At 43.2% G+C, this 57671-nt stretch carries 45 protein-coding genes, 1 tRNA gene, 3 pseudogenes and 1 riboswitch (1 of these 50 running past the window's edge); of the genes and pseudogenes, 27 read left to right on the top strand and 22 right to left on the bottom strand.

Annotated features, from left to right (window positions below):
• Positions 1-242: 242 nt before the first annotated feature.
• Positions 243-740, top strand: a complete 498-nt coding sequence (rfaH, locus tag F9817_RS09345; protein ID WP_161154776.1) for a transcription/translation regulatory transformer protein RfaH — start codon at positions 243-245, stop codon at positions 738-740.
• A 59-nt stretch (positions 741-799) separates the two neighbouring features.
• On the opposite strand, the gene asnB is transcribed toward rfaH, so the two are convergent.
• The 4 genes from asnB to nagA all read right to left on the bottom strand — a co-directional run bounded on the left by asnB (position 800) and on the right by nagA (position 6896).
• A complete protein-coding gene (asnB, locus tag F9817_RS09350; RefSeq protein WP_161154778.1) occupies positions 800-2464 on the bottom strand; it encodes an asparagine synthase B in 1665 nt (554 codons plus the stop codon).
• A 309-nt stretch (positions 2465-2773) separates the two neighbouring features.
• Positions 2774-4369, bottom strand: coding sequence for a cation:proton antiporter family protein (locus tag F9817_RS09355; RefSeq protein ID WP_161154781.1), 1596 nt, complete (start codon positions 4367-4369; stop codon positions 2774-2776).
• Between the two features lie 161 nt (positions 4370-4530).
• A complete protein-coding gene (nagC, locus tag F9817_RS09360; protein ID WP_161154783.1) occupies positions 4531-5754 on the bottom strand; it encodes a DNA-binding transcriptional regulator NagC in 1224 nt (407 codons plus the stop codon).
• Between the two features lie 2 nt (positions 5755-5756).
• Entirely contained in the window at positions 5757-6896 is a 1140-nt protein-coding gene (gene nagA / locus F9817_RS09365) for an N-acetylglucosamine-6-phosphate deacetylase (protein ID WP_161154785.1), read from the bottom strand.
• Positions 6897-7632: 736 nt separating this feature from the next.
• Between nagA and nagE the strand changes: the two genes are divergently transcribed.
• The 11 genes and pseudogenes from nagE (at position 7633) to purF (ending at position 22370) form a co-directional block, all read left to right on the top strand.
• Complete coding sequence (gene nagE / locus F9817_RS09370; protein ID WP_161154787.1) at positions 7633-9219, top strand: N-acetylglucosamine-specific PTS transporter subunit IIBC; 1587 nt, start codon at positions 7633-7635, stop codon at positions 9217-9219.
• Positions 9220-9481: 262 nt separating this feature from the next.
• The gene (gene glnS, locus F9817_RS09375; RefSeq protein WP_161154789.1) at positions 9482-11152 is read left to right on the top strand and encodes a glutamine--tRNA ligase; all 1671 of its coding nucleotides are present in this window, start codon (positions 9482-9484) and stop codon (positions 11150-11152) included.
• 235 nt (positions 11153-11387) lie between these two features.
• Positions 11388-14837 (top strand): FimV/HubP family polar landmark protein, encoded by a 3450-nt coding sequence (locus F9817_RS09380; RefSeq protein WP_161154791.1) that lies wholly within the window; start codon positions 11388-11390, stop codon positions 14835-14837.
• Positions 14838-16263: 1426 nt separating this feature from the next.
• Entirely contained in the window at positions 16264-16377 is a 114-nt protein-coding gene (locus F9817_RS24495; RefSeq protein WP_427916704.1) for a FimV/HubP family polar landmark protein, read from the top strand.
• A gap of 102 nt (positions 16378-16479) precedes the next feature.
• Positions 16480-17277, top strand: a complete 798-nt coding sequence (truA, locus tag F9817_RS09390) for a tRNA pseudouridine(38-40) synthase TruA (RefSeq protein WP_161154795.1) — start codon at positions 16480-16482, stop codon at positions 17275-17277.
• Positions 17278-17445: 168 nt separating this feature from the next.
• Complete coding sequence (accD, locus tag F9817_RS09395; protein ID WP_161154797.1) at positions 17446-18372, top strand: acetyl-CoA carboxylase, carboxyltransferase subunit beta; 927 nt, start codon at positions 17446-17448, stop codon at positions 18370-18372.
• Positions 18373-18415: 43 nt separating this feature from the next.
• The gene (gene folC, locus F9817_RS09400; RefSeq protein WP_161154799.1) at positions 18416-19693 is read left to right on the top strand and encodes a bifunctional tetrahydrofolate synthase/dihydrofolate synthase; all 1278 of its coding nucleotides are present in this window, start codon (positions 18416-18418) and stop codon (positions 19691-19693) included.
• A pseudogene (locus tag F9817_RS24500) lies at positions 19694-19913 on the top strand (cell division protein DedD); the annotation flags it as partial.
• Positions 19914-20029: 116 nt separating this feature from the next.
• Positions 20030-20269 (top strand): annotated as a pseudogene (locus F9817_RS24505) (SPOR domain-containing protein); the annotation flags it as partial.
• Between the two features lie 61 nt (positions 20270-20330).
• Positions 20331-20822 carry a CvpA family protein gene (locus F9817_RS09410; protein WP_161154803.1) on the top strand — a complete coding sequence of 164 codons (492 nt, stop codon included), beginning with the start codon at positions 20331-20333 and terminating at the stop codon, positions 20820-20822.
• Between the two features lie 33 nt (positions 20823-20855).
• On the top strand, positions 20856-22370 hold the full coding sequence (gene purF, locus F9817_RS09415) for an amidophosphoribosyltransferase (RefSeq protein ID WP_161154805.1): 1515 nt from the start codon (positions 20856-20858) through the stop codon (positions 22368-22370).
• A gap of 141 nt (positions 22371-22511) precedes the next feature.
• Here the strand turns inward: purF and F9817_RS09420 are convergent, their stop codons facing one another.
• Together F9817_RS09420 and rnt are read right to left on the bottom strand one after the other, a co-directional pair.
• On the bottom strand, positions 22512-23837 hold the full coding sequence (locus F9817_RS09420) for a Na+/H+ antiporter family protein (protein WP_161154807.1): 1326 nt from the start codon (positions 23835-23837) through the stop codon (positions 22512-22514).
• 113 nt (positions 23838-23950) lie between these two features.
• Positions 23951-24604, bottom strand: a complete 654-nt coding sequence (rnt, locus tag F9817_RS09425; protein ID WP_161154809.1) for a ribonuclease T — start codon at positions 24602-24604, stop codon at positions 23951-23953.
• Positions 24605-25010: 406 nt separating this feature from the next.
• Between rnt and motY the strand changes: the two are divergent.
• A pseudogene (gene motY / locus F9817_RS09430) lies at positions 25011-25832 on the top strand (flagellar protein MotY); the annotation flags it as partial.
• Positions 25833-25896: 64 nt separating this feature from the next.
• Here motY and F9817_RS09435 read toward each other — a convergent pair.
• The 10 genes from F9817_RS09435 to F9817_RS09480 all read right to left on the bottom strand — a co-directional run bounded on the left by F9817_RS09435 (position 25897) and on the right by F9817_RS09480 (position 34621).
• Positions 25897-26334 (bottom strand): DUF2753 family protein, encoded by a 438-nt coding sequence (locus F9817_RS09435; protein WP_161154813.1) that lies wholly within the window; start codon positions 26332-26334, stop codon positions 25897-25899.
• Between the two features lie 192 nt (positions 26335-26526).
• Positions 26527-26943 (bottom strand): lactoylglutathione lyase, encoded by a 417-nt coding sequence (gene gloA / locus F9817_RS09440; RefSeq protein ID WP_161154815.1) that lies wholly within the window; start codon positions 26941-26943, stop codon positions 26527-26529.
• Between the two features lie 9 nt (positions 26944-26952).
• On the bottom strand, positions 26953-27594 hold the full coding sequence (gene nth, locus F9817_RS09445; protein WP_161154817.1) for an endonuclease III: 642 nt from the start codon (positions 27592-27594) through the stop codon (positions 26953-26955).
• Between the two features lie 124 nt (positions 27595-27718).
• Complete coding sequence (locus tag F9817_RS09450) at positions 27719-28414, bottom strand: electron transport complex subunit E (RefSeq protein ID WP_161154819.1); 696 nt, start codon at positions 28412-28414, stop codon at positions 27719-27721.
• A gap of 1 nt (position 28415) precedes the next feature.
• Complete coding sequence (gene rsxG / locus F9817_RS09455) at positions 28416-29048, bottom strand: electron transport complex subunit RsxG (protein WP_161154821.1); 633 nt, start codon at positions 29046-29048, stop codon at positions 28416-28418.
• A gap of 8 nt (positions 29049-29056) precedes the next feature.
• On the bottom strand, positions 29057-30103 hold the full coding sequence (gene rsxD / locus F9817_RS09460; RefSeq protein ID WP_161154823.1) for an electron transport complex subunit RsxD: 1047 nt from the start codon (positions 30101-30103) through the stop codon (positions 29057-29059).
• Positions 30103-32910, bottom strand: coding sequence for an electron transport complex subunit RsxC (rsxC, locus tag F9817_RS09465; protein ID WP_161154825.1), 2808 nt, complete (start codon positions 32908-32910; stop codon positions 30103-30105). Before rsxC ends, rsxD begins: the two co-directional genes overlap by 1 nt.
• 8 nt (positions 32911-32918) lie before the next feature.
• A complete protein-coding gene (gene rsxB / locus F9817_RS09470; RefSeq protein WP_161154827.1) occupies positions 32919-33503 on the bottom strand; it encodes an electron transport complex subunit RsxB in 585 nt (194 codons plus the stop codon).
• The gene (gene rsxA, locus F9817_RS09475; protein ID WP_161154964.1) at positions 33503-34084 is read right to left on the bottom strand and encodes an electron transport complex subunit RsxA; all 582 of its coding nucleotides are present in this window, start codon (positions 34082-34084) and stop codon (positions 33503-33505) included. Before rsxA ends, rsxB begins: the two co-directional genes overlap by 1 nt.
• Before the next feature lie 461 nt (positions 34085-34545).
• Positions 34546-34621: transfer RNA gene (locus F9817_RS09480), tRNA-Asn, on the bottom strand.
• Between the two features lie 686 nt (positions 34622-35307).
• On the opposite strand from F9817_RS09480, the gene uvrB reads away from it, so the two are divergent.
• The 3 genes from uvrB to luxU all read left to right on the top strand — a co-directional run bounded on the left by uvrB (position 35308) and on the right by luxU (position 39375).
• Complete coding sequence (gene uvrB / locus F9817_RS09485; RefSeq protein ID WP_161154829.1) at positions 35308-37338, top strand: excinuclease ABC subunit UvrB; 2031 nt, start codon at positions 35308-35310, stop codon at positions 37336-37338.
• 282 nt (positions 37339-37620) lie between these two features.
• Positions 37621-39030, top strand: a complete 1410-nt coding sequence (gene luxO, locus F9817_RS09490) for a quorum-sensing sigma-54 dependent transcriptional regulator LuxO (protein ID WP_161154831.1) — start codon at positions 37621-37623, stop codon at positions 39028-39030.
• A 6-nt stretch (positions 39031-39036) separates the two neighbouring features.
• On the top strand, positions 39037-39375 hold the full coding sequence (gene luxU / locus F9817_RS09495) for a quorum-sensing phosphorelay protein LuxU (RefSeq protein WP_161154833.1): 339 nt from the start codon (positions 39037-39039) through the stop codon (positions 39373-39375).
• Here luxU and F9817_RS09500 read toward each other — a convergent pair.
• Entirely contained in the window at positions 39367-40254 is an 888-nt protein-coding gene (locus F9817_RS09500; RefSeq protein WP_161154835.1) for a YvcK family protein, read from the bottom strand. The genes luxU and F9817_RS09500 overlap by 9 nt on opposite strands.
• Positions 40255-40433: 179 nt before the next feature.
• Positions 40434-40573: riboswitch (molybdenum cofactor riboswitch) on the top strand.
• On the opposite strand from F9817_RS09500, the gene moaA reads away from it, so the two are divergent.
• The 8 genes from moaA (at position 40562) to udp (ending at position 47734) form a co-directional block, all read left to right on the top strand.
• Positions 40562-41551 (top strand): GTP 3',8-cyclase MoaA, encoded by a 990-nt coding sequence (moaA, locus tag F9817_RS09505; RefSeq protein WP_161154837.1) that lies wholly within the window; start codon positions 40562-40564, stop codon positions 41549-41551. (Overlaps the previous riboswitch by 12 nt.)
• A 71-nt stretch (positions 41552-41622) precedes the next feature.
• Positions 41623-42129, top strand: a complete 507-nt coding sequence (moaB, locus tag F9817_RS09510; RefSeq protein ID WP_161154839.1) for a molybdenum cofactor biosynthesis protein B — start codon at positions 41623-41625, stop codon at positions 42127-42129.
• Between the two features lie 11 nt (positions 42130-42140).
• The gene (gene moaC, locus F9817_RS09515; protein WP_161154841.1) at positions 42141-42620 is read left to right on the top strand and encodes a cyclic pyranopterin monophosphate synthase MoaC; all 480 of its coding nucleotides are present in this window, start codon (positions 42141-42143) and stop codon (positions 42618-42620) included.
• Entirely contained in the window at positions 42617-42862 is a 246-nt protein-coding gene (gene moaD / locus F9817_RS09520) for a molybdopterin synthase sulfur carrier subunit (protein WP_161154843.1), read from the top strand. The genes moaC and moaD overlap by 4 nt, the downstream gene beginning before the upstream one ends.
• A gap of 1 nt (position 42863) precedes the next feature.
• Complete coding sequence (gene moaE, locus F9817_RS09525) at positions 42864-43316, top strand: molybdopterin synthase catalytic subunit MoaE (protein ID WP_161154845.1); 453 nt, start codon at positions 42864-42866, stop codon at positions 43314-43316.
• Positions 43317-43618: 302 nt separating this feature from the next.
• Positions 43619-44035 carry a CBS domain-containing protein gene (locus F9817_RS09530; protein ID WP_161154847.1) on the top strand — a complete coding sequence of 139 codons (417 nt, stop codon included), beginning with the start codon at positions 43619-43621 and terminating at the stop codon, positions 44033-44035.
• Between the two features lie 406 nt (positions 44036-44441).
• Positions 44442-46745 (top strand): zinc/cadmium/mercury/lead-transporting ATPase, encoded by a 2304-nt coding sequence (locus tag F9817_RS09535; protein WP_161154849.1) that lies wholly within the window; start codon positions 44442-44444, stop codon positions 46743-46745.
• A gap of 227 nt (positions 46746-46972) precedes the next feature.
• Positions 46973-47734: a uridine phosphorylase gene (gene udp, locus F9817_RS09540; RefSeq protein WP_161154851.1), complete on the top strand. Its 762-nt coding sequence runs from the start codon at positions 46973-46975 to the stop codon at positions 47732-47734.
• A 50-nt stretch (positions 47735-47784) separates the two neighbouring features.
• Here the strand turns inward: udp and F9817_RS09545 are convergent, their stop codons facing one another.
• Positions 47785-48591: a hypothetical protein gene (locus F9817_RS09545; RefSeq protein ID WP_161154853.1), complete on the bottom strand. Its 807-nt coding sequence runs from the start codon at positions 48589-48591 to the stop codon at positions 47785-47787.
• A 305-nt stretch (positions 48592-48896) separates the two neighbouring features.
• On the bottom strand, positions 48897-50948 hold the full coding sequence (gene metG / locus F9817_RS09550) for a methionine--tRNA ligase (protein ID WP_161154855.1): 2052 nt from the start codon (positions 50946-50948) through the stop codon (positions 48897-48899).
• Positions 50949-51103: 155 nt separating this feature from the next.
• Between metG and apbC the strand changes: the two genes are divergently transcribed.
• From apbC to F9817_RS09565, 3 genes are all read left to right on the top strand, one after another.
• Positions 51104-52177, top strand: a complete 1074-nt coding sequence (gene apbC / locus F9817_RS09555) for an iron-sulfur cluster carrier protein ApbC (protein WP_161154857.1) — start codon at positions 51104-51106, stop codon at positions 52175-52177.
• A 186-nt stretch (positions 52178-52363) separates the two neighbouring features.
• Entirely contained in the window at positions 52364-53005 is a 642-nt protein-coding gene (gene udk / locus F9817_RS09560; protein ID WP_161154859.1) for a uridine kinase, read from the top strand.
• Positions 53006-53130: 125 nt separating this feature from the next.
• Positions 53131-55272 (top strand): AsmA family protein, encoded by a 2142-nt coding sequence (locus F9817_RS09565; protein WP_161154861.1) that lies wholly within the window; start codon positions 53131-53133, stop codon positions 55270-55272.
• A 51-nt stretch (positions 55273-55323) separates the two neighbouring features.
• On the opposite strand, the gene F9817_RS09570 is transcribed toward F9817_RS09565, so the two are convergent.
• The 3 genes in view from F9817_RS09570 to lpdD are tightly spaced (at most 31 nt apart) and all read right to left on the bottom strand, a layout consistent with a single transcriptional unit that may run on beyond the window.
• Positions 55324-56043, bottom strand: coding sequence for a DUF554 domain-containing protein (locus F9817_RS09570; RefSeq protein ID WP_161154863.1), 720 nt, complete (start codon positions 56041-56043; stop codon positions 55324-55326).
• Between the two features lie 12 nt (positions 56044-56055).
• Positions 56056-57558 (bottom strand): UbiD family decarboxylase, encoded by a 1503-nt coding sequence (locus F9817_RS09575; RefSeq protein ID WP_161154865.1) that lies wholly within the window; start codon positions 57556-57558, stop codon positions 56056-56058.
• Positions 57559-57589: 31 nt separating this feature from the next.
• Positions 57590-57671 carry the 3' portion of a prenylated flavin chaperone LpdD gene (gene lpdD / locus F9817_RS09580; RefSeq protein ID WP_161154867.1) on the bottom strand. Its footprint extends 281 nt past the window's final position, so the window shows 82 of its 363 coding nt (coding positions 282-363); its start codon lies beyond the right edge, outside the window; it ends in the stop codon at positions 57590-57592.

A 57671-nucleotide genomic window follows, 5' to 3' on the forward strand; every position in this document is an offset into this window, starting at 1 on the left:
ATATAAAACTATTTAAGAAATTTTATAAAATTCAATTGCTTATCAATTATGTGATTATTTTTCACCCATCGAAAACTAAAGTTTCATTTATGGAATAAAAGGCAGTATTAGTGATATTTGTCTCAAAACTGAGTGACTAGGGGTTTGTTTATCGGCCTCAAAGGTATTGGTGGGGGGAAGAGATTTCAACTGGCATAGGATATGTTAGGATGGGTGAAAAAATACAATAGAGTGGCTAGATTATGAAACGTTGGTACTTATTATATTGTAAGCGGGGTGAGCAGCCGCGCGCGAAGCTTCATCTGGAAAACCAAGGGGTAGAATGTTACTACCCAGAAGTCGTGGTTGAAAAGATAGTGCGCAATAAGCGTCAAGAAGTCACTGAGCCTTTATTTCCATCATATGTGTTCGTCAATTTTGATTATGAAGTAGGCCCTAGTTTTACTTCAGTGCGTTCAACTCGAGGTGTTGTCGATTTTATTCGGTTTGGTCCTTTACCCAAAGAAATTAATTCAACATTAATTTCAGAGTTAAAGATGCTCGAACAGAATGATCTTCACGTTCAGAATACATTACCAGAGAAAGGGCAGATACTCGAAATTACAGGCGGTCAATTTGCGGGTATTGATGCTATTTATCAAGAGCCTGATGGGGAAACTCGATCAATTTTACTGGTTAAAATGATTAACCAAAATGTAGAGATCAGTGTCGATAATAAAAATCTCGCAATGGGCGGTTAAATTAGATTAAAAAAAGGTGCCATTTGGCACCTTTTTTATATCTGTAGCGCGAATCAAGTTTAGTAAGCTTCTTGGTGAACGTTTTTGACAGCACGGCCTGATGGGTCGAGGTTGTTTTTGAACGATTCATCCCACTCGATGGCTTTCGCTGAAGAACAAGCAACCGATGGGCCACCTGGTACACAATGCGCTGCTGATTCTAGAGGGAAAAGCTCTTCAAAAATTTCACGATACAAGTAGCCTTCTTTAGTGGTTGGCGTGTTGTAAGGGAAACGGTATTGAGCAGTTTCCATTTGTTGATCTGAAATTTTCTCTGCTGCTTTTTCTTTCAGAGTATCAATCCAGTTGTAGCCCACGCCATCAGAGAATTGTTCTTTTTGGCGCCATGCAATGGATTCTGGTAGGTAATGTTCGAAACATTCACGCAGAATGTGTTTTTCCATTTTACCGTTACCACACATCTTATCTTTAGGGTTTAAGCGCATCGCTACATCAATAAACTCTTTATCTAAGAAAGGTACGCGTCCTTCAACTCCCCATGCTGCCAGAGATTTGTTGGCACGAGCGCAATCGAATAAGTTCAGTGCGAGTAGCTTACGTACTGTTTCTTCATGGAATTCTTTAGCGTTTGGCGCTTTGTGGAAGTATAAGTACCCCCCAAATATTTCGTCTGCACCTTCACCTGACAATACCATTTTTATCCCCATTGCCTTGATCTTACGACCCATTAAGAACATAGGAGTTGATGCACGAATGGTAGTGACATCATAAGTTTCGATGTGATAAATCACATCACGAATCGCATCAAGGCCTTCTTGAATGGTATACGTCATTTCGTGGTGCACGGTACCGATTTGATCGGCAACTTCGCGTGCGGCTTTAAGATCCGGAGCGCCTTCAAGGCCGATTGCAAATGAGTGCAGTTGTGGCCACCACGCTGCTGATTTTTCATCATCTTCAATGCGCATTGCAGCAAAACGTTTTGCAACGGCAGATGTGATTGAAGAATCCAAACCGCCTGAAAGTAAGACACCGTATGGTACATCGGTCATTAATTGACGTTTTACCGCTGCTTCAAGAGCTTCAGTTAACTCTTCTTTTGAAGTGACATTGTCTTTCACATTGTCATATTCAAACCAGTCTCGTTCATAGTAGCGTAGTGGTTCTTTATCGCCTGAACGATAAAATGAACCTGGAGGAAACTCACTAATAGATTTACAAACTGGAGTCAGTGCTTTCATTTCTGAAGCTACATAGTAGTTACCATGCTCGTCATGGCCTTGGTATAGAGGAATAATGCCAATATGATCGCGACCAACAAGAAACTCATCTTTTTCTTCATCATAAAGAACAAAAGCAAAGATACCGTTAAGCTCCTCAAGTAGATCCGCCCCTTTATCACGGTAAAGAGCCAAGATGACTTCACAGTCTGATTCCGTCTGAAAATCATACGTATCTGCATAGCGAGCACGGATTTCTTTGTGGTTATAAATTTCCCCATTCACGGCAAGGATCAGTTTTCTATCAGGACTGTAAATAGGTTGAGCTCCGCTATTTAAGCCCACGATCGCTAAACGCTCATGAGCGAGTATAGCGTGATCTGATGCATAAATACCTGACCAATCTGGTCCACGGTGACGAAGTTTTTTAGACATTTCTAACGCGACAGGGCGCAATGGAGCTGCGTCACTTTTAATGTCTAGAATGCCAAAGATAGAACACATACGACTTCCTTACTTGAATAGGTTTTAATCCGATGTCTTCAATTTGCCACTTTGACTAAAAAAAGCAACCAATAATTGGGTAAATAATTATATAAAAGCTCTTAAGGTGAATTAAATTTAATTTAATGGCTAAATATGTGAATGGTGTCTATGTTAAGGTGAAAAAACTAGCGATATCGTCATTAAAATGTCGTTTTAAACTCATTATTAATGGTTTTATCGTTATGATTTTTAAACAAAATATTTTCTTTTAATTATTGTACACGTATACCTCCAACAGGCGTTGAAGGTTAAAGATAACCGGTGAGGTTATTTAGTACTGGAAGGTTCGAATTTAGGTTTAAGTTGTTGGCAAACATGACGAGCGAACCCTGTTCCGGCTTCACTGTAGATGTTGAAAGCCGCATGAGCACCGCTATTAAGCATATCTTCTTTTTGGTCGTTATATTCTGCAATCGCGGCAATCTGCCCATTAAAGTTGTTTTGCTGCAAAAGATCTAAAGCCACTTTATTACCTTGATTATGCGGCATAGCAAGTAAAATAAGCTTTACTCTATCTTTATCGAGTATGCGTTCCCAAAAATCTGGGTCAGTTGCATCACCATTAATGACATTTCTCCCTTCTTCTCGTTGTTGAGCAACCGATTCTTCCTTGAGTTCAATACCCAGACAAATATTACCGTGCCTTGAATAGAGTTCATCATAAGCACCTGTTCCAATACGGCCCATCCCTAAGATGAGCACTTGTGCATTACCCGGGTTAATGAGTTTGTCTTTCGGATTGAGTGTTTCCGCAAGTTGTGGTTTTAACCAATGAGATGCTCTTCTGTACAACTCATGACCTTTTTTACCAATCGGAGCGGCGACAATAAAGGAAATAGGTACCGCAATAGCGATGGTGACTAATATGTCTCCAGGTAACCAACCCTGATGATAGGCTAAGCCACCCACAATCAGCCCGAACTCACTGTAATTAAATAAACTTAATGAAGCGAGCAATGTCGTTCTGACTCTAAAGTGGAATCGATTTAATACCCAAAAATAGAGCACGCCTTTCAGCGGCAAAAGCACAATAAGCACAAGCGCTAACAACAATCCGGTTAGTGTTGGTTGGGCTGATAAACCGATGTTTAGGAAAAAGCAGACTAAAAAAAGCTCTTTTAAATTGAAGAGTGACTTAGATAACTCAGAAGCCTTACTGTGATCAGATAACAGCATACCTAAAATAATGGCACCTAAATCTGGCTTTAAACCGACAATTTGGAATAGCCCTGCGCCCATGACGAGCGCAAAGAAAATGCCAAATAAAACCAACATTTCTCCGTGCCCAACCCAATCTAAAAGCTTGTAAAACACTGGGCGAATAAAAGGTAATAAAAACAACGCAACTGCATACCAGTGTGGTAGTTTCCCGGTCGATGCAGAAAGGAATATGACCGCAAAGATATCTTGCATTACCAAAATACCAATTGCGAGAGTGCCGTAGATGGCATTCATTTCGCCTTTTTCCTGTAATGATTTTACCGCGAATACAGTGCTGGAAAAGGATAGGGCAAAGCCAATAATAAGCAGTTGAGGGATTCCCAAGCCAGACAAACTGTGCAACCCCAAATACTGCAGAGCTAAAAGAGCAGCCGCAAACATTAAGGTGCACAAGAGGTTATGTAATGTGGCCCCTGCCCATACTTCTTTGGCTAGCAGGGTTTTAATATCCAGCTTTAGGCCTATAGAGAAGAGTAGTAACGTTACCCCTAAATCTGCCAGAGTAGTAATCATTTGGTTCGATTCATAACCAAAATAATGAAGGATAAATCCGGTAACTAAAAAGCCGACTAGAGGAGGTAAGTGGCACTTTAGGGCCACAAAACCGGCTAAAAAGGCACAGGAAATAAATATAAGATCCATAATAGTGTCTGTAATATTGGTAGTGTTTGCTAACTACTTGGGATAACGAGAGCTCACGTATATAGATAATAGCTTAGTGGACTAGTGGAAGTGGATGTTTAACAAGATAAATTTGCTCTCCGTGATGAAGAGCAAATTTACATTATTTTATGCCTTCTAACTTAGATCGTCTCTTCTTCAAGCAATTTTTGCAGCAGTTCGCCGTTTAACATCGCTCGTTTGATTAGGGCAAATGCGCTCAATGTTGGTTGATGGTCTAGCTGGGATGCGACTATTGGTAGGTTGGCATTAAAAGCACCTAGTGATTGGGTAAGAACATTGCGCTCGATCGCTGGGAAAAGAACCGAAGAGGCTTGAGTTATTTGCCCTGCAATAATTATTTTTTGCGGGTTAAATAAGTTGACTGTAATTGCCACGGCTTTCCCTATGTAATTGCCAACACGCGTTAGTGACTCCATTGCTAACGTATCACCTTGCTTGGCATGCTCACAGACGGCTTCAATGGTAATGGTCTCTTCTTGCGTAAGTGACGAAGGATAACCTTGAGCCAGTAAAAGTTTAATATGGGCAAGAATGGCTGGGTTAGTTGCTATGGTCTCAAGGCAGCCAAAGTTCCCACATTGGCAACGTTCACCAAGCGGATCCACTTGGATATGACCAATTTCACCCACATTCCGGTTATGGCCAAGAAATACTTGCCCATTAACAATGATACCTGCACCTGTGCCGCGATGAACGCTAATTAATATCGAATCTTGACAGTCTTGACTGGTACCAAAATAGTGCTCAGCTAGAGCCATTCCCCGGACGTCATTACCCACAAAACACTCGACGTGAAAGTGATTTTTAATGGTGTCTCCGATGGTCATGGTATCGATATCAACATGGGGCATATATTCAACAACGCCACTTTCTGGGTTCACTAGCCCGGGTAATGCAACCCCAATTGCAATAAGCTGTTTGATCTGAGTTTGTTGTTGGCTAATAAAAAACTCAATGAATTGGATGAGGCCCTCTACCAGTTGGGATTGGTCGGTATAGGGAAAGTCTTGACTAAGACTGGATAGCTGCTTACCACTGAGATCGTATAAACCAATCTCAATATAATCACGACCAAGTCTAACCGCGATAGAGTGGAAAAGAGTGACTTCTGTTTTCAAAGAAATCGCTCTGCGTCCACCCGTTGACGCTTGCTGCGCCACTTCTTTGATTAGACCGCGTTCTAATAGCTGGCGAGTAATCTTAGTGACGCTGGCAGGGGCTAATTGACTTACGTCTGCTACTTGAATTCGAGAAATAGGCCCATGTTGATCGATTAAGCGATATACCGCCGCGCTATTTAATTGTTTTACCAGATCTACGTTGCCTATTTGTCCGCCATTCATGCCTAGTTCTGCTCGTATTGTCCATTAACAATTGTCGCTTTGACTGTGAAGTCTCGATCGAAAATCGCTAGATTTGCCACCATGCCAGGTTTTATTTGGCCAAGCTTGTGATCTAAGCCAATGGCTCTAGCTGGATAAAGTGTGGCCATTCTGAGCGCTTCGTCTAAAGCGATACCTACATGCTCTACTGCATTTTCAATGGCTTTAATCATCGTTAACGCAGAGCCGCCAAGTGTGCCATGTTCATCAACACACTTACCATCTCGGTAATATACTTTTTTGCCCACAAAAATAAAGTAATCCATTTCAGCGCCTGCAGGAGCTGTGGCATCGGTCACTAATATCAACTTGTCTTGCTTGATTTTTTTTGCAATACGGATGTTGGCAAAGTCGACGTGAAAGCCATCAGCAATAATGCCAGTGTAGACATCTGGTGAGTCATAAACCGCGCCGACAGCGCCAGGTTCACGGCCAACAATTGAAGACATCGCGTTAAATAAGTGAGTCGCAAATGTCATACCGGACGCAAAACCTTCACGTGCTTGTTGGTAAGTGCAGTTGGTATGACCAAGGGAAACCACAATATTGGCGTTGGCTAACTGAGTGATATGTTGGTGATCGTTCACTTCTGGAGCCATGGTTACTTGTGCAATAACATCACTGTTTTTGCATAGGTAATCCACCATTTCTTGATTCGATGAACGAACATAATCAATATTGTGGATGCCTTTCTTTTCTGGGTTTAGGTAAGGTCCTTCCATATGCAGGCCTAATACTTGATTCGGCTTCGCTGACATATAACGGCGTGTGGTTTCAACCGCTTGACGCATATCCTCATCAGGAGAAGTGATGAAGGTGGGTAAAAAGCTGGTACATCCAGATTTCAGATTCGCTTTATGCATGATATCGAGAGCACTTTCAGAGATATCATCGTTAAACATGACCCCGCCACAACCATTAAGCTGTAAATCGATGAAGCCAGGGGAAACAATAGCACCTTCAAGATCAATTGTTTGGACATCTTCAGGTAGTTGTTGTTCAGGTACAATATTAGTGATCACATCGTTGTTTATAATCACTGCATAACCTTCTAATCTATCTTGCCCGGTATAAACAATGCCGTTGGTAAGTGCGTACTTCATTTGTTAATCCTTCATTTCTATATCTTAATCGACACAGAAAAAGCCTAGCTTTTTTATAGCCGGACTTTTACATACGTTGTGCCGTTATACCCAAAGCATCTCTGTCTAAATTTGCGTCATTTTTAACGCTATTTGGTGTTAACTGGCGCCAAACCCAGCTGGAAATGACTTGGGTATAAATGTTAATCGGAGGCTTTACCTTCTAGTTCCCTATAGGGGAGCTTAAATGACAATTATCCAATATAAATTGTTTAACTGTGAAAAGAATCAAAATATTTTTACTTTAGAATTCAATAAAATATAAAAATTCTAATCACTGACTGTCGTTATGGACACTTTTGTTTAATAGCGAAATAACTTTCAGTGTCACTGAGAAGTAATGAATAGCCGAGTAGTCAATACCTGACTTCCAGTTTACAACTTGCCATTAAGTTACCGTAACTTGACGGTATTTTACTCGGTAATGGATTTTATATTCATCAAGTTCAAATTTAGTATAGCGTAAAATATTGATATTTTATAATGTAAAATAAGTTATGACATAGTCTTCTTTTTTATGAGAATTCAATCAAATTAAAGTGATAGGTATCACATTTAAAAGGGTGAGTGGTTTGCTCGGTATGTTGTTCTGCTTACACTGAACCAACTAAATTGAATGACTAAAATAAGTTATAAGTTACACAAAAAGATGCGTGACAGCATTAAAGATACGGAAATCTAACTGGAGAGAAAATAAGTGAATATACTCGGATATGCACAAAAGCTCGGGAAGGCATTGATGCTGCCTATCGCGACTTTGCCTGTTGCGGCTTTATTACTTCGGCTTGGCCAAGGTGATTTGCTCGACATTCCTTTCATGGCGAACGCTGGTGGCGCCATTTTTGATCACCTTCCACTTTTATTTGGGCTCGGTATTGCCGTTGGTTTATCGGTAGATGGTGCTGGCGCTGCGGGTATTGCGGGCGCTGTTGCCTACTTTGTGGTAACGGCTACGGCAAAAACGATAGACGACTCTATCAATATGTCATTCTTCGGCGGTATATTCGCGGGGATCATTGCGGGCCACTCTTACAACGCTTTTTATAAAACATCTTTACCGCAATGGTTAGCGTTTTTCGCTGGTAAGCGCCTGGTGCCTATTATGGCGGGACTGTTCTCTTTAATTGCTGGTGCAATTTTAGGTGTGATTTGGCCTCCTATCCAAGGTGGCTTGGATGCATTAGCTCATGCTATTTCCTCATCGGGCTCTATTGGTCAATTTGCTTATGGGGTGTTAAATCGTGCACTGATTCCAGTTGGTTTACACCATGTTCTTAATTCATACTTTTGGTTTGGTATGGGTTCATGTCAAGAAGTGGTTGTGCATGGTGCGCATGCCGCAGCGAAAGCATTACCTTCATTGACCAAACTGTGTGTTGATCCAAGTATCGCGAAATCTTTGGTTGTTGGCGATATGCACACATTCCAATTTAAAAATGTAGTGACACCTGAAGTAACCGCTGTTGTTGACCGGGTGACAGACATTGTAAAAACCGGTGATCTAAATCGCTTCTTTGGTGGAGATTTAAGTGCTGGTACTTACATGAATGGTTTCTTCCCAGTGATGATGTTTGGTTTGCCCGGCGCTGCATTTGCGATGTACCTAGCCGCGCCAAAAGAAAAACGTACGGAAGTGGGGGGCATATTATTTTCTGTTGCGTTCTGTGCTTTTCTAACCGGTATCACTGAACCATTGGAATTCCTATTCGTATTTTTAGCACCGGCTCTTTATGCGATCCATGCTGTCTTTACGGGGTTATCTTTAGTTATTGCTAATATGTTTGGTACGCTAGACGGTTTTGGTTTCTCTGCCGGCTTACTTGATTTCGCTCTGAACTGGGGACTAGCAACCAAGCCATTTACTTTATTGCTGATTGGTATTGCTTTCTTCTTCTTGTATTTCTTTACGTTCAGCTTCGCGATTCGCTTCTTTAATTTGAAATCACCTGGTCGAGAGGAAGATCCGTCAGCAGCACCATCTCCCGCAGATAAAGGTCACGTTCCTGCTACAGACAATGGCATACTTGCCAAGCAGTATTTAAAGGCATTAGGTGGTCACGCTAACTTAGCAAATATTGATGCATGTATTACACGGTTACGTTTAACGGTGAATGATACTTCAGTGATTGATGAAAAAACGTTGAAACATCTTGGTGCCATGGGCGTAGTCAAATTAGGCGAAAATAACTTGCAGGTTATTCTGGGGCCGTTGGCAGAAATTATCGCTGGAGAGATGAACACGATCTCGCCAGATGAAGACTTATCCGATGTGACATTGCCATAAACGGCAATCAAGCATACTATGCTGCCCTCCCTAGTGGAGGGCTTTTTTGTAAAACAAAGTGGTTTATTTCAACGAATAGCGCTTTGAAAAGCAACAAACCATAAATAATCATAAGAAAAGCCATGCTTTTTATTGTGCATTACTTAATAATTGTGGATCATTAACCATAATAGTTTCTGTAGTGGTGGTGAAATAAACTGAAACCGCCATAAATCACAGAGAACTTTGTCTGACAATACTAAATAAACTTGAGGTGCTATAGATGAGTGAAGCTGAGGCTCGTCCATCGAACTTCATTCGCCAAATCATCGATAAAGATTTAGCGGATGGTAAACACACTAGCGTGCATACTCGTTTCCCACCGGAACCAAACGGTTATCTACACATTGGGCACGCAAAATCTATCTGTTTGAACTTTGGTATTGCTCAGGACTATCAGGGACAGTGTAACTTACGTTTTGATGACACTAACCCAGAGAAAGAAGATCTCGAATACGTTGAGTCGATTAAGAAAGATGTAGGCTGGTTAGGCTTTCAATGGTCAGGGGATATCCATTATTCTTCTGATTACTTTGATAAGCTATACGAATATGCAATCGAACTGATTAACAAAGGCTTAGCGTATGTCGAAGAGCTAAGTCCTGAGCAGATTCGTGAATACCGCGGCACATTGACTGCACCGGGTAAACACAGTCCATACCGTGACCGCAGTGTGGAAGAAAACCTAGCATTGTTTGAAAAAATGCGTGCTGGTGGTTTTGCTGAAGGTACGGCATGTCTACGTGCAAAAATTGATATGTCTTCATCATTTATGGTGTTGCGCGATCCTGTTATCTATCGTGTGCGCTTCGCAACTCACCATCAAACTGGTGATAAATGGTGCATTTATCCAATGTACGACTTCACGCACTGTATTTCTGATGCGTTAGAAGGGATTACTCATTCATTATGTACGCTTGAATTCCAAGACAACCGTCGTTTGTACGACTGGGTATTGGACCACATCGATATTGATTGTCACCCTCGTCAATACGAATTCAGTCGTCTGAATCTTGAATACACGGTAATGTCTAAGCGTAAGCTAAACCAACTTGTAACCGAAAAATTGGTTCAAGGTTGGGATGACCCTCGTATGCCGACTATTTCAGGTCTGCGTCGCCGTGGTTTTACTGCTGCATCTATTCGTGAATTCTGTAAACGTATTGGTGTGACTAAACAAGACAATATGATTGAATTCAGTTCACTTGAGTCTTGTATTCGTGACGATTTAAATGAAAATGCACCTCGTGCAATGGCCGTACTAGATCCTGTTAAAATTGTGATCGAAAACTACGACGCCGATAAAGTAGAAGTATTAAATCTGCCGAATCATCCAAACAAGCCTGAAATGGGCGAACGTGAGGTTCCGTTTACTCGTGAAGTTTGGATCGAGCGTGAAGATTTCCGTGAAGAAGCAAACAAGAAGTACAAGCGTTTGGTTCTTGGTAAAGAAGTTCGTCTTCGTGGTGCTTATGTGATTAAAGCTGAACGCATTGAAAAAGACGACGCTGGAAATATTACGACTATCTACTGTACTTACGATTCAGAAACATTAGGCGCGAATCCATCTGATGGCCGTAAGGTTAAAGGCGTTATTCACTGGGTATCTGTCGGTGAAGGTGTACCGGCAGAATTCCGTTTATACGACCGCTTGTTTACAGTGCCAAATCCAGGTGCTGCCGATGACTTTGCTGCGACCATTAATCCCGAATCATTAGTGAAACAGCAGGGCTTTGTTGAACCAAGCCTGGTATCTGCTGAAGCTGAATTTGGTTACCAATTTGAACGTATTGGTTATTTCTGCGCTGATAACAAAGATTCTAAGCCAGAGGCTTTAATCTTTAACCGTACTGTTGGCCTGCGTGATACTTGGGCCAAGATTGAAGCAAAATAACTTGTTGCAGTAAGAAAATGTTAAAGCCAGCGTCTCCGCTGGCTTTATTTTTTTCACAAGATTAATTAACCTTTTTGCAGGGAAAACAAAGGAGATAAGGAAAATTGTGTGAGATTTATGCGATTATTAGCCGTACCACACATTTTTTGGGTTTGTCCCTATAGTTTTGTCCCGCATTTCCGATATATTTAACAGATCTGTTTTTAATTTTTCCAAGCACATAGCTGAGCCTTATATGCGTCAATTTTTTAAGCGTTTGCTACTCCCTGTTGCAATAGCAGTCGCGACTCAGACTTCATTGGTCAGTGCTGAGGGGATTCGTCTTATTGGCCCGAGTGGTCAAGTTCAATCGTCGCCTCAATATAACACCGAAGTCCTTCGTAATTCGCAAACTACGGCGGGTGAAACACAACCGGCTAAATTTTTTGGCCCGACTAGTGAGCAAGATACTCTCTGGTCTATTGCGTCTCGTCTGCGACCTTCCAATACTGTTTCGGTTCAGCAAACGCTGTTGGCGATTTATCGTTTAAATCCTCAAGCATTTGAAAATCAAAATATTCATAGTTTGCTACCTGGTAGCACCTTACGGATTCCATCTTTAGCTCAGGTGCGCAGTGCAACGACGGCAGAAGCCATACGCATAATGAAAGCGCATCAAGCTCGTTTGGATGCGCAAAAAGCACAACAGACGACAAAAGCACCAGTAGCCAATCAAAACGCTGCGCCAGCAAATAATGAATCGCAAACCAATAAGTCAGCTACCACGGCTAATCCAACGCAAACACCAGCAAAAGCTGCTGACATTGAACAACAAATAACCTCATCAAAGAGCGAGGTTATGGCTCTCGAAGAGAAAAATCACCATCTTCGTTTGCAAGTGTCACAACTTCAAACCGAAATGGATACGCTAAAGAATCAGCTGTCCGATGAAGGGCGTATTCGTCAAGAAATAGAAAAAGCCTTACAGGAAAAACGAGTTCAGCAAGAAGAAGCGGCTCGAATGAAAAAGTCAGGTTTGGACGAATTGGTTGAAAACCCATGGTTAGTTGGGGCTCTAGCTCTCATTCCTGGACTTTTAATCGCGTTATTGGTTGTTTGGTTGTTGGGCCGTAAACGTAAAGATGAACCAGAAGAGCAAGTCGTACCAGAACAAGCCATTGTTGCTGAAGAGCCTATCACGCTAGGTGATGAACCTCTTGATATGGATGATGATGAGCTCAAACTGGATGAAGATCTGTTTGGTGAGTCGAGCAGCGATGAAGAGATTCTTTTCGATGATGAGTCATTATCAGAAGAAGATGATAAATCAGCAGAAGATGACCTCTTTGCTGAAATGGCCGATGATGATATGGATTTCGATCTCGGGGACGAAGATGGTGAAGATCTGTTCGCGGGCATTGGCGATGATGGTGATCTCGATGCAGATCTTGCTGGCGACGGTGGAGATGAAGCGCTCGGTTTAGATGAAATGCAAGATGCTTTAGATAAAGCATCAGAGCTGAGCGATGATGATCTGTTCGATTTGTCCAGTGATGATGATGGTTCAATCTCGCAAGATGATATTGAAGCATTGTTAGCTGAAGGAGATGATGAAGACCTCGCCGGTGATGAGCTTGATCAGTCGTTACTTGATGAACTACTCGCGAGTGGTGAAAGTGATCCTACTGATGAAACCGTTGACTTTGATTCCATGGTCGATGAAGACTCGCCATCGGCAGATGAGCTCGATTTAGGTCTAGATGGTGATCTTGATTTGAGTGACAGTGTTGCATCTGACGAGGAGTTGGATGAACTGTTTAACAATATCGAAGCTCAAGCTGACATAGAAACTTTAGAAGCGCAGGCAACTGAAGCAGAGGCATCTGATGATGATTTGCTTGATGATATGTTAGAGCCATCAAGCGATGAAACGACAAAAGAAAACAATTCGGTTATTGATGAAAATAGTGCAGCTCTACTCGATGAATTGCTGCAAGAGCCAACAGAAACTGATGAAGATGCAGACTTATTGTCACGTCTTGAATCAAGTGACGAGATGTTGGATGAGTTGCTCAATGACGGGGAAGAAGCAGAAGATGTTTTCGACCTGAGTGATAACAGTACCGAATTACTTGATGAGTTATTGGATGAAGGGCCATCTCAAATCGGTATTGATGATTTGGTTGAGGATCCTGAAGTTGAGGAGTTAAATTCTGAGGAGAATTCAGAAGATGATGGCACTGAATTGTTCGATGAGTTACTGGAGATAGAGCAACAAGCAGCATCCGACGAACCATTCGATAGTGAACATTTCATTGATGATCTAATCAGTAACGTCCCAGAAAAAGATCCTTTAATGGAAGACTTTGCTGAGGAGCAATCCGATGATAATCCAGTTGAAAATAGTTTTGACTTTGAACCTGAGATAGAAGGAAGCTCTGAAGAGCCAGAGCCAGAGCCAGAGCCAGAGCCAGAGCCAGAGCCAGAGCCAGAGCCAGAGCCAAATGAATTCGGTGTTCCTCAAGATGATGATTGGTTAATCGAAGAACCTGAGCAACAGGATGATGGCGAAGATAGTAGAGTGTTTGACTTGGCCGAGGAAGAATTGCCTGAGAGAACAGAGTCTGATCCTGAATCTCATGCACATTCTGAAGAAGCGCATAGTGAACAACTTGACACAGTTCAGCCAAACATTGAATTAGATGAACAGACTCCAGCAATTGATGAAGTTGCTGCAACGGAAAGTGAATCTGTATTAGCTCAACAGCAAGCCGATGAACACCAATTAACCGATCAGGAATCGGAGGTGTCTTCTGGTGACGTAAGCGAACCTGAGGAAGAATCTGTAGCAGAAACTTTAGCTACAGAGGATGTTGCTCCTATCACTGAAGCGGTTGGGGAACAAGAGGTTACTGAAGACGATGCGTTAGCGGCAATTGAAGAGCCTGAGGTTACCGCAGAAGCGCCAACGCAAGCAGAGNCTGAGGAAGAATCTGTAGCAGAAACTTTAGCTACAGAGGATGTTGCTCCTATCACTGAAGCGGTTGGGGAACAAGAGGTTACTGAAGACGATGCGTTAGCGGCAATTGAAGAGCCTGAGGTTACCGCAGAAGCGCCAACGCAAGCAGAGACTGATGATGAATTCGCGCTGGACGATTTCGACCTTGGCGATGNCGAGCTTCCTGAATTCACTGAAGACGATGCGTTAGCTGCTGTTGATGAGCCAGAGGCTCCGATTGAAGAGCCTGAGGTTACCGCAGAAGCGCCAACGCAAGCAGAGGCTGATGATGAATTCGCGCTGGACGATTTTGACCTTGGCGACGATGAGCTTCCAGAGTTCACTGAAGACGATGCGTTAGCTGCTGTTGATGAGCCAGAGGCTCCGATTGAAGAGCCTGAGGTTACCGCAGAAGAACCAACGCAAGCAGAGGCTGATGATGAATTCGCGCTGGACGATTTNGACCTTGGCGACGATGAGCTTCCAGATTTCACTGAAGACGATGCGTTAGCTGCTGTTGATGAGCCAGAGGCTCCGATTGAAGAGCCTGAGGTTAGCGCAGAAGCGCCAACGCAAGCAGAGGCTGATGATGAATTCGCGCTGGATGATTTTGATCTTGGTGATGAAGAGCTTCCTGAATTCACAGAAGACGATGCGTTAGCTGCTGTTGATGAGTCAGAGGCTCCGATTGAAGAGCCTGAGGNCTGAGGAAGAATCTGTAGCAGAAACTTTAGCTACAGAGGATGTTGCTCCTATCACTGAAGCGGTTGGGGAACAAGAGGTTACTGAAGACGATGCGTTAGCGGCAATTGAAGAGCCTGAGGTTACCGCAGAAGCGCCAACGCAAGCAGAGGCTGATGATGAATTCGCGCTGGACGATTTCGACCTTGGCGATGANGAGCTTCCTGAATTCACTGAAGACGATGCGTTAGCTGCTGTTGATGAGTCAGNGGATCCGATTGAAGAGCCTGAGGTTACCGCAGAAGCGCCAACGCAAGAAGAGGCTGATGATGAATTTGCGCTGGATGATTTTGATCTTGGTGATGAAGAGCTTCCTGAATTCACAGAAGACGATGCGTTAGCTGCTGTTGATGAGTCAGAGGCTCCGATTGAAGAGCCTGAGGTTACCGCTGAAGCGCCAACGCAAGCAGAGGCTGATGATGAATTCGCGCTGGACGATTTTGACCTTGGCGACGATGAGCTTCCAGAGTTCACAGAAGACGATGCGTTAGCTGCTGTTGATGAGCCAGAGGCTCCGATTGAAGAGCCTGAGGTTANCGCAGAAGCGCCAACGCAAGCAGAGGCTGATGATGAATTCGCGCTGGACGATTTCGACCTTGGTGATGAAGAGCTTCCCGAATTTACTGAAGAAGACGCTTTAGCAAATGCTGAAGAGCCGACCAGAGAAGAACCTCAAGCCACAGCAGCAGAATTTGATGAATTTGATCTCGGTGATGACGCGTTACCCGAATACACAGAGGAAGATGCCTTAGCTGAATTTACTCCACCGGAAGAGCGATTAGATTCGGATGGGGAGTCTTTAGCAGAGGATGACTCTAGATTAGAAAAAGGGACTGTTGAAGAACCAAAAACAAATGCGGAAGATTTATCAAATTTAACCGATGGGTATGAAGAGCAATCATTATCCAATTGGTTAGATGAATCGGATAGCGAGCAAGACGGTTTTGACTTTGATACCCCAATAGATGCCCGAACCATAGATAGTGCCGGTATGGATATCGACGCTATGTTAGAAATGGGAGGGGAAGATTGGAATGGTTTCAACTTAACACCAGAGCAACAAGCTGATATATCGGATGATGTTCCGGATGAAGAAGCGGCTGTTTGGCAGTCTGATATTCAAAATCAAACGGCGGATGTTGTTGAAGAAAACTGGGGTCAACAAGACGAAATTGATGATATTGAACCCAACAATAAGAAGTTCATGACAATTGATGAGCTGATGGCTCAAGTAGAAGGTGATGAAGACGGTTTCAATCCAGATGAAGAAGATTTAAAACTGGACGTCGGTTTGAATGAATTTCCAGATGTCATCGGTGATATTTCCGATGTTGATGTTGATCTTAATGCTGCCGCTGCAGGTAAACTAGATTTAGCTAAAATGTACGTCGAAATGAATGACAGTAAGAGTGCAATTAAGCTATTAGAAGAGGCGATTGTTGATGGTGATGATAATATCCGTCAGCAAGCCAAATTGCTTATTGATAAGCTAAATGGTCGAGCATAGGACATAAAAGGCAGGGAAATCCTGCCTTTTATGCGTACAAATTAGAAATTCTTATCAATTGATATTATACTTCTCGCCCCCATTTTTAATGAGAAGAACATCATGAGAATTGCTTTAGGTATTGAGTATGATGGTGCTCAGTACTATGGTTGGCAACGACAACGAGAAGTACCCAGCGTCCAAGAGCATTTGGAAAAAGCGCTTAGCGTTATTGCTAATCACCCTGTTGAGGTGCAATGTGCGGGACGCACAGATGCCGGTGTTCACGGAACAGGGCAAGTTGTCCACTTTGATACCTCAGCAGAGCGCAAAATGGTAGCTTGGACGATGGGGGCCAATGCTAATATGCCAAAGAATATTGCGGTACGTTGGGCTAAAGCTGTGCCTGAAGAGTTTCATGCTCGTTTCAGTGCTACGGCGCGCAGGTATCGTTATATCATCTATAATCATGCGTATCGTCCAGCGATTTTAAATCAGGGCGTGAGTCATTATCACGGTGATTTAGATGAAGAAAAAATGCAGATAGCAGGACAATATCTGTTAGGTGAAAATGATTTCACATCGTTTCGAGCCGCACACTGTCAGTCACGTAGCCCATGGCGTAATGTGATGCATTTAAATGTGACTAGGAAAGGACATTTTGTTGTTGTGGATATTAAAGCGAATGCTTTTGTACACCACATGGTTCGTAATATCGTTGGCAGCTTAATTGCTGTCGGACGAGGTGAGCAACCACCCGAATGGATTCAGTGGTTACTTCAAGCTAAAGACCGTAACTTGGCTGGTGCAACAGCAAAAGCTGAAGGTCTCTACTTAGTTGAAGTGGATTATCCACAAGAGTTTAATTTGCCTAAAGTTCCTGTTGGACCTTTATTTTTACCTGATGAGTTACTCGGTTAAGTTTTAGGCAATAAACTCCCCAAAGTCATGCGTGTGCCCTGTGTGAAAAATAGGTACAACCAGTTTTTTGTGCACAGTTAGGCGGTTATGTGGTTTAATCCTCACGCATTAATATTCGATTTGTATCTTTCGCGATGGCGCGGGAGAGTAGAAAGAAAAAGGTCTTCCATGAGTTGGCTCGAAAAGATTTTAGACAAAACCCATATCGTAAGTTCTCGCAAAGCAAATATCCCAGAAGGGGTATGGACGAAATGTACCTCATGTGAGCAGGTATTGTATTACGCGGAATTAGAACGAAATCTAGAAGTTTGTCCTAAGTGTAATCACCATATGCGTATGACCGCTCGTCGTCGCTTAGAAACCTTCTTGGATGAAGATAATCGTTACGAAATTGCTGCAGAACTTGAACCACAAGATAAACTGAAATTTAAAGATCAGAAACGTTATAAAGAACGTATCGCAGCAGCACAGAAGAAAAGCGGTGAGAAAGACGCTTTAATCGCGATGAAAGGCGAAGTGATGACGGTGCCAGTTGTGGCATGTGCTTTTGAATTCTCTTTCATGGGCGGCTCGATGGGCTCGGTAGTAGGTGCGCGTTTTGTTCAGGCAGTTAATGAAGCTATTGAACATAACTGTGGTTTAGTTTGTTTCTCTGCAAGCGGCGGTGCTCGTATGCAGGAAGCGCTAATGTCACTAATGCAGATGGCGAAAACCAGTGCAGCTTTAGAACGTCTATCGCAAAAAGGTTTGCCATTTATTTCTGTTTTGACTGACCCAACCATGGGGGGTGTATCTGCAAGTCTAGCGATGCTAGGGGACATCAATATTGGTGAACCTAAAGCTCTTATTGGATTTGCTGGTCGTCGAGTTATTGAACAAACAGTACGTGAAGATCTACCAGAAGGTTTCCAACGTAGTGAATTCCTGCTTGAGCATGGTGCTATCGATATGATCGTTGATCGTCGTGATATGCGTGATCGAGTGTCAGGTTTACTCGCAAAAATGACTGGTCAAGAATCACCTTTTGCTCATCAAGTAGAAGAAGAGCAAAATGATGAATCATATTCTGTACCAGAAGCAGACAAAAAAGGGTAAAGTAGTCACTAACTAAACCAACGCAAACATGGTTATACGTTAGATGAAACAAAACCTAATTCCACAAGCCACATCTCCTCTTACGGTGTGGCTTGATTATTTAACTCATATTCACACATCTGCTATCGATCTTGGTCTTGAACGCGTCTCTGCAGTGGCTGAAAAAGCCAGACTGACCAAACCTGCTCCTACAGTTATCACCGTTGCTGGTACCAATGGCAAAGGCTCCACCTGTGCTTTAATGGAAGCTATTTTACTTGATGCTGGCTATAAAGTAGGTGTTTACAATTCCCCTCATCTTATTCGCTACAACGAACGTGTGCGTGTAAACGGCCAAGAGCTTGCAGATGAAAAACATACTGCGGCTTTTGCCTATATCGAAGAACAACGCGGAGATGTTTCACTCAGTTTCTTTGAATACGGCACATTGGCTGCCTTAAGAATATTTCAGACCGAAAAAGTGGATGTTGTATTACTTGAAGTGGGACTCGGTGGGCGCTTAGATGCGACAAATGTCGTTGATCACGATGTTTCTGTGATCACTAGCCTGGCTATCGATCATGTTGATTGGCTAGGGGATGACATCAATGTCATTGGCTATGAAAAGGCCGGGATTTTCCGCGGTGGCAAGCCTGCGATTTGCGGCCAGCCCACTCCTCCTGCCACTGTTGCGGCTCATGCTGATGATATCAAAGCAGATTTCTACCAAGTTGGCATCCAGTTTGATTATGAAAAAACGTCGGATACAAGTTGGCGTTGGCATAGTGGCAGTTTTGATCTCGATGATTTACCGTTACCTTCGTTACCATTGCCGAACGCTGCCACATCGTTGATGGCATTAGGTAAATCCGGGCTAGAGATTACCGATATCAATATCACGAATGGATTAAAAAATGCCCAATTGGCTGGTCGAATGCAACAAATCCACAGTTCACCCGTGATTTTGCTGGATGTGGCTCATAACCCACACTCCGCTGGATACCTTGTCAGTCAACTTGAGTCACGTTTAAAAGGGCAAAAAGTTCATTTAGTTGTCGGTATGCTGCATGATAAAGATATCAAATCAACGATGGGAATTTTGGCACCTGTAGTAGACTCGTGGTATCCGGCTTCTTTGCATGGACCTCGTGCCGCGACTGCAGATGAGCTTTGCAGTTACATACAGCCATTTACCAGTCAAACATTAGTTGAATATCCAACACCAGTGCAGGCTTTTGAAGCAGCGTTGACACAAGTTTCGGACGAGGATGTCATAGTCGTCGCCGGTTCATTCCACACAGTTGGTGAAGTGTTGGAGCATTGGCAAACTAAAGGAGTATAAATGGCGAGCAAGTTTCAAAGCCGTTTGGTAGGTACTATTGTTTTAGTCGCAGTTGGAGTTATTGTCTTACCTGACGTCCTTGATGGGCAAAAGACACACTATAAAGAAGATGTAGCGAGTATCCCTATTAAACCAGAGCTGGATAGTAATTCTGAGCAGTTCGAGGTATTGGACCCTGTTGAAGATAAAGCCGAACTTCCTAAATCTCCTGTTACTGTCACCGAACAGAGTAACGTAGATAAAGGCAAATCGGTGAATGCATCTCAGCCGAAGAAGAGTGATCAGGTGAAAACCGTTGTTACTCAATCTGCGAATAACCCAGACGATGCTCAGTTTAAAGATAGTGCCTGGCTCATCCAGTTAATGGCGTTGAAAAATGCTGATAACGCTCAGAAGGTGGTTGCTGACCTACAAAAACGTGGTTATCAAGCACACACGAAAAAGGAAAACGGATTTACTCGGGTAATCATAGGGCCTGATGTTTCAAAGAGTAAGTTAGAGCAGCAGCTTGATGAATTAGAGAAAATTACCGGTGCAAAAGGTCAATTGCTCAAATTTAAGCCGCTAAACCCATAAGAAAACGTTTGCGTCGCGCATTTTTCTGTTAAAATGCGCCCAAACTTAAGATGTAGAATTCATGAATTGGTTAGATATTGTCATTTTAAGTGTGATCGGCTTGTCTGCGCTGATCAGTTTGGTACGTGGCTTTGCTAGGGAAGCATTGTCGTTAGTGATTTGGTTTGGAGCGTTTTATATCGCTTCTCAGTATTACGCAAAATTGGCAGTATACTTTACCAATATCAAAGATGAGGTATTCCGCAACGGCGCAGCGATAGCTGCATTGTTTGTCGCTACACTTATCGTCGGAGCCATCGTCAACTACGTAATATCGCAGTTGGTGCAAAAAACAGGTTTGTCCGGTACGGATCGGATCCTTGGCGTTGTATTTGGCGCCTTAAGAGGCGTACTTATTGTCGCTGCAGCCTTGTTTTTTTTAGATGCGTTCACCGCGTTTCCGGACTCAGAGTGGTGGAAAAACTCGCAATTGGTTCCTGAATTTAGTCGAATCATTTCGCCGTTTTTCGAACACTTGCAAGCAACATCAAGTTTTCTTTCTGGCGCACATTAGCGCCAGTTATCGTCGCAAATCGAGGATTAGCACATGTGTGGTATTGTAGGAATCGTGGGCACAACGCCTGTAAACCAGTCTATTTATGACGCGCTAACGGTATTACAGCATCGTGGCCAAGATGCCGCGGGTATTTGTACCATAGAAAGCAATCGTTTTCGTCTGCGTAAGGCGAATGGGTTAGTGAAAGATGTCTTTGAAGCAAGACATATGCAACGTCTCCAAGGCACTGTCGGTATCGGCCATGTTCGTTACCCAACTGCAGGTAGCTCAAGCGCTTCAGAAGCTCAGCCTTTCTATGTTAACTCTCCTTTCGGTATTACTCTGGCTCACAATGGTAACTTGACTAACGCAAGTGAAGTTCGCCAGCGAGTTTATGATAAAGACCGTCGTCACGTTAATACGACTTCAGATTCTGAAGTGTTATTGAATGTATTAGCTCATGAAATTGATACAGTTCGTGGCACCGTAAATGAAGATGACGTGTTCCGTGCTGTTGCTAATGTTCACCGTACTATTAAAGGTGCTTACGCTGTTGTTGCAATGATCATCGGTCATGGTTTGATTGCTTTCCGTGACCCACATGGTATTCGCCCACTTTGTTTAGGTAAACGTGAAGTCGCTGGTCGTACAGAGTACATGGTTGCCTCTGAATCAGTAGCATTAGATGCGGTCGGTTTTGATTTTGTTCGTGATGTTGCTCCAGGCGAAGCGGTATACGCAACATTTGATGGTAAGCTATACACGAAACAATGTGCTGATAATCCGACGCTAAATCCATGTATTTTTGAATTCGTTTATTTTGCTCGTCCTGATTCATTTATCGACAAGATCTCTGTGTACAGTGCTCGTGTTGAAATGGGTAATAAATTGGGTGAACGGATTAAAAATGAATACTCTGATCTTGATATTGATGTCGTAATTCCTATCCCAGAAACATCAAATGATATCGCTTTACGCATTGCCCAAGCCATTAATATTCCATACCGTCAGGGGTTTGTGAAAAACCGTTATGTTGGCCGTACTTTTATTATGCCAGGGCAGCAACAACGTAAAAAATCGGTACGTCGTAAATTGAACGCTATCCGTTCTGAGTTTAAAGGCAAAAACGTATTATTAGTGGATGATTCCATTGTACGCGGTACCACATCAGAACAGATCATCGAAATGGCGCGTGATGCAGGTGCAAATAAAGTGTATATGGTATCTGCGGCTCCAGAAATTCGTTTCCCTAACGTTTATGGTATCGATATGCCAAGCGTTAATGAATTGATAGCGCATGGTCGTGACAACGAAGCGATTTGTAAGCAAATTGGCGCAGATGCATTAATCTTCCAAACGTTAGATGATTTAGTGGACGCTGTCGGTTGTGGTAACCCTGATATTACTCAGTTTGAAACATCAGTCTTCAATGGTGAGTATGTCACAGGAGATATCGATCAAAACTATCTTGAGTATCTTGAGTCAATGCGCAACGATGATGCGAAGCTGCAACGCGAAATCCAACAAGATTTAGCAAACTTAGAGTTGCATAACGAAGGCGCGTAAGGTGTAAACCGAATTAATTTCTTGAAAGGGCTTCCACGAGGAAGCCTTTTTTATATCGGTTGTAGTGGTACGAGCATAAAAAAGCAGCGTTAATTAACGCTGCTTTTGAGGTCATTTGGGTATAAACGATGAGCTTAACAACTATAAAACCATAGCAGCTATCCAGCCGAAGATGATCAATGGGATATTATAGTGAACAAAAGTGGGAACCACGGTTTCCCATATGTGCTCATGCTGGCCATCAATATTTAAACCCGACGTTGGGCCTAAGGTAGAATCGGAAGCTGGTGAACCCGCATCCCCCAATGCTGCTGCAGTACCTACCAGAGCAATGGTCGCCATTGGTGAAAAGCCAAAAGCGAGAGCGAGAGGTACGTAGATGGTTGCGATGATTGGAATGGTTGAAAATGATGAACCAATACCCATAGTTACAAGTAGACCGACAACCAACATCAATAGCGCAGCTAGAGGACGGTTATCGCCAATACTCGTTGATAATGCCTGAACTAATGATTCAACGCCACCAGACTGTTTCATTACCGCTGCGAATCCCGCTGCTGCAATCATGATAAACCCGATCATTGCCATCATATGTACACCTTGGGTGAATACATCATGAGTTTCTTTCCATGCGATAACACCACCAAAGGTGAAAACCATGAAGCCGGCTAGGGCACCAATAATCATAGACCCTGTTGCTAATTGAACTGCAAGCGCCGCAATAATACCGATAATAGCAACGACAATATGTTTTTTATTTAACGTAATATGTTTTTGCTCAGTAGACGTATAGTGCGTTTCTTTATATTCACGAGGTTTACGGTAACTAAAGAATACGGCGACTAAAAGACCGAATACCATTCCCGCACCTGGTAACAGCATTGCTGTTGGAACTTGTGCAGCCGTTACGTGAGCTAGGCCGTTATCGTGTAGGTTTTTGAGCAGAATGTTATTTAAGAAAATGCCACCGAAGCCGATAGGCAGGATCATATAAGGTGTGATTAAGCCAAAAGTGAGTACACAAGCAATTAAACGGCGATCGAGTTTAAGTTTTGCAAAAACGCCAAGCAATGGTGGAATTAAAATTGGGATAAAGGCGATATGAACAGGAATAACATTTTGAGACGAAATTGCCATCAAAAGTAGGGCAACAAGAACTAAGTATTTTAGGCCAATAGTTGCAGCGCCGTGCTCTTTGCCATGTAATTTCTTAATGACGTATTGAGCAAGTAAATCAGTAATTCCCGAGCGCGAGATAGCGACAGCAAAGGTCCCTAACATAGCGTAACTTAGAGCAATAGTGGCACCACCACCTAAGCCACTTTCAAAGGCAGCGACAGCATCGGTAAGGCTCATACCCGAGACCAAACCGCCGACGATGGCACTAAAAGTAAGTGCAACAACGACATTGATGCGCATCAATGCTAGAAGTAGCATGATACAGACAGAAATAACGACAGGATTCATTTTATTCTCGAACAGTTGTGCTTCAACTATGCAAAATGTACTCAAATACACTTAAAGTCCCACTGATTGAATGAGGACAAAAATGTTCAGAGCCATTTCAACTAGATAATTATTTAATTTTTTTCATCATCACTAATTAATGGCCAGCCACCGAGTGCTTTCCATTTATTAACGATACCGCAAAAGAGCTGTGCAGTTTGCTCAGTATCATACAACGCAGAATGAGCCTCTTTATTATCGAAGTCCATTCCTGCGGTACGACACGCTTTTGCTAACACAGTTTGCCCATAGGCAAGGCCAGCTAAGGTTGCTGTATCAAAGGTAGCAAAAGGATGGAAAGGTACCCGTTTAAGCTTACAGCGCTCATTGGCTGCCATAACAAAACCGTGATCAAATGCTGCGTTATGTGCCACGATGATTGCTCGGCTGCAATCGGCATCTTTTTGCTCTTTACGCACTTGTTTGTAGATTTCTTTAAGCGCGTAATCTTCACTTACTGCCCCACGCAGTGGGCTAAAAGGATCGTGGATACCGTTAAATTCAAGAGCGGCTGGCTCCAAATTAGATCCTTCGAAAGGTTCAACATGAAAGTGAATGGTTGAGGCTGGATGGAGATCGCCATGTTCGTCCATGCGAAGTGTAACAGCACAGATTTCTAACAAGGCGTCGGTTTTGGCATTAAACCCCGCAGTTTCTACATCGATAACCACTGGAAAATAGCCACGAAAGCGTTTTTTCAGGGTTAGAGCTTCATCGGTATTATTCATGTTTACCCTAGTGTGTGTGACAGGGGCAGCATTATTGCAGATTATGCTGATAAAAAAAATCCGCATGGCTATTTTGAGTGTAATTTCTGCTTTTTTATTGGCTAAACATACTAGAAATATTTATATAACTAGATATTAAATCTGGAATGTTAGGGTTTGGTGGTTATGACACTAATAATTCTTTCTCAAAGGTAATAGATTCTAGTGTGGGTTAAAAATGTACGCATGTTGGGTGAGATACGATGAATTGGCGAGATTTTTGCATCCTTATTGTCATAGCGAGCGCAGTGGCAACTGTTGTCTCATCATTACCGTGTTGTATTAAGAGAAAAGCTTTATGAATAAATGGGTTGTGTCAGGTTTAATGACCGTCGGAATGATGACGTCGTTAGCGGCATATGGGTTCGAAAAACACTATGTGGCAAAACCGGAGCAGTCTAAATGGGAACTCAAAACGAATACTCCGCTTGAGTGCCGCTTAGTGCACCCCATTCCAAACTATGGTGATGCTGAATTTTCCTCTCATGCGGGTAAAAAAATTAATCTAGATTTTGAATTAAAGATGTTACGTCCTATGGGGGCAACACGAGATGTAAGTTTAGTCTCTATGCCTCCAGCTTGGCGGCCAGGAGAAAGTGCTGAGCGCATGACAACCCTAAAATTCTTTAAACAGTTTGATGGCTACGTCGGTGGGCAAACTGCTTGGACTATGTTAAGTGAATTAGAGCAGGGGCGTTATCCTACATTCAGCTACTCAGACTGGCAAAGTGGTGATAAACGTATTGAAGTTGGGCTATCTTCGGTGTTGTTCCAGGCGCAATACAATGCGTTTAGTGATTGCCTGTCAAAATTACTACCCTACAGTTTTGAAGACATTTCATTCACTATCTTGCACTATGATCCGGGCAATAACGTTGAGCTAAATAAAGCATCACAGAGACGTTTGGCGCAAATAGCTAATTACATTAAGTACAACAATAATATCGATTTAGTCTTGGTTTCGACTTATACGGATTCCGCAGAAACGAAAAACGTTAGCCAAGATTTATCTGATAAACGTGCTGAATCATTACGTAAGTATTTTGAGTCATTGGGATTGCCGCAAGATCGTATCCGTGTAGAAGGTTACGGTAAACGTCGTCCTATTGCCGATAATGCGTCGCCGATTGGTAAAGCGAAAAACCGTCGGGTTGTGATATCGTTGGGCCGTACAGATATGTACTATTAACCGATGCTTTCTTGATTAGTCACAGGATAAAAGGTGAGTACCACCTTTTATCCTAGGTTCTGAGCTAGTTCAAACGGAATTTAGCTATTAAATTGCACGTCGATGCGCTATCTACATCTTTGACCAGTTGGGCTAATTTAGGATTAGGGTGGCGTTTCATAAATTCTACCAGCGCTTTTTTGCAGCAGCCGAGTGAATCAATAAATGCTTCACAGGTCCGATTCTGGCATTGAGGGATTAAGGTAAATACCCGTTCAGACGCCAATTCGAGATATTTTAATTCGTATTGGTCATCACCCACCTGACGCCAAAAATCAGCCATATTATGGCAGGAGATAACCGAAATCATTAAGCGTTCTTCGAGCTCAATTTCTTCTACATCAGCTAGGCGTTCACTAAGAGTTAACGCTTGCTGGTAATGTAAAATACTGCGGATATGATCGGTTTCTTGCATCGCATTATCAGCGAGTAACGTATGTTTTTCCCACTCTTTAATTGTCATGAGTTAACTCTCCATTAGACTCAATATCTCAAAGATTAAATGATAATTATTTTCAAGTAAACCATTACTGATAGATTAAAATGTTTCTTTCATGCCGTTTTAGTTATAAAAAAAAACCGCTCAAAATAAGCGGTTTTTCAATAAGTTACTGATTATGCATTGAATCTATTCAGGCTAAGCCATACTGGCGTGTTAGCCTTCTAGGCCTGAATTAGCCTGGGAATTTTGAATTAATTCGATTTTGTATCCGTCTGGGTCTTCAACAAATGCGATGTGTGTGCTGCCACCTTTAACAGGGCCTGCTTCACGGGTTACTTTTCCGCCAGCGGCTTTAATGGCATCACAAGTTGCGTAAATATCGTCAACACCAATCGCAATATGACCATAAGCGTTACCTAGGTCATAGCTTTCAACTCCCCAGTTATAGGTCAGTTCGATAACGGCAGTTTCTGATTCTTCGCCATAGCCGAGAAAAGCGAGAGTATACTTATATTCGGTATTTTCGTTTTTGCGGAGTAACTTCATACCCATGATGTTGGTATAAAATTCGATCGAGGTGTCGAGGTTACCAACGCGTAACATAGTATGTAGGATGCGATTGTTTGACATTTGGAGCTCCTATTCTTCAGGGTAGACTTTATCTTTAAATTCACACAAATCCTCAATAATGCAGCTACCACAGCGAGGCTTGCGCGCAACGCATGTGTAGCGACCATGGAGGATTAGCCAGTGGTGAACATCCAGTTTGAATTCTTTAGGCACGACTTTCAGCAGCTTTTCTTCCACATCATCTACGGTTTTTCCCATCGCAAACTTAGTCCGATTTGAAACACGGTAAATGTGAGTGTCAACAGCGATAGTCGGCCAACCAAATGCAGTGTTGAGCACGACATTTGCAGTTTTTCGCCCTACACCGGGCAATGCTTCAAGCGCTTCGCGGTTTTCTGGAACCTCGCCGTTGTGCTTATCAATCAAAATACGGCAGGTTTTGATGACGTTTTCTGCCTTTGAGTTAAATAAGCCAATTGTTTTGATGTATTCTTTCACACCGTCAACGCCTAACTCCAGTATCGTTTGTGGAGTATTGGCTATTTTATATAATTTATCTGTTGCTTTATTCACGCTCACATCAGTTGCTTGAGCGGACAATAATACGGCAATTAGAAGTTCGAATGGTGAATTCCAATGCAACTCTGTTTGTGGATGGGGATTGTTTTCCCGCAGTCGTTCAAGAATTTCTCTTCTTTTGGTGTTGTTCATTTGGCTGCTTCCAGTGTTGAGTGTTCGCTAGTCTATAAGCGCCCATTCCTTTGATTATTTTGATTTTATAATAATTTTAAAAGCGCCGACGATCATGTGCCAGCGCTTTTATAGCCAAAATTGGTTAGGCATTGGTAACGCGAGCGCGTTCGATTTCAGGTTTACTTTCTTGAGGGTGGCGTTGAGCCATTTTTTTATCTAGTACATTTTTAGCGGCAATAAGAAAACCGACTCCAAAAAATGCCCCTGGCGGTAATAATGCCAGTAAGAAACTGCTATCAAAGTGGAAAACTTCGATGCGGAGTACTTTGGCCCAGTCACCTAATAACAGATCGGCACCATCGAATAACGTTCCGTTGCCAATAATTTCACGTAGGGACCCCAAAACTATTAGCACTGTAGTCATACCTAGCCCCATCCAAAAACCATCTAAGGCCGATGGCAGAACAGCATTTTTAGAGGCAAATGCTTCTGCGCGACCAATAATGATGCAGTTGGTGACGATCAAGGGGATGAATATGCCTAACGATAGGTAGAGTCCGTAAGCATAGGCATTCATTAATAGTTGTACGCATGTCACCAAGGAGGCAATGATCATGACAAAAACGGGAATACGCACATCTTTTGGTACGTAGTCACGAACTAATGAAACCACGACATTCGAACTGACTAGAACGAGCATAGTCGCAAGGCCGAGCCCTAACGCATTCGTGATTGTTGATGATACCGCCAGTAGAGGACACAATCCTAACAACTGGACTAAGGCAGGGTTGTTGTCCCACATGCCATTTTTCATCAATAGTTTGTTTTCACTGTTCATATTATTTCACCTCGCAATGATGCGCTGCGCTGTAGAGTTCGTCACGATGCTGATTGACGTATTCTACAGTGTTACGTACAGCCTTGACGACAGCCCTTGGGGTTATCGTCGCACCAGTAAACTGATCAAATTCTCCGCCATCTTTACGCACTTTCCAAGTGTCATAATTCTCTTTTGTCACTTGTTTCCCCGTGAATCCGAGAATCCAATCGGTGACACGAATATCTATTTTATCACCGAGTCCGGGGGTTTCTTGTTGAGACAATACACGAGTACCGGTTATCACGCCTTGGTAATTGATACCGACAATAATCTTTATAGCTCCGCTGTAACCATCGGGAGCGATAGATTCAATCGCAACTGCGCTTGGTTTTCCATCGAGAGTCCCAATATAAGCGGGCATGGCATCTGTCGTCCCCAATAACGCTTGATTGGTGACATAAGTGCAGGTGTTCGCTAGTGGATTATCATGCAAATGTTTCGGTACCACTTGATTCAAAATAGAAAGTAATTGTGCCTTTTCTTGCGCTTTAATTTGTCCGGTGGTCAGGTAATTCGTTAAAGCGACGATACCTGTCGTAATACAAGCGAAGATGGCAAGAATGGCACCATTTTTTCGTATTGCGTTAAACATAATTATCCTTAGTGACCGTAGGCGCGAGGTTTAGTGTAGTAATCGATCAGTGGCACACTCATATTAGCAAGTAGTACAGCGAAGGCCACACCGTCAGGAAATCCACCCCAGCTACGAATAATGACCACCATAGCGCCAATAAATGCGCCATAAATCAAACGGCCTTTATTGGTTGTTGATGCGGTCACTGGGTCAGTCGCAATAAAGAAGGCGCCAAGCATGGTTGCTCCAGACAATAAATGGATGATAGGAGAAGCGGTTGCTCCTCCTGTCGCTAAGGTGCATACCAATGCCGTTACCAATAATCCACCTAAATACGCCACTGGAATATGCCAGTTGATTACTCGAAGACGGAGCAATATTAATCCACCAAGCAAATAGGCGAGGTTGACCCATTCCCAACCAACCCCTGCAATACCATTAAATTGTGGTTTACTCATGATTTGTGGCAACGTTTCGCCAGCTTTCACGAACGTTTTAATGGTATCTAATGGTGTTGCCATTGTGGCACCATCGATTCCTGAACGTATTTGCTGCAGTGACAGCCCATCAATGGTATATCCAGTGAAAATGAGCGACGCTGAATCATGAAAAGAAACGGCTTCTGGTGCTAGCGGTAATGGAGCCATCCAGCTTGTCATTTGCACTGGGAATGAGATAAGCAGGACCACATAGCCAACCATGGCAGGGTTAAATGGATTTTGACCAAGGCCGCCGTAGAGTTGCTTACTGATCAAAATGGCAAATAGCAAGCCGATCACGATGATCCACCAAGGTGACATTGGAGGAATGGCAACGGCAAGTAACCAGGCTGTAACCAGTGCGCTGTAATCACCGATCGTTCTTTTAATTGGGCGGTGACGTAACTTCATTACACCGGCTTCGATTGAGAGCGCAACGATAATGCCGAACACTAATTGAATCAGCGTACCCCAGCCAAAAAAGTATGTTTGTGCAATCAAACCCGGAACCGCACAGAGTGCGACCCATTTCATTATGTCTGATGTACTACGCTTCACATGAGTATGTGGTGAACTAGCTATAAAAAAGGCCACTAGTTGTTCTCCTCAGAATCATTCATGTCATTTTGCTCTTTTTGTGCTTTACGCGCTTTGGCTCGGGCGATTGCAGCAGCAACGGCGGCTTTTTTGGGATCGTCTTGTCCAGACGTGTCATGTTCCTTAATGGATGCACGTTCTTGTTCCACCTTACGTGCCTTAGCTTTAGCCACAGCGGATGCTACTGCGGCGGTTTTTTCTTCTGCAGCGGTATCAGTCGTGTCTTCTGCAGATTCTGCTGCTATCTCATTCTCCCGGGCAGCTTTACGTGCTTTAGCACGAGCAATCGCGGCAGCCACAGCGGCTTTTTTCGGATCTGGCTCAGTATCGTCCTCGACTGATTCAGAGTCTGGCTGCACATCTGTTGCTTCAGCTTGTTGAGCGGCTTTGCGCGCTTTAGCGCGAGCAATCGCGGCAGCTACAGCGGCTTTTTTCGGATCTTGTGCAGCGTCAGGTTCGACTGATTCAGAGTCTGGGTGGACATCCGTTGATTCAGCTTGTTGAGCGGCTTTGCGTGCTTTAGCACGAGCAATCGCGGCAGTTACAGCGGCTTTTTTCGGATCTTGTGCAGCGTCAGGTTCGACTGATTCAGAGTCTGGCTGGACATCTGTTGCTTCAGCTTGTTGAGCGGCTTTGCGCGCTTTAGCACGAGCAATCGCAGCAGCTACAGCGGCTTTTTTCGGATCTGGCTCAGTATCGGTCTCGACTGATTCAGAGTCTGGCTGGACATCTGTTGCTTCAGCTTGTTGAGCGGCTTTGCGTGCTTTAGCACGAGCAATCGCGGCAGCCACAGCGGCTTTTTTCGGATCTTGCGCAGTGTCGGTCTCGACTGATTCAGAGTCTGGCTGCACATCTGTTAGTTCAGTTTGTTGAGCGGCTTTGCGCGCTTTAGCACGAGCAATAGCGGCAGCCACAGCAGCTTTTTTCGGATCTTGTGCAGCGTCACGTTCAACTGATTCAGAGTCTGGCTGCACATCCGTTGATTCAGCTTGTTGAGCGGCTTTGCGTGCTTTAGCGCGAGCAATGGCAGCGGCAACCGCGTCCTTTTTACCATTGGAATCAGATTCTTCTTGCTGTGCAGGTTGTTCTTGGGCTGCTTTTGCTTTACGTTCTCTGGCTTGACGTTTACGCTCTTCACGTAATTTTGCCATTTCACTGTTATCAGGTTGCTCGGCACCATTTTGCATTGCTTCAGCCTGTTTAGCTTTTGCTTTTGCAATAGCAGCGGCAACCGCTGGTTTTACCTGAGGTTCATTGGCAGCTTGAGCTTTCTGCGCTTTAACACGAGCAATCGCAGCCGCAACCGCATCATCACCACCGCTAGATTTTGTCATTTCTGCTCGGCGGTTTTCGGCGGCTTTCTTAAAGCGATTTTCTCTTTCTGCTTTGTCTCGCTCCATTCGTGCTTTTTTCTCTTCAAAGCGCTGTTTAGCCCGCTCTGCAGCTTCAGCCTCAATACGGCGCGTCCGAATTTCCGCTTTAGCTTGTCGGTAGTATTGCACTAATGGAATGTCACTTGGACATACATAGGCACAAGCACCACACTCAATACAATCTTTTAAGTCAAGAGATTCACATTTCTCATACTCTTCTGCTTTGGCATGCCAATAAAGCTGCTGTGGGAGTAGAGAGGCAGGGCAGGCGTCGGCACAAGCACTACAGCGAATACAGGCTAGCTCTTCCTTAGCCGGAGCAATTTCTCGGCGAGTCGGTGCCAAAATACAGTTTGCAATTTTGGTAATTGGCACTTGAGCATGCGGCAGAGTAAAGCCCATGAGAGGGCCACCCATAATTAACCGAGGTAGCTTTTTATCTTCTTTGTAACCAAACTCATCTAACAACGATTGGATTGGTGTGCCCAATAATGCCCAAACATTTTGCGGACGTTTAAATGCTTTTCCGGTGAGAGTCACGACACGGCGAATGAGCGGTTCACCATCAAAGATTGCGCGTTTAATCGCTTGAATCGTACCAACGTTCATGACCATCTGGCCAATATCCGATGAACGACCGCCACTTGGCACTTCAAGGTTGGTTAGAATTTTAATGAGCTGTTTCGCACCGCCTGACGGGTATTTGGTTGGGACGACACGTATTACGATATTGTCGAAACCTTGAGCGGCTTTTTCTAATGCGGCCACCGCTTGAGGTTTGTTGTCCTCAATACCAATAATGGTCAACTTAGGTGCCAAAATATGCTCAACAATCTGAATACCAGAGATGATTTCATCTGCGTATTCACGCATTAAAGCGTCGTCGGCAGTAATGTAAGGTTCGCACTCAGCAGCATTAACGATCAATATGTCAATTTTGGATTGGCCCGATTCGATTTTTCGTGCCGTTGGAAATCCTGCGCCACCCATACCGGAAATACCGGCTTTACGCACCAGTTCAATTAAATCGAGTGGTGATTGATCGCGGTAATTAGGCTGAGGAAATAATTCAGTCCACTGATCTGCAAAATCGGGTTGAATAACAATACAAGGCTCTGCTAACCCTGACGGATGAGCTACTGTGCGAGGTTCTATCGCAGTAATGATTCCTGAAGTCGGCGCGTGTACCGGTACTGTAAACGCAGTATTGCATCTGGTCAGAGGTTGACCTTTCAATACTTTCATGCCTGGTTCGACAAGTAAATCTCCGGCTCGCCCAATATGTTGCTTGAGTGGCAAGATCAACTCATCTGGAATTTTAGCTTCTGCTAGCGGTGTTTTTGTCGATTGTTTTTTATTCTCAGGTGGATGAATGCCTCCGGGAAAATCCCAGATTTTACCTGATTTAATTTGTTCGATTAATGACAACATACCCACCCTTACTTCACACTGCTCTGAGCGTGAGACTCAGTTTCGGTAACATTAACTACTGGAATCGCATTAAGCTGCCACTTCCAAGTATCGGGAGTCGCTTCAATGGGAATCATTTCGATGCAGTCGGTTGGACACGGAGCGACACAAAGATCGCAACCAGTACACTCGTCTTTGATAACGGTATGGACCGCTTTCGTGCCGCCAACAATCGCATCAACGGGGCAGGCTTGAATGCATTTTGTACAGCCGATACACATGTCTTCATGAATAAAAGCAACTTTTTTGACGTCTTCTAATTCATGGGCTGATTCTTGAACTTCCACGCCCATGAGGTCGGCCAGTTTTTCAATTGTGGCTTGACCACCAGGAGGGCACTTATTGATATTGTCACCATTGGCAATCGCCTCTGCATAAGGTCGGCAACCAGGATAACCACACTGGCCACATTGAGTTTGTGGCAAAATGGCATCAATTTGATCGACAATCGGATCCGCTTCAACTTTGAAGCGTACAGAAGCAAAACCGAGAATGGCACCAAATATGGCGGCAAGTACAGCAAGAGCTAATACCGCGATTAATATTGTACTCATTACAGTTTCACCAGTCCGGTAAAGCCCATAAAGGCAAGTGACATTAACCCGGCTGTAATCATCGCAATAGATGCCCCTTTGAATGGAGCGGGAACGTCGGCAACGTTAATCCTTTCTCGCATCGACGCGAATAAGATCAGTACCAGAGAAAATCCTACAGCAGCGCCGAAACCATAGATAATCGATTCAACGAAGTTATGATTTTCATTCACATTGAGCAGAGCAACACCGAGAACCGCGCAGTTGGTGGTAATGAGTGGGAGAAAGATCCCTAGTAAGCGATAAAGCGTTGGACTCGTTTTGTGGACCACCATTTCTGTAAATTGCACGACAACTGCAATCACCAATATAAAGCTCATCGTCCGTAGGTAATCGATACCCAGTGGTCGTAAGATGTATGTCTCAACAAGATATGAACACACTGAAGCTAAGGTCAGGACAAACGTTGTTGCCAACCCCATACCAATCGCTGTTTCCAGCTTTTTCGACACGCCCATGAAAGGGCACAAGCCCAAGAATTTTACCAGTACAAAGTTGTTAACCAGTACAGTGCCAATTAACAACAACACATATTCGGTCATAGTTATTTTTGATTGATATTTTGATCTCGGCATTATCATGCTTTGTGAAGCCAATAACAACCAAGGAAAGTTAAGGTTTTAGGTATCTGAGTAAAAACTACACATTAAAGCCATGATAAGTGTGCAGATATTGAGAAAAAACAACACTTACTGATATAACACAAAAAAAGTACTGGCAATGAATAGGACTCAAAGGAGTCTCATAGCCATATTAAATATGTGGTTTTGGCAGTTTGGTTTTATTTCTATAAAGAATCGATGTGGGTAAGCAATCCCACATGAGTGTGAGTTTTACTCTCATGCTTAAAGTCTAACACATGGCGCCAATAAAAACCGTCAAATTGTGGTTTTACTCAATAGACACTATATCCAAGTAACGAATAAAACTCGCCCCTTGGGGCCCTGGTTACATTGCGGTAAATACAAAAAAGCCCAATCAAAAGATTGGGCTTTCTTAAATTTGGCTCCCCCTGCAAGACTTGAACTTGCGACATACGGATTAACAGTCCGCCGTTCTACCGACTGAACTAAGGGGGAATTGCTTAATGCGGAGCGCATCTTATCGACCAGTAAGTTAAGTGTCAAGCACTTAGCATTGAAAAAATGAAAGTTTTTCTAAACAAAAAAGCTTTACTTTTCTGTAAGCCTTATCCTGATTGAGCTAGATTTAGTTATCCACTAAATTTGTGGATAAGTGTGTGAATTAAATCTTAGTAATTATGTTTTTCTCAACAAGCGGTGTAAGTTATCACATTTCATGATGTTATTTTTATTGTTTAAGTGATTGTTTTTATATTTAAAAATTAATTTATAAACAGAATTTTCTTTGTTGTATAAAAGCTCATTATAATGTCATGAAAATGTTAATTTTAGAAAAACTGGGGAAAAGCCGTGGATTAAATGTTGGGAGTTTTGAAGGGGAGTCCCGAGCGGGGCAGGGATAATAACAGAGTGAAGTAGAGGTTTCTACCCTCATGGTAATCTTTTTGTCGCTTTAACCGTATTTTATGGGAGTGCAATGCATGATAAAGGCTTAACCGCCTTGTCCTTGACCAGTAAACATATAGAACGACACAGTATTGAAATCATTTGGACTACTGATTAAAGATAGACAACTTGTTGAGTATTGCAACGATGGGTTACGTTAAATAGTAACTTCTACTTGCCATAATAAAGGCCATACAGCGACAATAGATAAAGATAAATTAGAGAATGAGGACGTCATGAATAAGGCATTTGAGTTGGTATCTGACTATCAACCATCGGGCGATCAACCTGATGCAATCCAATCTCTTATTGAAGGAATTGATTCTGGCTTAGCACATCAAACTTTACTTGGTGTTACTGGCTCGGGAAAAACGTTTACCTTAGCCAATGTGATTGCTCAATCTCATCGGCCAGCTATTTTGTTAGCACCGAATAAAACGCTGGCTGCGCAGTTATATGGTGAAATGAAGAGTTTTTTTCCAAATAATGCGGTCGAGTATTTCGTTTCTTACTACGATTATTACCAGCCAGAGGCTTATGTGCCAACCACGGACACATTTATTGAAAAAGATGCCTCTGTTAATGCTCATATAGAACAAATGCGTCTTTCCGCAACTAAAGCTCTACTAGAGCGAAAAGATGCGATTATTGTCGCGTCGGTATCTGCTATTTATGGTTTGGGCGATCCCGATTCTTATTTGAAAATGATGCTGCATTTGCGTCGTGGTGATGTCATCAATCAACGAGACATGCTGCGTCGTTTAGCCGAACTACAATATTCGCGTAACGATGTGGGTTTTGAACGTGGTCAGTTTCGAGTTCGTGGTGAAGTTATTGATATATTCCCTGCTGAATCAGAGCAAGAAGCCGTCAGAGTTGAGATGTTTGACGATGAAGTCGACTGTATCAGCTTATTTGATCCGTTAACCGGCGTTGTTAACCAGAAAGATCTGCCGCGCTTTACCATCTACCCTAAAACTCACTACGTCACCCCTCGTGATCGTATTCTCGAAGCCATAGAAAAGATCAAAGCCGAACTTGAGTCACGTAAAAAATATTTATTAGACAATAATAAGCTACTAGAAGAGCAGCGTATTAGCCAACGTACTCAGTTTGATATTGAAATGATGAACGAACTAGGTTTTTGCTCTGGTATTGAAAACTACTCTCGCTATCTTAGCGGGAGAGCAGAGGGTGAGCCGCCACCAACCTTGTTTGATTATCTTCCTCATGATGGATTATTGATTATCGATGAGTCGCACGTCACCGTGCCACAGATAGGTGCGATGTATAAAGGTGACCGTTCAAGAAAAGAAACCTTAGTTGAGTATGGATTTCGTCTTCCTTCTGCTTTAGATAATCGTCCTTTGAAGTTTGAAGAGTTTGAAGCTTTAGCTCCACAGACTATTTTTGTTTCTGCCACTCCTGGTCATTATGAACTAGAAAAATCTGGTGGTGATGTTGTTGATCAGGTTGTGAGACCGACCGGCTTGCTTGATCCTGAACTTGAAGTTCGCCCAGTCGCAACGCAAGTGGATGATTTGCTCTCTGAGATTCGTGTTAGGGCTGCACAACAAGAGCGGGTACTAGTCACGACATTAACGAAGCGTATGGCAGAAGATTTGACAGAATATCTGCATGAACATGACGTAAAAGTGCGTTATTTGCACTCAGATATTGATACGGTAGAACGTGTTGAAATTATCCGTGATTTACGCCTTGGTGAGTTTGACGTTTTAGTTGGAATTAACTTATTACGAGAAGGCTTAGATATGCCAGAGGTGTCTTTGGTGGCTATTCTTGATGCGGATAAAGAAGGGTTTTTGCGTTCTGAACGTTCGCTAATTCAGACTATAGGGCGCGCAGCACGTAATATCAAAGGTAAAGCCATCCTCTATGGAGATTCGATTACTAAATCGATGAAAAAAGCGATGGATGAAACCAATCGTCGTCGCATTAAGCAGCAAGAATATAATGAGCAAAATGGTATTACCCCACAGGCTCTCAAACGCAATATCAAAGATATTATGGAATTGGGTGACGTGACTAAGTCTCGTAAGCAAAAATCTCAACGCCCAGTCCCATTAAACAAAGTTGCGGAGGAATCTGGAAGCTATGGCTCATTAACGCCTCAAGAGCTGGAAAAAGAAATTCACAAACTCGAAACTAAGATGTACAAACATGCTCAAGACCTTGAATTTGAACTGGCTGCTCAAGTTCGTGATCAAATAGAACAGCTGCGTGCACAATTTATAGTGAACAGTTAGTACATTGAAATTTAGATAAAAAAATAGCCAATAGAAACACTCTATTGGCTGTAATACTGTGAACATATAATTCACTAACAACGTCAGTTGGCTAGGTGACCCGTTAGGGTCATAGTTAATAAAGCATATACCATGCCAACTTTTAAATTGGATTAAAGTCCCTAAATCCAATACTTTTTGGCTATATTTGGTCAAAAATGCATTTGAAATTTGCAAAATGCAATTCCTAATGCGATTATTATAAGCAAAATGCAAATAAGACATTCATGACTAGGCTAGGTTATGCAATTAGATTACCCAATTCAGAAAGCAAAATACTTGCTTATGGTTGAGGATACGGCATCAGTTGCGGCTTTATACCGTTCTTACTTATTACCGTTAGAGATTGATATTAACGTGGTGGGAACGGGTAAAGAGGCTATTGAGAGTATCGTTCAGCGAGAACCCGATCTCATTCTACTTGATTTACGTCTACCCGATATGACAGGGATGGATGTACTGCATGCTGTTAAACAGAAGCACCCTGACGTGCCTGTTGTCTTTATGACGGCCCACGGCTCAATCGATACGGCTGTGGAAGCAATGCGCCATGGCGCACAAGATTTCCTTATTAAGCCATGTGAAGCTGACCGTTTGCGTGTCACTGTGAATAATGCGATTCGCAAGGCAAGCAAACTTAAAAATGAAACCGATGACCCTGGCAATCAAAACTATCAGGGATTCATTGGTAGTAGCCAAAATATGCAAGCGGTTTATCGAACCATTGACTCTGCGGCCACAAGTAAAGCCAGTATTTTTATCACTGGTGAAAGTGGTACAGGTAAAGAAGTCTGTGCTGAAGCTGTACACGCAGCAAGCAAACGTGGTGATAAACCTTTTATTGCTATCAACTGTGCCGCAATTCCTAAAGACCTGATTGAAAGTGAACTATTTGGTCACGTAAAAGGGGCATTTACTGGCGCGGCGACTGATCGCCAAGGTGCTGCAGAGTTAGCGGATGGCGGTACACTCTTCCTTGATGAATTATGTGAAATGGATTTGGACTTACAGACCAAATTGTTGCGTTTTATTCAAACCGGTACATTTCAAAAAGTCGGTTCATCCAAAATGAAAAGCGTTGATGTCCGTTTTGTCTGCGCGACCAACCGTGATCCCTGGAAAGAAGTTCAAGAAGGCCGCTTTCGAGAAGATTTATATTACCGCCTTTATGTAATCCCTTTGCATTTACCCCCTCTACGAGAGCGTGGCGATGACGTCATTGAAATTGCTTACTCTTTACTTGGTTTCATGTCTAAGGAAGAAGGGAAAAGTTTTGTGCGGTTATCTGCCGATGTTGTGGAGCGTTTTAAACATTATGAATGGCCTGGTAATGTTCGCCAATTACAAAACGTATTGCGCAATGTTGTGGTACTCAATGAAGGTCGTGAGATAACAATCAATATGTTGCCGCCTCCATTAAATCAGCCTATCGAGCCAAGACCGAATGTTACCCTTTCGGCAAATTCAGACGCGACTTTTTCAGTGCACGATATTTTCCCTCTGTGGTTGACGGAAAAGCAGGCAATTGAAAAAGCGATTGAAGCGTGTGATGGCAATATTCCCAAAGCGGCAGGTTATTTAGATGTCAGTCCTTCTACTATTTATCGGAAATTGCAGAGTTGGAATGACAAGGTTAAAGAAAAGGAAAAGTAAGTATCTATGGAGCTGATGAATCAACATAAAATCGATGGGCTAGCTCAAGAGATAGGTCAAGAAAATGTCCCAGTCTTACTTGAGATTTTTCTAGGTGAATTGACCGGTTATCAGCAGCAGTTAACTGATGTAAGTCAGGCCGATAAACAAGAATGTCTCAAAGATATTAGCCATGCGTTGAAAAGTAGCGCAGCGAGTTTTGGCGCTGATAAACTCTGCGCTAAAGCAATTGAAATTGATGGGATGGTGAAATTGGCGTTAGAATTTGACGTCAACACTGAAACGGAAAATATCATAGCACTGATGGAAGAAACACATCAGTGCTATGAGCAGCTCTTACCTTAACTGCTCTTCGATTGCCAACTGAAGTTTTGCTCGATCGTGTCGCCATACTCGATTGGGCGAAGCTAGCTCTCTTGTGACACAATTCCAACGATCCGCTAACTCTGGGTGAGGCTGTTCGCCCAAAACGACATCAATTTGTCGTGCGTGACATGAACGCTCGCACCATTCTAGTTTTTGCTGTAACGACATTCGACTTGCGGGACCAAATTCAGGCGATAAGTTCTCGATGAACAAGAGTTTCGCACTAGCGTTCGTGGCAATAGCATTAGCGAGTTCGGGCAGCAATAAAGGTGGCATTACACTGGTTAAAAAACTACCAGGCCCAAGAATGATTGAATCGGCGTCTAAAATGGCTTGGGTGGCCTCTTTTGTCGCTGGCACTTCCGGTTCAAGGTCGAGCCGGAGCAAGTCGCCTGTCATTTCATCAACGTTTGTTTCGCCGGTGACTTTTTCTCCTTTTGTGGAGAGTGCGGTTAGGTCGGAAGGGTGCTCTGACATGGGCAGAATATTCACATCAACCTTTAGCATGTTGCGGATCAAATTGATGGCTTCTAATGGACGGACAGATAGGTTATCCAGTGCTGTTAGCATCAGGTTTCCTAAATTGTGACCATTTAACTCTCCTGAACCTTTAAAGCGATATTCAAACATCATTGAGCTAATTGACGGTTCAGTAATCAATTGATTGATACAGTTGCGCATGTCGCCCCAAGCAATACCGCCTTGGCATGAACGGATTCGACCTGTTGAGCCACCGTTATCGGTTGTGGTAACGATGCCTGTTGCATTAGGACCAAAATTTTTGAGTGCGGCGAGCACGCGTCCTAGGCCATGACCACCACCGATAGCAACTACTTTGTGACTAGTATGTAAGTCCATTGATTCTTCTTGGTTAACGAAGTTAAAAACAGCATTAGATTATTTTAACACCCCATGGGCTTTATAAAGAAAATCACACGGAAAGCAATATTTTTTGTCCTAGAGGGTGGAAAGACATACAAATATTAAGTATTTTAGCCCACATGCTGCTGAGTGTACGACTGTTCATGTTATGCACTCAGTTGCCATAGCTCCGAGCTTTGCTACCTAAGTCTAATCGTGGATAAGGTGGTAAAGCCAAGTGGCAATAATGCCACGAGGGCGTGATCAGAAATGATGAGGCCTCCCGTGTTTGGAAAGGTGTTTCGTGGCGCAACAATTTCATGATAATTATGAGCGTAAGTTCTATTACTTGCGCTTGTCTGTTACAGATGTCTGTAACTTTAAATGTACTTACTGCTTACCTGATGGTTATAAGCCTTCGGGGAGTCGTAACTCGTCTTTTTTAACGCTACCAGAGATAAAGCGTGTGGTTAGTGCGTTCGCTGCAAGTGGAACGTCTAAAGTACGTATTACTGGTGGTGAACCTAGCTTACGTAAAGATTTTACCGATATCATTGCAACGACAGCGCAAACGTCAGGTATTGAGAAAGTCGCGACGACGACCAACGGCTACCGAATGGAGAAGCACGTTGGTGAGTGGCGTGAGGCTGGGTTAACACATATCAATGTCAGCGTGGATAGTTTGGATCCGCGCATGTTTCATCAAATCACCGGACAAAATCGTTTCCATCAAGTCATGGCAGGAATTGACCGTGCATTTGAAGTAGGGTACGAGCAGGTCAAAGTTAACGTTGTATTGATGAAAAACCTCAATTACCAAGAATTGCCCCGTTTTCTTGATTGGATCAAACATCGGTCTATTCAGTTACGTTTTATCGAATTAATGCAAACTGGTGAAATGGATGACTTATTTCAAAATCATCATGTTTCGGGTACGTCGATTCGTAATCATTTGATTGCTAACGGATGGCTGTTAAAAGCCAAAGAGAAAAATGATGGTCCTGCCCAAGTGTATGTGCATCCTGATTACCAAGGTGAAATAGGGTTAATCATGCCTTATGAAAAGCATTTCTGCGAAACATGTAACCGACTACGTATCTCAGCATTGGGTAAATTGCATCTCTGCTTGTTTGGAGAAGAGGGCGTAGAGTTACGCGATCTTTTACAGACCGAAGACCAACAACCAGAGCTTATCGCACGTATTCAAGCGCATTTAAGAACAAAATCTGTTAGTCATTTTTTACACGATGGTCATACAGGAATGACGCCTCATTTGGCATCGATCGGCGGCTAACTCGCTCCAATTAACTGGTAAGCCAGCATGCGATAGGCTTGCCTTACATTTTATGCATTAGAGGTGAACTTATGGGTCACGCAGCAAGTGAATTTAAACCAGCAAATATTGCAGTGCTAACTGTTTCTGATACTCGTACTGAAGAAAATGATACGTCAGGTCACTACTTTGTTGAGCAGTTAAAAGAAGCGGGCCATCACTTGGCCGATAAGAAAATCGTGATTGACGATATGTACCAAATTCGTGCGATTTTGTCGCAGTGGATTGCCGATGAAAATGTTCAAGCGGTACTGATTACTGGTGGAACGGGTTTTACATCCCGAGATAGCACTCCGGAAGCTGTAAAACCTTTGTTTGATAAAGAAGTTGAAGGCTTTGGTGAACTGTTCCGTATGGTCTCTTATGAAGAAATTGGTACGTCAACGATTCAGTCACGTGCTGTTGCTGGATTTGCCAACCATACTGTGATTTTTGCTATGCCAGGTTCGACCGGTGCGTGTCGTACAGGTTGGACTAAAATCATTAAAGATCAATTGGATGCTACACACCGTCCATGTAATTTTATGCCACATCTGTAAGAGGTTACACCATGTCTGAGTTAACTCATATTAACGCTGCCGGTGAAGCCAATATGGTGGACGTCTCTGCAAAAGCGGAGACAGTACGTGAAGCTCGAGCAGAAGCCTATGTACAAATGTCTGCAGAGACATTAAATATGATCGTTTCTGGTCAGCATCATAAAGGTGATGTCTTCGCCACGGCTAGAATCGCTGGGATTCAAGCTGCGAAGAAAACATGGGATTTGATCCCTCTTTGCCATCCATTGCTGCTTTCTAAAGTTGAAGTGCAACTCGAAGCTCTAGTCGCTGAAAATAAAGTACGTATTGAATCTGTATGTAAATTGGCGGGTAAAACAGGGGTTGAGATGGAAGCTCTAACGGCAGCGTCAGTGGCCGCGTTGACTATCTATGACATGTGTAAAGCGGTGCAAAAAGACATGGTGATTGAGCACGTTCGGTTACTTGAAAAAACCGGTGGTAAGTCTGGACACTTTAAGGCGCACTCATGATAAACGTTTTATTTTTTGCCCAAACCCGCGAATTGATTGGCGTCGATTCAGTTACTGTAGAGCAACCATTCTCGACCGTTGATGAGTTGCGCGCTTATTTGGCGAGTCAACCTGGAAAATGGGAATTGGCCCTTGAGAGTGGTAAGTTGCTAGCGGCAGTTAATCAATCAATTGTTCCCATGGAATATTCGCTCAACGATGGTGATGAGGTCGCTTTCTTTCCACCTGTAACCGGAGGTTAATATGGACCTCAAAATCTCTGTTCAGCAAGAAGATTTTTCTTTGGCACAAGAATATGAACGTCTTGCTTTAGGCACTGATGCTGGTGCCGTTGTCACTTTTGTCGGCAAAGTACGCGATATGAATTTGGGTGATAATGTTCAAGGCTTACATCTTGAACATTACCCAGGCATGACCGAAAAATCATTGACCTCAATAGCGGAACAGGCCGCTGAGCGTTGGCCAATACTTCGTGCGACGATCATTCATCGCATTGGTGATTTAGATATTGGTGATCAAATCGTTTTGGTAGGCGTTTCTAGCTCTCATCGAAGTGCTTCTTTTGCGGCTAGCGAATTTATAATGGACTACTTAAAAACAGAAGCGCCATTTTGGAAAAAAGAGCGAACCACGACAGATAATCGTTGGATTGACTCTCGCGAATCGGATAAAAAATCGGCTGAGCGTTGGAAGTAAAGCCATTTTGTAACGAATTATGAATAGAGAAAATCTATAGCACGATTTTTATGTAATAGTGAATCAGGCATATGCCTGCATAACCGATAAAAATTATTGTTAATGATTTTCTCTACTTACCCCTTTCTGATTAGTTAACCCCACTATTTTTCTCATTTCTAAACCTCTCATGACTGTTAGTCTTGAGCATCATAGGGTTCTCCTTTTGCAATAATTGGCTTTTTCTATTTAGTAATTTATCAAAAGTGGTTAACACTTAGGGAAAGAGCAACATACCGTTGCCGGTTGAGGAGAGTGCCAATATGGATTCCATTCAAGTTAGAGATTATATGACGCTGCATCCGGTTACCTTTACCCCGGAAATGCCTTTGACGGCCGCATTGGCAAAGTTGTTGCGTTCTGACAACCACGGTGGTCCGGTCATTGACGATAAGGAGCATGTTATTGGGTTTATTTCAGAGCAAGATTTATTGGATAAGTTGGTGAAGGCCAGCTATTTTTGTCATGATTCTCATGTAGTTGGTGAGTGTATGCGTGATGAAGTGTTGACGGTTTCTCCTGATATGACGATTATCGAATTGGCCGATCTAATGCAAGTGGGTAAACCCAAAGCGTATCCAGTCGTCGATAACGGAAAATTGTTGGGAATGATTTCACGCAGTGAAGTATTAAAAGCTTTAGGGAAAAATCTCGCATCCTGTTTCCAGCACCCTGTTTAATCATGGGAAATAACTTATCTAAGGGAGCTATACCCAAGTAACCTCAAGATGCTGTTTCAGCGAGAATGTATTCGCTCTTAGGCAAGGCACTGATTTGAAGACATAGTCATTCTACGTTAAAAATCAGTAACACAGCCTAGGAGCGAATAAAACTCGCCCTTTGGGAGCTCATCAACAAACCTATTTCTGTGCTCAATCACGTTGAAAGGGAATGACCATTCCTGCCTTGATTGAGCTTGATCTAGGCTCGTTGATGAAGCTCTGAATCCTGCATCTTGAGGTCATTTGGGTATATCAAGCTCCTTTTTTATTTCTTTTCAATGTGATTGGGCCATATAAATAGCTTGACCTTAGAGTTAACTCCAAGCTGTATGCTTTAGGGAGTTAATTGATAAGGAGACTTATTATGTGTTCTAAACATTCAGAATGTTGCTCTACTAAACATAGCCAACCTGCGCAGCGAAATGACTCATGCTGCCACTCTTCACCTAAGATACTATCGATTCGTCCTATGGGGACATCCAGTAGTGAATCTCATGTTGGCGCGACTTGCTCTACGGATTCCTTAGCAGGGGATAGTGGAGGCGACGAAGACCCTGCCCGGCATCTGGGAAAATATCAATCGAGTTGGCGTGTGGTGGGGATGGACTGTCCTTCTTGTGCAAGAAAAGTAGAAACTGCTGTTAATCAATTAACCGATATCGTCTCTGCCAAGGTAGTTTTTAGCACTGAGAAGTTAGTTGTCGAGTACAACCAGCCAGCAACAGAGCAAGCCATTGAAAGCGTCGTCCAACGCACTGGTTACGATGTTCATAACTTAAATCAAGCCACTCACTCGCATAAGTCTGAGAATACGCCTTGGTATCGTCAGCGCGATACACAACAAATCATAGTGATAGGCATTGGTATTTTATTTGGTGCTTTAATAGGAAACTGGCATAGAGAATTAGGACAGTGGGTTGATGTTATCGTTTGTATCGCGGGGTTATTGCCGATAGCAAAAAGTGCGTTGAGAGGTGCGCAATCGGGTTCTCCGTTTACGATAGAAACACTGATGACAGTAGCATGCCTCGGTGCTTTATATCTCGGTGCATACACAGAAGCTGCGATGGTTATTTTTCTCTTCTTAATAGGGGAACGTCTTGAAGGACTTGCAGCAGAAAAGGCTCGTAGTGGTGTTCAATCTTTAATGAAATTATTGCCAGAACAAGCAACAAAAATTATCGATGGGCAACGCATTAACGTAGATGTGGCAAGTTTAAACCTTGGTGATGTGATTGAAGTTTCTCCTGGAGGTCGTTTACCTGCGGATGGCATTTTATTGACAACGGCTGCCGCGATTGATGAAAGTGCGTTAACCGGCGAATCTGTTCCGGCAGAGCGCCAGCAAGGTGAGTCGCTATCGGCTGGTGGGGTCGTCGTCGATCGGGTCATTCAGGTACGTGTCACCTCTCGCCAAGGGGAAAATGCCATCGATCGTATTCTGCATATGATTGAAGACGCAGAATCACGTAAGGCACCTTTGGAGCGATTTCTTGATAAATTCAGCCGTTGGTATACACCGATGATGATGGGAGTTGCCTTAGCGGTGGTTTTGATTCCGCCACTTATATTCTCTCAACCGTGGGATACATGGCTCTATCGAGGTTTGGCGACGTTATTGATAGCTTGCCCATGTGCGCTCGTGATTTCAACGCCTGCCGCGATAACCTCTGGGTTAGCAACGGCGGCTCGGTATGGTGCACTGATTAAAGGTGGTGCTGCACTCGAACAATTGGGACGAATTAAAACGATTGCGTTTGATAAAACGGGAACGTTAACCCAAGGCCAACCTCAAGTGACTGACGTTATAACATTGGGGAACGAAACTGAGGAAAAAATATTGCAGTATGCCGCTGCAGTAGAACAAGGCTCTGTTCACCCTTTAGCCAAGGCATTAGTTAATTACGTTGAAGGCCAGAAAATACCACTCCCTGAGGCTAACAATAAAAGCGCTCAAGCGGGGAAAGGGGTATCTGGTGTTGTTAATGGGCAAAAGGTACAGCTCCTCGCCCCTCGCCATAGTCATTTAGTGGATGAACATGCTCAATCCATCGTTGAACGGCTGGAGTTACAAGGTAAAACCGTTGTGTATCTTCAAATAGCGTCTGAGGTTGTAGGGATCATATCCTGGCAAGATCAGTTGCGTGACGATGCGCAAAAGGCGGTGCACAAGTTAACGTCAATGGGCATTTCAAGCGTGATGCTGACGGGTGACAATCAACGTTGCGCAGCGGGAATGGCCGAGCAATTGAATCTAGAGTATCAAGCGCAATTGTTGCCAGCAGATAAAGTGGATTGGGTAAGAAATATGGCACAACAAGGCCATGTAGCGATGGTAGGTGATGGTATTAATGATGCGCCAGCGATGAAATCTGCCAGTGTAGCCATCGCGATGGGGGAAGGCAGTGATGTTGCACTAGAGACGGCAGATGCGGCTTTAACGCACAATCGATTATCCGGTATTCCTACTATGATTGCTTTATCTCAAGCAACATTGGCTAACATCAGGCAAAACATTACCTTAGCTTTGGGATTGAAGGCGATTTTTCTCGTAACGAGTTTGTGCGGTATTACCGGCTTGTGGTTAGCGGTATTAGCTGACAGCGGAGCGACTGCATTAGTGACGTTGAATGCATTGCGTTTACTGCGTTTTAAAGCAGACGACTAAGGCTTGCGATTCATGACTATACTCAAAAGCACAGTGCTTACTGTGCTTTTATTTTTGTCTTTACCAATGAATTAGTGTGATATTTATCACATTAGTGTGTAAATATAAAAATTGTTGCTTTTATTTTTGTGATAATCATCGGTTTTTAAAAATGATGGGTCGGATACAGTTATCTGGTACCCAAAAAAATCAGAGCTAAAAACAAGCCGTAATAAGGAGTATTTTTTATGACTCAAGCTGTATTCCATTTAGGTGTCACAAAAGAAGATTTACAAGATGCAACACTTGCGATCATTCCTGGTGATCCTGCTCGTGTAGAAAAAATTGCTAACTTACTCGAGAACCCTCAATTTCTAGCAAGTCAACGTGAATACACACTGTATCGTGGCCAACTAGACGGTCAATCGGTTGTTGTCTGTTCTACTGGTATTGGTGGACCATCAACGTCGATCGCTGTGGAAGAATTAGCGCAACTGGGTGTACGAACATTCCTTCGCGTCGGTACCACTGGCGCAATTCAACCACACGTTAATGTGGGTGATATGATTGTAACGACAGGTTCTGTTCGCCTAGATGGCGCAAGTCTGCACTTTGCTCCAATGGAATTTCCAGCCGTTGCTGATTTTGATGTAGCCACTGCAATGAAGAAAGCCGCAGTAGCGAGTGGTGCAAATGTTCATACCGGTGTAACAGCATCCAGTGATACGTTCTATCCAGGGCAAGAGCGTTATGACACGTTTACTGGTCGAGTAGTCCGTCGTTTTCAAGGCTCAATGAAAGAGTGGCAAGAAATGGGCGTATTAAACTTTGAGATGGAATCGGCAACCTTACTGACTATGTGCGCCAGTTCTGGTCTGAAAGCTGGGTGTGTGGCCGGCGTTATTATCAACCGTACACAAAAAGAAACCCCTGACCATGAAACACTGAAATTGGCAGAAACTCGTGCAATTCAAGTGGTGGTGGATGCAGCGCGCGAATTACTCGCTTAATTCATTAATGACAGAGAAAGGCTTGGTTTACCAAGCCTTTTTTGATTGTCTTATGCTAAAACTAACTTAGGCAAGGGAATATATAAGGTTTCGATCAGTTCGCTGAGCATATGGTCATACACTTGCGCGATTGCCAGAGATAAAGCTGTCGTCACAGCGTAGAGTTCTTCTGCTGAAGGTAAAGGAGAGTTCTGGTGCTCGAATGTGAGGAGCTGTCGCAGCGCCTTGGCACAATGTGGTGAGGCGATGGTTAGACTGCTGATCATCGAGAGTTGCGTGACTTTTCGGTAAACTGACCCAGCGTTGAGGAAAAAGCGCTTTTTGTCATTAGGTTTTTCCAATACATCAATGGTGATGCGCAATTGAGTTAAGGCATCCATTGCATCAATCACTTGTTGCCAGTTAATGTGGTACTCATCTGAAAGATCTTCCCTTCCAGCCTCTAATAGCCATGCCAAGATCACTTCATCAAGTAGGAACATACAGTGCCTAATCGCTCGCCCGTGTAACATTTGATTACGAGCAACAGAGCGGTCTTGCCAATCTTGAGTTAGCACTTCAAGTTTACGCTGCAAAATACGATACATCGGCTTAGTATCAAGGTTTGCAATATGAATCAAATGAGTGACATGTTGCTGCAGTTGGTGCTCTAGTTCTAACGCTTGATCGTGGTTGTTTTCACCAAACATCAGTTGATGGTGAGTTGCGCTGCGGTGTTGTCGACAAATCGAGAGCACCTCGCGTAATTCAACGAGTAATTCATATTTACGTTGTGACACGTTCTCACGTTGTTTGGCATAGAGATACATCAAGCCTAAAATCGCGAGAGAAATAGCCATGGCTAAAAGCACAAACATATAAGAGCAAACTCCTGTAACTTATATCGGGAGTGGGCTGTGTGATACTTCATTAGTACCGACAACGCACAGCATCTGATAATCTATAAGCAGTCTTAATGCCAACTTTATTTATATTATTATTCAGCAAGTTATTTTTTACCTGTTGAATGCTTGCACTAATCTGGTGCTAGTTTGCCTTTAAATGAACGTATTTGCATAAAATTTGATATAAAAAACGCCGTGATTAATACGTTAATCACGGCGTTTAATAGGTGTTCTATCAATCGTAAAATGGTAATGATTGACGTAACAGCAATCGTCGATTACATGACGCGCATGCCAGGTTGAGCGCCTTCGTGTGGTTCAAGAATCCACAATTGGTCGCCACCAGGGCCAGCTGCGAGAATCATGCCTTCAGACATACCAAACTTCATCTTACGAGGTTTCAGGTTTGCCACCATCACAGTGTATTTACCCACCAAGTCTTCTGGTTTGTATGCTGCTTTGATACCAGAGAATACTTGGCGAGTTTCGCCACCGATATCCAATTGGAATTTAAGCAGTTTATTTGCTTTAGGCACTTCTTCACAAGAGATGATTTTAGCGATGCGCATATCCACTTTAGCAAAATCATCAAACTCGATTTCGTCAGCAACTGGATCTTTGTCCAATTCTGTTTGTTGTGCTTTTGGTGCCGCCGCTTCAATTTTTGCTTTTTCTTCAGCTGCTTCTTTTTTAGATGCTTCAATCATCTCTTCGACGTGTTTAGGATCGATACGATTGAATAGCGCTTTGAACTTACTGATTTCATGGCCAGTAAGTGGCGCTGCAATACCTTCCCAAGTGAGTTCTTGGTTTAGGAATGCTTCAGAGCGAGCAGCGAGTGAAGGCATTACTGGTTTCAAGTAAGTCATTAATACGCGGAACAGGTTAATGCCGACAGTACAAATGTCCTGCAGATCTTGATCACGACCTTCTTCTTTCGCCACGACCCAAGGTGCTTTCTCATCTACGTATTGGTTTGCTTTGTCTGCCAATGCTGTGATTTCACGAATAGCACGACCAAATTCACGTGTTTCGTAAAGGTTTGCAATACTCTCTGCTGCATCAGCAAACTCTTGGTATAGAGCGGGCTCTGCAAATTGAGTGGATAGTTGACCTTCAAAACGTTTAGTGATGAAGCCTGCGTTACGAGACGCTAGGTTCACGATCTTGTTGACTACGTCTGCGTTTACACGCTGTGTGAAGTCTTCAAGGTTTAGGTCTAAGTCATCGATACGGCTATTGAGTTTCGCCGCGTAGTAGTAACGCAGACACTCAGGATCTAAGTGTTTTAGGTATGTACTTGCTTTAACGAAAGTCCCTTTTGATTTCGACATTTTCGCGCCGTTAACCGTTACGTAACCGTGCACGAATACGTTGTTTGGTTTACGGTAACCAGCGCCGTCTAGCATGGCTGGCCAGAACAAGCTGTGGAAGTAAACGATGTCTTTACCGATGAAGTGGTAAAGCTCTGCTGAGCTGTCTTTGTTCCAGTATTCAGCGAAGTCTAGGTTGTCACGTTTGTCACATAGGTTTTTGAATGACCCCATGTAACCGATAGGTGCATCTAGCCAAACGTAGAAGAATTTGTTTTTCTCGCCAGGGATTTCAAAGCCGAAGTAAGGTGCATCACGTGAGATATCCCACTGTTGCAGGCCTGACTCAAACCACTCTTGCATTTTGTTCGCCGTTTCTGTTTGCAGCGAACCAGAGCGGGTCCACTCTTTCAACATGCTCTCAAATTGAGGTAAGTCGAAGAAAAAGTGTTCAGAATCTTTAAGGACAGGTGTTGCACCAGATACTGCTGAACGAGGATTGATCAGATCAGTTGGGCTATAAGTTTCACCACATACGTCACAGTTGTCGCCGTATTGGTCTTCTGCTTTACATTTAGGACAAGTGCCTTTTACAAAGCGGTCAGGCAAGAACATCTCTTTCTCAGGGTCGAACAATTGAGAAATTGTGCGGCTAGAGATAAAGCCATTTTTTTTCAGCTCAAGATAAATGTGTGATGCGAGCTCACGGTTTTCATCGCTATGGGTGCTGTGATAGTTATCAAAGCTGATGTCGAAACCGGCGAAGTCTTTTTGATGTTCCTCGCTCACACCTGCGATCATCTCTTCTGGCGTGATACCCATCTGTTGCGCTTTAAGCATAATTGGCGTGCCGTGAGCATCGTCTGCACAGATGAAGTTAATAGTGTTGCCACGTAGTCGTTGGTAACGTACCCAAATATCCGCTTGGATATGCTCAAGCATATGACCCAAGTGAATAGAACCGTTAGCGTACGGAAGGGCACAAGTTACCAAAATTTTTCTTGGTTCAGTTGCCATACTTAATAATTCGCTTTCTTGATAGGTATAAAAAGATTGGTCGTTAATACTACCTTATGATGCCTGTAACGCCAAGGTGAACGGGGGAATATCTTAATTTTTCAGGCTTCTTTCTCAAGAGATTGAATGATAGCATACGCCAAAAAGGAGGACTTATGCATTCGTTGACGTCCAAGCACGACTTTTGCGCGTGGCTAAATCAATTTTCTCACCCTAATTTAATTACTGATTGGGCTTTACAGCCTAATTTGGTCTCTCTTTCTGATGCCGGTGTTTACCAGATTACTTTCCCTTTTGCTGCTCAGAGTATTATCCGTGAATTGCAAGACTGGATTGAAACTCAGCGACAAAACGGAGAGGTATCATCGTTCGAATACACAGTGTCTGTATCGCCAAAGCCACTTGAAACTCATGTTGGTAAATCCATTGCGGGTGTGAAAAACATCATCGCAGTCACGTCTGCAAAGGGTGGGGTGGGTAAATCAACAACCGCCGTTAACCTAGCCTTAGCGCTCTCTCATTTAGGTGCTAACGTTGGGTTACTTGATGCCGATGTGTATGGCCCGTCTGTACCGCTGATGTTAGGTACAACCGATGCTAAGCCAGAGGTGATTGATGATAAATGGATGAAACCGATTAAGGTTCACGGTATTCACACTCATTCAATAGGTTATTTGGTTGATAAACAAGAAGCGGCAATTTGGCGTGGTCCGATGGCATCTAAAGCGTTAGAGCAGCTATTGAATGAAACCAAGTGGCCAGAACTCGATTATATGGTAATTGATATGCCGCCAGGTACTGGTGATATACAGCTGACATTAGCTCAGCAAATCCCTGTTACCGGCTCTGTGATTGTGACAACCCCTCAGGATCTGGCTTTGGCCGATGCTCGTAAGGGCGCTGCGATGTTTGAAAAAGTGGATGTTCCGGTCGTCGGGCTCATTGAAAATATGAGTTACCACATTTGTTCGAATTGCGGTGCGAAGGAATTTATTTTTGGTACGGGGGGCGCGCAACAATTAGCTGGGGAATATGGCCTTGCTTTGTTAGCGCAGATTCCACTGCATATCGCAATGCGTGAGGATATTGATGCGGGTATCCCGACCGTAGCTCGTCGTCCTGATAGTGAACATGCTGGGTATTATTTGGATCTTGCGGAGCGCATTAGCTCAACACTCTATTGGCAAGGGAAAGTAAAACCTGAGGCGATTGATATAAAACTGGTTTAATTATACCGCAGCAGGCTCTAAATAAAAGCAGAGTGAATGTAATCGTTTACTCTGCTTTTTGTTTAATCAAACAGTCAGAAATAAAGGGAATTTCCCTTAATCCTAGCTGGTATCTCTGCAATGAACTCCCTATAATCAGGCGGTTTACCTTAATTCCTCACATTTACACGTATCGGGTGCAAATACATGTCTGATAATAATCAATGCGTCATCATCGGAATCGCTGGCGCTTCCGCTTCTGGAAAAAGCCTTATCGCGAGTACTATTTATAAGGAACTTCGCGCTAAAGTTGGCGATCATCAAATTGGGGTGATTACGGAAGATTGCTATTACAAAGATCAGAGCCATCTAAGCATGGAAGAGCGTGTAAAAACCAATTATGACCATCCAAATGCGTTGGATCATGATTTGTTGTGTGATCATCTAGAGCAACTACTGCGTGGCGAAGCCGTTGATGTTCCAGAATACAGCTATAAAGATCATACTCGTACAGCTAATACCACTCAGCTGACCCCTAAAAAAGTCATCATTCTGGAAGGTATTCTTCTGCTAACGGAACCACGTCTACGTAAGTTAATGCATGCTAGTGTCTTTATGGATACACCACTAGATATCTGTCTTTTACGTCGTCTGAAACGTGATGTAGAGGAACGTGGCCGTACTATGGAATCTGTTTTGGTGCAGTATCAAAAAACAGTACGTCCAATGTTTTTACAATTTATTGAACCGTCGAAACAACATGCCGATATCATTGTGCCTCGTGGCGGTAAAAACCGAATCGCGATTGATGTTTTAAAAGCTCATATTTCTAAGTTACTTAAATCATAAAATTGACTCAGAAATAGCAAAAACCTGTGATATTTTCATAAGATTAAGTGGCACATAGTTTACTATGTGCCACTTTCTTTTTGGGTTGACCATTATTTTCTCTTGCAACAACAAGGAACGCGCAGATGAAAAAGCTTTCGATGATTCTTATCGCTATTTTGGTGATCGTATTCGGTTCTGCTTTTGCTCTTGTTATGTTTGTAAACCCCAATCAGTTTAAGCCTCTGCTGGTGGAAAAAGTAAAACAACAGACGGGATTAGACTTAAATATCGAAGGTGATATTAGCTGGCAGTTTTTCCCAGCGATTGGTTTAGAGTTGGGCAAAACGGAACTCAAAAATCCAACTGGGTACAATTCAGTTAATTTATTGAAAGTCCAACACGTGGATATCGATGTATCACTGTTTGCGTTGTTAGAGCATAAGTTGCAGATTGGCAATGTGCGAGTTGAAGGTGCTGAAGTGCATCTAGAAACCTTGGCCAATGGTCAATCGAATATTGACGCGTTAAAGAAAAAACCGAATAACACGAAACAACCCCAATCAACAGTTTCGCCGAGCGGTACCACGCCTCAATCATCGGTTACCCAGCCAGCAGAAACAACCACAGAAAATAGCCAGCGTTGGCAAGTCTCATTAGAAGGTGTTGATATTGTTAATGCTGTGCTCGATATTCAAAATCAGCAAACGAACACTTATACCAAATTATATGAGGTGCAATTGAGTTTGACTGAGTTTGCCGTTGACGAGTGGACCAGCATGACGTTTGGTTTTAAAGGTCAACATAACAATCAGCAATTTGCATTGTCGGGGACCAGCCAAATTAAGCTTGCTGATGATCCGATTCGTTCACAACTTAAGGATCTGAGTATTAAAGCCAGTTATAGCAGTGGCGATACTCAAATCGATAGTGCACAACTAGATATTGCGGCATTTCAACTGGGTAAAGCAAATACTATTGAGTATCAAGCTAACGGGACCAGTGGTACAAATACGTTTGATTTGAAGGGAAAAACGTCGGTTATTGTTAATAAAGATTTCAACAAAATTGGTGTCGATGCTTTTGGTGTTGATGCAAATTTATCAGGAGATGGATTACCTCAGTCACCATTAAAAGTGTCGTTCGAGGCGAACATGGCCTATGACCTAGACAACCAAACTATCAAATTATTACTGACGAAGGCTGCGCTAAACGACGCTGTATTAACTGGCAATATGACGGCAGAATTAACCGATATACCTAAGGTTAGGTTTGAATTAGCCAGTGATAAAATCGATGCGGACGTGTTTTTAGCACAGAAGAACGATAAATCTGGGGAAAAAGCTAAGCCGAATGCAAAAGGTGAAGCTCCGTCTGCCAGTGGTAGTCAAAAACCAGCGCCAACTGCTGAAAAAGAGCCTGACTTGTCTGTATTACAAAATCTAGATATTGCGGGCCAGATAAAAATAGGACATTTGATTTTGCAGCATGCCCAAATGAGTAATGTTGCAATGAAGCTAGCGATTAATCGAGGTCAGGTTTCGATTAATCCGTTCTCCACTGAACTTTACCAAGGCAACATGACGACAAAAATCACACTTGATGCACGTCAAGCGCCGGCACAATATCATCTGATTGGCACGATTAAAGATGTAAAAGCGCTTCCTCTACTTAAAGATGTGGCAGACAAGGATATCCTTGAGGGGACAGCAAATGCTACCTTCGATCTTTCAGGGTCAGGGTTGGCGTCAACGGCTATACAGAAAAATCTAGTGGGTAAAGCTCGCACTGAGTTTACCGATGGAGCAATTAACGGCATTAATATTCCTCAGCTCATCCGCACGACCTATGCTCGTATTAAAGGTGAAAAAGTGACGGAAACCGAGTCTAAAAAAACAGATTTTAGTGCCCTCACTGCGACATTGGCATTGAGTGGAGGGAAGGTTAAAACTGATGACTTATCGATGATGTCACCATTATTGAGAATTCATGGTTCAGGTAATGCTGATTATATTAATCGTGATATCGATATGTTGGTGCGCACTTCAATTGTCGGTTCGTTAGAGGGGCAGGGCGGAAAAAGCATCGATGATCTTCGTGATGTCACCATCCCTGTTAAGATTACCGGCTCATGGGAAAAACCTAAATATAAACTCATTTTTGATGATGTGATGAAAAAGAAGGCTGAGAAGGAACTTGACCGAGGGTTGAAGAAACTCGATGACAAAATCAAGGATGAGAAAACCAAAAAAGCCGTTAATAATTTACTAAAAGGGTTGTTCAATTAGCCATCATCAACAAGGAAAAAGAGGAGAGCGAATGCTCTCCTCTTTTGGATTTTAGTGGCCCGTAAATGCAACCCAGTAGTAAGACACTGGCATCGCAATAAACAGTGCAGGTAACATATTCGCAATCGCGAAAGATTTAATACCAGCGATACGGAACCCCGTTGCAAACATGATCAATCCACCAACAGCAGAGAAATCCGCAATCATAACAGGGTTGGTTAATGGCATAATTGAAGCCGCACCAAAATATAGCAATGCCTGAATAATGAATTGAGGAATTGCAAGTACCATAACAGGCAAACCTAAGGTGATAGCGAAAATACCAGCAGTACATAGGTCTAGGAATGCTTTAATAATCAACATGGTTGGATCACCAGTCATACCTTCGTTCATTGAACCGAATACTCCCGTACCACTTGCACAAAGCAGCACGAGAATCGCAATGAATTTTTCCATGTACTCTTCTTGGCTTAGACCAGCACCAGCAGGGCTACCAAAACGTTCCATAGCGCCTTTTACTTTGCCAGCCGCTGTCTGGATGTGTTTTTCCAGGTTAATGACTTCGCCAAAGATTGAACCAATCAGAATAGAAAGAACAACAGCTGATAGATTTTTTACGTGACCAGTCATTGCCAGACCAAGTCCCATAGAAGCTAGGCCAAAGATAAGTGGTAAACCGTTACGAACGCGTTCGCTTACTTTGCTACCTAGAAAACTCCCGCCAGCTCCGCCAATAATAACTGCGGCGCCATTAATAAATGGACCTATCATGTTATGTTTTCCTTATTTGTTTTTTGGAAGGAAGCGTTCGTAATCAACTTCCATGAACTGTGAACGTTGGAAACGAGTATCTTTTAGCTCGAATGGAACAGTACAGTCATAAATAGTTTTACAAGAAATACCGCGGCCTTTGATTGATGGGCTCATGTCAGGCATTTGTGATGGATCAAGAACGTGAGTTGATGCGCCAGGGATCACTATGGTATCTACATCAGCTTGGTGACGAGTGTTAAGAGCCCAAAGTACATCGTTTGAGTCAAAGAGATCGACGTCTTCACCTACGATGATTACGTTTTTCAATTCTGGGAACGCACCAAATGCAACAAGTGCTGCTTGACGTTGACGACCTTCGTCTTTTGGCGATTGTTTTTCGAATTGCATTACAGCCATCAATTTACCGCCGCCTGAAGAGTGCGCGTAAACGTTTTTCACACGACCTGGCATTGCACGTTCAGTCATAGACAGAATGCTTGCTTCAGTACAGATACCCGCTAGAGAAACGTGCTCTTCACTGCAACCAATACAAGTTTGAGTGATTGGGTTTGTACGAGTGGTCACAGATTTCACTTTGATCACAGGAAGGCTAGGGTTTGCACCGCCAGTGTATCCTGGGAATTCAGGCATTGCTTTACCAGTGTTGCTGTTTTGGTCTTCAACAACGCGGTAATCCGGCATGATTTCGCCTTCAATAACGATTTCAGCGTGAGCAATTGCTTTAGTATCCACTGTTTTAGCTTGTACAAGTTCGACTGCTTTGTTACGGAAAGCACCAGCGATTTCTAGTTCGTTAAAACCAATTGGAGTTACTGGTGGCTCGAAACATGCTGAAACGTATACCGCTGGGTCTAGACCAATGTTCACCGTGATTGGTAATGGTTTGCCTGCTGCTTCCGCTTTTTGACGGAATACGTCGATGTGACGACCTGGGGAGAAGAAGATAGACACTTCATCACGAGCTTGGAAACATTGACGGTGGATAGTTACGTCACTTTCGCCAGTTTCTGGATCTTCTGCGTAAACAAGACCTAGAGTGACGTATGGACCTGCATCTTCAACAGTGTTTGTTGGTGCAGGGATGATTTTACGGATATCAAAATCAGGATCGCTTGCTAGGTGAACTACTTCTTGACATGCTGCCTGGTCAACAACAACCGGTTTGATTGGGTTGTTTACAGCGTTCATCATGGCACGGCCAAGGTTTTCAGGTTTGTGACCTAGAAGAAGCGCAGTACGAGCACGGCTAGCAAGAACACCGATAGCAACAGGAGATTTAGTGAAGCCTTTCACGTTATTGAAAAGCATCATTGGACCTTCTTTAGTTGGACGCATAGTTGTACCTGCTGCGCCAACGTGACGGTAAACACCAGATAATTCACCAACTGGATCGACTTCAACATCAGTTTCTAGTAATTGACCTTCGTATTTAGAAAGAAAATCAATTGCTGTACGTAGGTCAGAGATTGACTCACGCGCTAGAAGATAATCTTGATCTTTATATGTTTTCATGTTTTTTCCTTCAAAAAGTGGAATTTTTGATCTAGATAGCAATAAGTTTTTCAATTAGTTTGTTCACTAATTTCTGAATCACTTTTATCTGATCTGGATGAGCATCATCGATG

This window comes from Vibrio eleionomae, assembly GCF_009874545.1.
GTDB lineage: Bacteria > Pseudomonadota > Gammaproteobacteria > Enterobacterales > Vibrionaceae > Vibrio > Vibrio nitrifigilis.

Bases quoted from the DNA above. Each gene is read 5' to 3' on its own strand.
- F9817_RS09545 (WP_161154853.1), bottom strand. From the start codon at position 48,591: ATGTTTGTGCTTTTAGCCATGGCTATTTCTCTCGCGATTTTAGGCTTG.
- udk (WP_161154859.1), top strand. From the start codon at position 52,364: ATGTCTGATAATAATCAATGCGTCATCATCGGAATCGCTGGCGCTTCC.
- udp (WP_161154851.1), top strand. From the start codon at position 46,973: ATGACTCAAGCTGTATTCCATTTAGGTGTCACAAAAGAAGATTTACAA.
- rsxG (WP_161154821.1), bottom strand. From the start codon at position 29,048: ATGTTTAACGCAATACGAAAAAATGGTGCCATTCTTGCCATCTTCGCT.
- uvrB (WP_161154829.1), top strand. From the start codon at position 35,308: ATGAATAAGGCATTTGAGTTGGTATCTGACTATCAACCATCGGGCGAT.
- moaC (WP_161154841.1), top strand. From the start codon at position 42,141: ATGTCTGAGTTAACTCATATTAACGCTGCCGGTGAAGCCAATATGGTG.
- F9817_RS09450 (WP_161154819.1), bottom strand. From the start codon at position 28,414: ATGAACAGTGAAAACAAACTATTGATGAAAAATGGCATGTGGGACAAC.
- rsxA (WP_161154964.1), bottom strand. From the start codon at position 34,084: ATGACCGAATATGTGTTGTTGTTAATTGGCACTGTACTGGTTAACAAC.
- moaD (WP_161154843.1), top strand. From the start codon at position 42,617: ATGATAAACGTTTTATTTTTTGCCCAAACCCGCGAATTGATTGGCGTC.
- F9817_RS09420 (WP_161154807.1), bottom strand. From the start codon at position 23,837: ATGAATCCTGTCGTTATTTCTGTCTGTATCATGCTACTTCTAGCATTG.
- metG (WP_161154855.1), bottom strand. From the start codon at position 50,948: ATGGCAACTGAACCAAGAAAAATTTTGGTAACTTGTGCCCTTCCGTAC.
- F9817_RS09435 (WP_161154813.1), bottom strand. From the start codon at position 26,334: ATGACAATTAAAGAGTGGGAAAAACATACGTTACTCGCTGATAATGCG.
- nth (WP_161154817.1), bottom strand. From the start codon at position 27,594: ATGAACAACACCAAAAGAAGAGAAATTCTTGAACGACTGCGGGAAAAC.
- F9817_RS09535 (WP_161154849.1), top strand. From the start codon at position 44,442: ATGTGTTCTAAACATTCAGAATGTTGCTCTACTAAACATAGCCAACCT.
- moaE (WP_161154845.1), top strand. From the start codon at position 42,864: ATGGACCTCAAAATCTCTGTTCAGCAAGAAGATTTTTCTTTGGCACAA.
- F9817_RS09410 (WP_161154803.1), top strand. From the start codon at position 20,331: ATGAATTGGTTAGATATTGTCATTTTAAGTGTGATCGGCTTGTCTGCG.
- F9817_RS09570 (WP_161154863.1), bottom strand. From the start codon at position 56,043: ATGATAGGTCCATTTATTAATGGCGCCGCAGTTATTATTGGCGGAGCT.
- rfaH (WP_161154776.1), top strand. From the start codon at position 243: ATGAAACGTTGGTACTTATTATATTGTAAGCGGGGTGAGCAGCCGCGC.
- luxU (WP_161154833.1), top strand. From the start codon at position 39,037: ATGGAGCTGATGAATCAACATAAAATCGATGGGCTAGCTCAAGAGATA.
- F9817_RS09565 (WP_161154861.1), top strand. From the start codon at position 53,131: ATGAAAAAGCTTTCGATGATTCTTATCGCTATTTTGGTGATCGTATTC.
- F9817_RS09575 (WP_161154865.1), bottom strand. From the start codon at position 57,558: ATGAAAACATATAAAGATCAAGATTATCTTCTAGCGCGTGAGTCAATC.
- asnB (WP_161154778.1), bottom strand. From the start codon at position 2,464: ATGTGTTCTATCTTTGGCATTCTAGACATTAAAAGTGACGCAGCTCCA.
- F9817_RS24495 (WP_427916704.1), top strand. From the start codon at position 16,264: ATGAATGACAGTAAGAGTGCAATTAAGCTATTAGAAGAGGCGATTGTT.
- F9817_RS09500 (WP_161154835.1), bottom strand. From the start codon at position 40,254: ATGGACTTACATACTAGTCACAAAGTAGTTGCTATCGGTGGTGGTCAT.
- purF (WP_161154805.1), top strand. From the start codon at position 20,856: ATGTGTGGTATTGTAGGAATCGTGGGCACAACGCCTGTAAACCAGTCT.
- glnS (WP_161154789.1), top strand. From the start codon at position 9,482: ATGAGTGAAGCTGAGGCTCGTCCATCGAACTTCATTCGCCAAATCATC.
- rnt (WP_161154809.1), bottom strand. From the start codon at position 24,604: ATGAATAATACCGATGAAGCTCTAACCCTGAAAAAACGCTTTCGTGGC.
- nagA (WP_161154785.1), bottom strand. From the start codon at position 6,896: ATGAAGTACGCACTTACCAACGGCATTGTTTATACCGGGCAAGATAGA.
- F9817_RS09530 (WP_161154847.1), top strand. From the start codon at position 43,619: ATGGATTCCATTCAAGTTAGAGATTATATGACGCTGCATCCGGTTACC.
- apbC (WP_161154857.1), top strand. From the start codon at position 51,104: ATGCATTCGTTGACGTCCAAGCACGACTTTTGCGCGTGGCTAAATCAA.
- luxO (WP_161154831.1), top strand. From the start codon at position 37,621: ATGCAATTAGATTACCCAATTCAGAAAGCAAAATACTTGCTTATGGTT.
- accD (WP_161154797.1), top strand. From the start codon at position 17,446: ATGAGTTGGCTCGAAAAGATTTTAGACAAAACCCATATCGTAAGTTCT.
- F9817_RS09355 (WP_161154781.1), bottom strand. From the start codon at position 4,369: ATGGATCTTATATTTATTTCCTGTGCCTTTTTAGCCGGTTTTGTGGCC.
- nagC (WP_161154783.1), bottom strand. From the start codon at position 5,754: ATGAATGGCGGACAAATAGGCAACGTAGATCTGGTAAAACAATTAAAT.
- folC (WP_161154799.1), top strand. From the start codon at position 18,416: ATGAAACAAAACCTAATTCCACAAGCCACATCTCCTCTTACGGTGTGG.
- rsxC (WP_161154825.1), bottom strand. From the start codon at position 32,910: ATGTTGTCATTAATCGAACAAATTAAATCAGGTAAAATCTGGGATTTT.
- rsxB (WP_161154827.1), bottom strand. From the start codon at position 33,503: ATGAGTACAATATTAATCGCGGTATTAGCTCTTGCTGTACTTGCCGCC.
- moaB (WP_161154839.1), top strand. From the start codon at position 41,623: ATGGGTCACGCAGCAAGTGAATTTAAACCAGCAAATATTGCAGTGCTA.
- gloA (WP_161154815.1), bottom strand. From the start codon at position 26,943: ATGTCAAACAATCGCATCCTACATACTATGTTACGCGTTGGTAACCTC.
- truA (WP_161154795.1), top strand. From the start codon at position 16,480: ATGAGAATTGCTTTAGGTATTGAGTATGATGGTGCTCAGTACTATGGT.